Genomic DNA, 57,671 nt, shown 5'->3' on the forward strand with positions numbered 1-57,671 from the left:
CATGAAGCAGTCAAAGACGATGTAGTTGACGTCAAAATTAAAATTTTAGAAAGCGGCGTATAATTTAAGAAATAAAAAAGACGATATATTTATCGTCTTTTTTATGCTTAAGAACAAAGCTGCGTCTGGAAACCTTTAGAACCTTTTCCTCTTGCACATTGGTAGCTCTTTTGCTTATTTTGCAATTGCCACTTTTCATCAACCAATTTAAATAAATATTCCGTCCGAATTGCTGAGACAGAATCATCCATTAAACCGGTTTGTATAACAGTAATGCGAGAAACAGTTGGGGATTCTACTCGGTTAAATACCTGCTGAACTGAAGTATTGTTATGCTCTTTTACAATCTCGGGTTGCGTTTTAAGAACTTGTTGCATTGGGGTTTCTGAGCCCACAAAAGGAATTAATTTACTTGTGGTCGCACAACCCGTCATAAGTCCAGCACAAAGTGCAGAAATTAAAAATAAACGTTGCATTTTCATCACCAAAAAACAAAAGGCATAGCTTTATGATGCTATGCCTTTGCCGGTTACTCTGTAGAAACTATGTAGTTCTACAAAATAGATCTAATTTAAAGATCGAATAATTTACCCGGATTCATAATACCTTTCGGGTCAAATACTTTTTTCAAAGCTTTCATATATTCAATTTCTTCAGCTGAGCGTGAATATTCCAAATATGGCTTTTTCGTCATACCTACGCCATGCTCGGCAGAGATTGAGCCATCGTATTTTTTAACGGTATCAAACACATATTTATTCACAACTTGACACTTCGCAAAGAACTCATCTTTGGTCAAGTTTTCAGGTTTTAAAATATTTAAGTGTAAGTTACCGTCGCCGATATGGCCGAACCAGCAAATTTCAAAGTCAGGATAGTTTTCTTGAACAATCGCATCAATTTCACGAATAAATGCAGGTACGTGAGTAATTAATACTGAAATATCGTTTTTATATGGAATAAACGGCGCGATTGATTCAGAAATATCTTCGCGTAAACGCCACAAGCTCTCTACTTGATCAAGGCTCTGGCTCATTACACCATCAAGTACCCAACCTTGTTCCATACAGTGCTCGAAAATCTCCATTGCTTTGTCGATAATCGGTTCGTATGGCGCTTCAAACTCAAGCAATACATAGAATGGACATTGAGTTTCAAATGGACGTTGAACATGACCACGGTCGAGTACTTTTTGCATTGCAAGCTCACCAAAGAACTCAAATGCAGTTAAGTCGATATCTTTTTGGAAAGCATGTAACACAGGCATTACTGCATCAAAATCAGGAACACCTAAAACTAAAACTTGTAGGTTTTGTGGTTGACGCTCAAGTTTAATTTCTGCTTCAGTCACTAAACCTAATGTACCTTCACCACCAATAAACAAATGCTGTAATGCATAACCAGTTGCATTTTTAATCATGCCTTTGTTTAAACGTAAAATGTCGCCCTTACCCGTCACTACAGTTAAACCGAGTACCCAGTTACGCGTCATGCCATATTTAATGACTTTAATACCACCAGCGTTGGTACCGATATTACCGCCAATCTGACTAGAACCCGCTGACGCAAAGTCAACCGGATAATACATACCCTGCTCTTCTGCATAATTTTGCAATTGCTCAGTCACAACACCAGCTTGTACACGAACCATACGGTCTGCCGGGAAGAACTCAAGAATCTGGTTCATTTTGTCCATGCTAATGACAATTTCACCATTGGTTGCTACAGCACCAGCAGAAAGTCCTGTACGTCCACCTGACGGTGTAATTGCGATATTAAACTGGTTTGCAAGCTTCACAACTTCCTGAACTTGTTCAGTCGTTGATGGAAAAACGATGACCGATGGGTTCGGATTAAAATGCTTGGTATGATCTTTACCCCAGTTTTCGAGACTATCAGCATCGGTTTTAATACGGTTTTCACCGACGATTGCTGTTAATTGGGTGAGTAACTCAGGTGTTAAAGCGACTGGAGCATTCATCGTTTGCAGACCTAGCAAGAAGTAAACTGTGGTGGGACTATGACCTCATATTTCTCTAGGTTTTCACCTGAGCAAAGCCATAATGTTCAAGGAACTCCTATATTCTACATGTAACAGCACAAGCGATAAAGTTCAGAATAGAGATACTGTCACTACAAAACATGTTTAACACCAATAAAACACTTTTTATAAGGCCTTAAAGGAAAATTTGAACCTCAACGTAGGCCAAGCATATTTTGTAATGCTCGACAAGCCATAAATGGAAGTGATTAGACATAGATAAAATTGCCATAAGGCGATGGTATAAACGAAATATCTATAGCGCTGCCCAGTATGTTATTATACCGCCACCAAATTTGGCCTTTGTAGCGGAGCCGTAATGAGCCAACATCTTTCACTACCTAAAGATAAAATCCGTTTCCTTTTGTTAGAAGGCGTTCACCAAAACGCAGTCGATACTTTAAACGCTGCGGGTTATACCAACATTGACTATCGCAAAACTGCTCTTGAAGGCGAAGCGCTTAAAGAAGCAATTAAAGATGCTCACTTTATTGGTATTCGTTCGCGTACCCAATTGACTGAAGAAGTTTTCGAAGCTGCAAATAAATTGATCGCAGTAGGTTGTTTCTGTATCGGAACAAACCAAGTAGATCTTAAAGCAGCGATGGCACGTGGTATTCCTGTATTTAACGCACCGTATTCAAATACGCGTTCGGTTGCAGAGCTCGTACTTGCTGAAACTATTCTTCTTCTTCGCCGTGTTCCTGAAAAGTCAGCGGCTTGTCATCGTGGTGGTTGGGACAAATCTGCTGTGGGTTCTTTTGAAACTCGTGGCAAAACTTTAGGTATTGTGGGTTACGGTTCCATCGGTTCTCAACTTTCAGTTCTTGCTGAAAGTATGGGTATGCATGTCATTTATTATGATGCAGTAACTAAATTACCAATGGGTAATGCTCGCCAAGTTGGTTCTTTAGATGAACTTTTAGCAACTGCTGATGTTGTGACTTTGCATGTACCAGATGTTCCGTCTACACGTAACTTCTTCACTAAAGAACAATTTGCAAAAATGAAAGAAGGCGCGATCTTCTTAAATGCTGCACGTGGTACATGCGTAGTAATCGAAGATTTAGCTGATGCAATCAAATCTGGTCACCTTGCAGGTGCGGCAGTTGACGTATTCCCGAAAGAACCAAAAGCAAATGGTGAAGAGTTCCAGTCTCCACTTCGTGGTTTAGACAACGTGATCTTGACTCCTCACGTTGGTGGTTCAACGATGGAAGCTCAAGCAAACATCGGTTTAGAAGTAGCAGAGAAATTTGTTGCTTACTCTGATAAGGGTATGACACTTTCTGCCGTAAACTTCCCTGAAATCGCGTTGCCATTGACAGCGGGTCAACACCGTTTACTACACATCCACAAAAACGTACCGGGTGTATTGTCTAAAATCAACAACTTGTTTGCTGAACAAGGCATCAACATTTCTGGTCAGTCACTTATGACTAAAGGCGACATCGGTTACCTTGTAATGGACGTAGATGCTTCTGCTTCTCAAGAAGCTTTAGATATGTTGCATGAAGTTGAAGGCACAATTCGCGTACGCGTATTGTTCTAATACAGACTGTAACTTTAAAAGCCACAGCATTGTCTGTGGCTTTTTTATAGGTATTTACATTATCATGTGAAAAGTATACCAATTGATCAAATAATAAAATGTCCAGTTCAAGCCAGAAATCCCAGCTTCATGCTTTGGGCTTTCTTATTCTTGCCATGTTAAGTGTCCAAAGTAGCGCATCCTTAGCTAAAGTCCTGTTTCAGAACTTTCCTGTACTGACTGTTTCTGCAATGCGTTTATGTATTGGGGCATTTATTTTGGCTTTCATTTTTCAGATCTGGAAAATTAATTTTAGTCAGGTCCGATGGAAAGCTATTTTGAGCTATGGCTTTGCTCTTGCTGGCATGAATGCTCTTTTCTATTTATCGCTTGAACGTTTACCCATTGGTATTGCGGTTGCATTTGAATTTATTGGTCCACTCAGTGTGGCCCTTTACCATGCTAAACAAAAATATGATTTTGTCTGGGTCACTTTCGCAATTATTGGCCTCATTTTATTATTTCCTTTTAACCAAGCACATAGTTTGGACTGGATCGGAGTCCTATTTGCGATGAGTGCAGGTGCTTGTTGGGCCCTATATATTATTGCGGGGCAAAAGCCTTCTGGTATCTCAGGTAACCATACAGTTTGTTTGGGCATGACTGTAGGTGCTTGTATACTTTTACCTATTACTTTTTTCTCAGGCTCTATTGGGCAAGTTATAGAATTACCATACTTTTTTTATTTTATTGGTCTCGCCGTTTTAGCCAGTGCACTTCCATTCTCTTTAGAAATGTTAGCTCTACGCAATTTAACACCTTTAAGTTTTGGAACATTGATGAGCCTAGAGCCAGCTGTTGCTGCACTTTCCGGTTTTATCTTCTTAGGTGAATACCTGTTATGGAATCAATGGTTGGCACTCGCCACTATTATTACTGCTTCTGTGGGTTGTACCATAACCACCCAAAGAGCCCGACAACAACGTGAAAAAACAGTAAGTTAATTCTGCAAAACCTGCGAGTTGAAACCCAGTATTGACTATAATGAATCACTCTTATTTTTTTACATATCAAATGAAGCGTTAAGGTACTTCCATGCAAAATCTTCCAATTATTGCTGTGCTCTATATGATTTTGTCGATGGTTTCGTATCAAATCAGCGCTTCATTTGCCAAGCAACTTATCGCGGCTTTAGATCCGCTTACCGTTACTATTTTAAGACTATGTTTTGCAGCAGTGATTGTTGCCGTTATGTTCCGTTCTTGGAAAATCTGGTCTCGTTTACCTTATTTAAAATGGCGTGATTTATTAATGTATTGCGCATCTTTAGGGTTAATGAATATCTTATTTTACACATCTCTTGGAAAATTGCCCCAAGGGATTGCAGTAGGTCTAGAATTTATTGGTCCATTAGGCCTAGCCCTAGTTTCTATCAAACAAAAGAGCGATTATATCTGGGTAGCTTTTGCCATGCTGGGTATTGCACTCATGGTACCTTGGCAAGATCCAACTCAACACCACTTTTCTTACGTAGGTGCAGCCTGTGCTTTAGGCGCAGGGCTTTGTTGGGCATTCTATATTTATTTTGGTCAAAAAGTTGTAACTCAAAATATAGGAATGCATGCCTTAACCATAGGGATTACCGTATCTGCCATCGCCTTATTACCAATTGGTATTTGGTATAATGGCCCAGCATTACTTGATACACAGTACTGGGGTAAAGCCTTACTTATTGCAGTTTTAGCGACTGCTATTCCCTATGCACTAGACCTAATGGCACTCAAACAACTTAATAAATTAACTTATGGCACCCTAACAAGTTTAGCGCCAGCATTGGCAGCATTAACAGGTTTCTTATTACTTCACGAAGAAATCAGCATGCTGCAATGGGTGGCTTTAGCTTGCGTAATGCTAGCTTCAATTGGGGTTACTTTAAGAAGTAAAACAGCATCATAGGTGTAGCTTATTGCTGTTTTTTATACTTTTTATATTCCTTTAAATATTTATTGCCTAGCGTTTCTTTTTCACTGTCTTTAAGAATTTTACCGGCTTGCTGAAAAAACTTATGCTCTTCTTCTTTTAAGTGGTGATGGACTTTTTCGCTCAACTGTTTAGCGGTTGCCAACCAACTTGGGCTACTCATATCCGTTTTTTCGAGTTGCTCGACCAATTCATCCATTTCATGATGTTCAGATAAAGCATGTCTCGTAATATCCAAACCGACATCATCAAACATTAAAGGGATATATAAATAACGGTCTTCGGCAACTGAGTGAGCATAAAGTTCGTTTTTTAATGCATCAAATAATTCTTTTCGTTCTTCGGTTAAACCATGTGTCTGGATTAATTGTTCAGAAAGGTTGCGTTGATTTTCGTGGCTTTCTCTTAATGCTTCGAAAATATTCATTCTCTTCCTCATTTTTAGTTAAAAAATCTTTTTTATTTCAAGGTTTATCGTACGGCAAAATTTATATTATTTAAGTAGCTTAAAATGAGACTATTTTTTACACAGTTTTCTTTCTAGTAAGTTTCTGTAATGTTTTTTATATTTCTAATTTTAAAAGATACATAAAAGTATGAACCACTCCTCAGGACAGTTCATACTTTTTATCTTATTTAACCTGTAACAAACATTTGATATCCCAAACGGCAAATCAGGATACTCACCAAAATTAAAAAGATAATACGTACAAAACCACTACCGTATTTAAGCGCGGTACGCACCCCAACAATAGAACCTAGCACGTTAGCCGCTGCCATCATTAAACCAATATGTAAAATAGCGTGCCCAGTTGGGATGAGGAAACTCAGCGCAGCTAAGTTAGTCATAAAATTACCGATTTTTGACAACGCCGAAGCATGTAAAAAATCGACTTGTAAAAAACGAATGAAGAAAAAGATAAAGAAACTACCAGTACCCGGCCCGAAAATACCATCATAAAAGCCAATCGCCAGACTACCAATACCAGCTAAAACGAGCATTTTCGTGGTAATTTTTTGCTCGGTATGGACTTGCCCGAAGTTCTTTTTAACTAGGGTATAAATCGCAATCACAATCAACATCACGAAAACGAAAGGACGCAATACCGATTGAGGGATAAGCGACAAACAAGCTGCACCAGCGAAAGAACTAATCAAGGCACAAATGGCAATAACGGCTAAAAGCTTCCATTGCAACTTTACTTTTTTAGCAAATGTATAAGCTGCCGATGCCGTACCAAAAATGGATGAGACTTTATTGGTACCAATCACCGTAGCAGTCGACATGTTCGGGAAAGTGCTCATGATCCCGGGAATCTGGATGAGTCCGCCGCCACCAACAGCAGCATCAATTGCTCCCGCAGTAAACGCAAAAAAGATCAAACTAAGGATAACATCCCATTCCATGCCCATGTTTTATACTCTACATCTACTACAAATTTAAGATACGTTTAGGTACCAACCGTCTTTTATCGGTAATTTCAGCTAAACCTAGACAGCGTTCACCCGAAAAAACCAACACTTCTGCTTCTGCAGAATGATCAATATTGCTTTCTAGACCGTTACAAAAATATTTTTCCCGTCCTTCGGGAACCTGAATTTTTAAGAAATGGTCAATTGGAGCATATACGGGCAGTAGCAAAGCTTCCCTTTGCTCTTCCGTTAAGCTTTCCAAATATTCAATGGTATAACTTGGGATGAGTTCAAAATGTCCAGTTTGAATACGGTGAAGCATGGTTAAATGACCACCACAACCAAGTGCCTCACCAATATCTTCACCTAGCACACGAATATATGTTCCTTTAGAACAAGTTACATCTAAAGTGATACTATTTTCAGTAAATTCAATAAGTTCTAAAGCATAAATCGTAACTGGGCGCGCCTCGCGCTCAATCTCTATACCCTTTCTGGCCAGCTCATATAGTGGCTTACCTTCTTTTTTTAATGCCGAGTACATCGGTGGAACTTGTTGAATATCGCCCCTAAACTTTTCTAAAGTTTGCTCAATAAGCTCTTTGCTAAGAACCGGGATAGGACGTTCTTGTAAAATGTCGCCTTCAACATCACCTGTTGTTGTAGTTTGGCCTAATCGAACAGTAGTTTGATAACGCTTTGTCGAGTCCAGCAAGTAATGTGAGAATTTAGTGGCCTCTCCTAAACAAATAGGAAGTAAACCGGTTGCTAATGGATCTAATGCACCAGTATGACCCGCCTTTTGGGCACGGTAAAGCCAACGCACTTTTTGCAAAGCAGCGTTAGAACTTAGCCCTAATGGTTTATTTAAAAGAAATACACCACTGATATGGCGACGAGAAATTTTTTGATTTTTTGTCGTCATTTTTACTGGAACACAAAGCTAGAGAAAAGTGCCGACATGTTAGCAAATTCAGCAAGATATTTTCATAATATTTAGGTGCCTTTTCACTTATTTTATGGCACATTAATGATCGAGTAAAAAAACAACAAATGAAAACTTAAGGAAGATATCTTTATGCAAAGGATGCAGAAAAAGATATGGTGGTGTGTGCTCGGATTTTTTATTTTGAGCCTCATCGCATGTGTGTATTGGCTAAGCCCAGACTCGGAAAATACTTCACCTCAGCCAAATCAGGATGAAGCTAGGTTGGTAGCTACTTCACAATCTACTTTAAATTCACCATTAAACGAAAATACTTATTTGAGTAAAAGTCAGCAAGATACTCAAGTTAACTGCCAATTAAAAATTGATAGTTCACAGCATTTAGTTGTGAATAGCCAAACCCGTGACTGCTTTGAATATTTTATTACGCAGTATGGCGAGAGCAATTTACAACAAGTTAAAACTCATTTTGAGAAATTTATACAAGATCAGTATTTAGAACCAGCCCGCTCACAGATTATTGATTTGTGGACGCGTTATTTAAAATACCGTGAGCAGCTTGCACAAATTCAACCGCCTCAATCTAAACAACAAGATCAAAATTATTTTCAAAAGATCTTCATTTCAATTCAAGATATAAGAAAACGTTTCTTCTCTGCCTCTGAAATTGAAGGGTTATTTTCAACAGAAGACATTTATCAGAACTACACATTAGATCGCATGAAGATTTTAGAAGATTCATCTTTAAGCGAAATTGAAAAAGCTAAAAAACTCAAAGAGCGCTTTGAACAATTACCAGAAGACTGGCAAGAAAACCTACAAGAACTCTCAAAGCTTGATGATTTACACACACTGACCAAACAAATTAAAGCTCGCAATGGTTCAGCAGAGGAACTTCGGCAAATGCGTACAGCACTTGTTGGAGCCGAGGCAACTCAACGATTAGAAACTTTAGATATACAGCGTAATGCGTGGCAACAGCGAGTGACTGGCTACTTAAATCAACGTGATGAAGTCCTACATAGCAATATGAGTGACAGCGCTAAAAAACAAGCTATTCAACAACTACGCCAACAACAATTTAGCTCATCGCAAGAACAGCTTCGTCTTAGAACTTTTGAAACAGTCCATGACCAAGGAGGTGAACTACCCTTTAACTACTAGGCTTTTCTATTTCAAAGTGAGCCAAACCTTATCCAGCAGTAGAAGCTGCTTCTCATACAAAATAAAAATAGTGAGTAAAAAATGAAAAGGAACTTAATATTTTTCTGTGCTGCAATACTCTCAGGACTGAGTGTTTCAGCAACCCATGCCACAAATGCAGAGCAAGTCAAAAGCTCATTCGTCTATTCAACTTATGCACAAACCAAATATCCATTGGTTTTTAACCATGGTATGGCGGGTTTTAACCGAGTTGGAACAGATGTTAGCGGCAATGTAAAAATGACCCCCCAACAGCATTTGAAAATTGACCCCCTTGGTTAATATAGTGGTCTTTTTGGACTGCTCAACATGTTAACTTTGGAGCAAGCAGTGACAATCCAAATACTTCATCAACAAGGTCAATCTATTAAGGCAATTAGCCGCGAACTCGGTATTTCTAGAAATACTGTGCGTAAATATTTACGATCTCAAGTAACACCTAAATATCAACGAACACAATCTAAAGTGAGTATTCTTGAGCCTTATAAACCGTATTTAATCAAACGTGTAAATGCCGCCGATCCAGAATGGATACCGGCTGCAGTGTTGTATCAAGAAATCTTGCAAAAAGGCTACACGGGGAAAATTAGAACACTACAAAATTATCTCAATACATTAAAGCCAACTAAACAACCAGAGCCGATTAAGCGATTTGAGACTCAACCAGGTCAACAAATGCAGGTTGATTTCACAAAAATTCGACGTCATCACACCACATTAAAAGCATTTGTTGCAACTTTGGGATACTCTAGAGCAACCTTTGTTAAGTTTTATGATCATGAACGTTCTGATGCATGGATTGATGGCTTAGAAAGTGCTTTTCAGTTCTTTGGTGGTGTTCCTAAAGATGTATTATTTGATAATGCTAAGGCCATTATGATTGAACGTGATGCTTATCAAGATGGTCAACATCGCTGGAATGCTAAATTACTTGATTGTGCTAAGAAATATAACTTCCGACCACGTGTTTGTAAGCCATATCGTGCGCAAACAAAAGGTAAAGTAGAACGCTTTAATAGTTATTTGAAATCAAGTTTTATCGTGCCATTAAAAGCAAGTTTAAAGGTGGTTGACCTTAGCTTAGATGTTGATATGGCAAATGCCTATATTGGTCGATGGCTTAGTGAAACAGCAAATCAACGCATTCATGCAACAACTAAAGAAAAACCAAGTACTCGTTTGCTTGAAGAACAACAATATTTTTCTTCATTACCTTTATTTAATGATGGTTCTAAAAAATCTGTAATTGATGATGTTAGCCCATCATCACTCATACCTCATGAGAGTGTTCAACACCCCTTATCAATCTATGATGAATTACTGGAGGTTTCTTAATGAATTTACAGTATGAGCGTATTGAACAGCTTTGCCGTCAGCTTGGTCTACAAACAGTGGCATCACAATGGTCACATCATGCACAACAAACCTTAGCAAAGGATGGCAGTTATGCAGATTTCGTTGAAGCTATGCTATTACATGAATACACAGCCAAGCAGCAACGTAGTCAACAGATTCTTTTACAACTTTCAGGTCTTACTCAAATCAAAACGTTGGAGGCTTATGATTTTAATTATGCTTTAGGTGCTCCAAAGTCGCAGTTGCTTGAACTATTTAATTTAAGCTTTATTCCAAGAGCTGAAAATGTTGTATTTATTGGTGCAAGTGGTGTTGGGAAAACACATCTATCAATGGCTTTAGGCTATAAGGCAATTATGAATAATATTAAGACTAAGTTTATTACTGCAGCTGATTTAATGTTGCAACTTAGCCTAGCTTATCAACAAGGTAAATTAAAAAACTACATGCAACGTGTTGTACTTGCTCCAAAGTTATTGATTATCGATGAAATAGGATATTTACCATTTGGTCGTGAAGAAGCAAATTTATTTTTTAATGTTATTGCCAAGCGCTATGAAAAAGGCAGTACGATTTTGACCAGTAATTTACCATTTAGCCAGTGGTCTAAATCATTCGCAGATGATGTTACTTTGACAGCAGCAATGTTGGATCGTTTATTACATCATTGTCATGTTGTACAAATATCTGGGGAAAGTTATCGTCTAAAAGATAAAAAGAGAGTAGGAATTCAACCACAAATTGAGTCTTAATAAATCATCAAAGGGGTCAATTTTACTTTGCTGTTTTAAGGTAAAAGGGGTCAGTTTTAAATTGCCGTTGACACAGATACGCTTGGTCTGGACTACTGGTATCAGATTCTTCCTGATCTTGCGCGTAACGGAGGAAATGTCTGGGCAACAAGAGTTTCACCGTTTAACTCAACTGAAGTTCGTGGAGAACAACTTGCCCAACAAGTAGAAGAAATTATTGCCATCACCGGAAAGCCTAAAGTCAACTTGATCGGACATAGCCACGGGGGACCTACAATTCGCTATGTCGCTGGGATCATGCCTGAAAAAGTCGCTTCACTTACTACTATTGGTGCACCTCACAAAGGATCGCCAATGGCAGATGTCATCCTGAATGTTGAGGGTACTCCTCTATCCGGACTGGCAACATTAGTAAACTGGTTTTCCGCAGCAATTACTTGGGCAGGAGGTCTAGACCCAAATAGTTATCCGCATGACTCCTTAGCAGGTGCCCACAGTTTATCGACTCAAGGCTCTGCACAGTTTAATTCTCAATTTCCAATGGGTGTTCCTACCACGTCTTGTGGTGAGGGTGCTTACCAGGAGAAAGGCATTTATATGTATTCATTCTCTGGTAATAAAGCGCTGACGAACCCATTAGATCCATTTGATATAGCATTGACAGGAAGTAGTCTAGTGGTTGACCCATTTGGGGATAATGATGGGCTTGTGTCTCGATGCAGTGCCAAATTTGGTAAAACTATTCGTGACGACTATAACTGGAATCATTTAGATGAAGTCAATCAGGTCATGGGAATACGTTCTATTTTTGCAGCAGACCCTGTCTCGGTTTACCGTCAACATGCTAACCGTTTAAAACTTCAAGGGTTATAAGCTTTAAAACAAAAAAATGCGCCAAAAGGCGCATTTTTTACTCGCTATAAGCTTACGCTTTACGAGCTGGTAATTTTTCACGAATACGTGCAGCTTTACCAGACAAGTCACGGAGGTAGTAAAGTTTAGCACGACGAACGTCACCACGACGTTTCACTTCGATTTTAGCAACAACTGGTGAGTGAGTTTGGAATACACGCTCAACACCAACACCGCTAGAAATTTTACGTACTGTGAACGCAGAGTTCAAACCACGGTTTTTCTTAGCGATTACAACACCTTCAAATGCCTGAAGACGTTCACGGTCACCTTCTTTTACTTTAACTTGAACAACTACTGTGTCACCAGGAGCAAATTCAGGAAGGTCAGTTTTTAACTGTGAATTTTCAATAGCTTGAACTAAAGGATGTTTACCACTCATTGTGGGAATCTCCAATATGTGCGGAGTCAGAAGAGGCCTGAGTTTCCGCTGGGGATAGAGGCTAAAGCGCATATCAACCCGTTTAACTTTCCCTTTACGACAACCGTAAAGAGCCTTAAGTACACATAAATCTATAAAAAATAGACTTATGCTTTAATTCGAAGCAAAGCTTCTCATCTTTTGCTCAGAAAAACACAGGGGATGTGCTTACCCTTGTTCATCTGACAGCCATTTTTTTTGCTGCTTAGTCAACGTAACCTGTTCAATCAACTCAGGTCGACGCTCTAAAGTTCGTTGATAACGCTGCAAAAAACGCCATTTCTCAATATTGGCATGATGTCCCGATTTTAAAATTTCAGGAACATCTAACCCTTCAAACTGGTCTGGCTTAGTGTATTGCGGACAATCCAAAAGACCATCTACAAAAGAATCCTGTATCGCTGATTGCTCATCTGACATTACATTCGGCAAACGGCGAATAATACTATCAAGCAACACCATGGCAGGTAGTTCACCACCAGATAAGACATAATCTCCAATTGACCATTCCTGATCAACATAATGCTGGATCAAACGCTCATCGACGCCTTCATAACGCCCACACAATACAATTAAGCCATCATAATCGACGAACTGCTGTACTGCCTGTTCATTTAAAGTTTTGCCTTGTGGAGACATATACACCACAGGTACATGAACACATCCTGCTTGCGAAGCAAGTTGTTTGGCATGGTTAATTGCTTTTGCCAAAGGCTCCGCCATCATCACCATACCAGGGCCACCACCAAATGGACGTTCATCCACTCTTCGGTAATTCCCTTCAGCAAAATCACGTGGATTAATACAAGCGACTTGTACTATGTCACGTTTTGCTGCACGCCCGCTAATCCCGTAGGCTGTAATCGCTTCAAACATTTCAGGAAAAAGCGTAATGACTGCAAAAAACACCGCAGACTCCTCTATTTTCCTGCTGCGTTAATCCTATAAAAAGGATTAATAATCTACGCCCCAATTGACGTAAATGCGACCAGCTTCAAGATCAACGCGTTGCACCACATCTTTATGCCACGGGATCATGCGTTCTTCTGAATCAATGCTGTCTGGTGTAGCGCGTACAACCATCACATCATTGGCTCCAGTTTCAAACAACTCATGAATTTGCCCCAAGTTCACTTCCTGTTCGTCGTCATCAAGACCTAACACTGTTAAGCCTTTCAAATCTGACCAGTAGTACTCATCTACATCTGCTTTCGGCAGTTGAGATTTAGCAATCCAGATATTAGCGCCAACCAAGCTTTCTGCTCCTGTGCGATCACTCACACCTTTTAGAGCAACAACCAGGCCTTTGCCATGTGGTTTCCAACGTTTTACATCAACGATTTGCCAACCGGCCTTGGTTTCAATGTACCAAGGCAAGTAGTCAAACATATTGCTCATGGGTTCTGTATTGGAATACACCCAGAGCCACCCATTTAATCCATAAGCTGAACGTAACTGTCCAATCTGAATACGATCTTCGGGAACATTCTGTGTTGGTGTCATGGGCTACCTACTACAATAATTATGCAGTAGCTTTTTTAGCTTGAGCAGCCAAAGAAGCAACACGTTCAGAAGGTTGAGCACCTTGAGAAACCCAGTGAGCAAAACGGTCTGCGTCTAAACGAAGTTTTTCTGCTTGACCTTGTGCAGTTGGGTTAAAGAAACCGATACGCTCGATGAAACGACCATCACGTGCATTGCGGCTATCAGTCACAACGATTTGATAGAATGGACGTTTTTTTGCGCCGCCACGTGCTAAACGAATAACAACCATGATAAAAGCCTTATAATTCTTACGGATTATCCCTGCGCCGACCATCGGCAACACTTCAAACCCCTTTCATAGAGGGCGACATTCTACGTGATTTTCACCCTGAAAGAAAGATTAAATTTTGAGTTATCCGCAGTTTTGAATTTAAATCACTCTGTCCAACTTGATGAAGCCGATAGTGCACAATCTGTAGCACCTTTTGCCCAAAATTTTTGCCCTTGATCATTTAAGCAAATAATTCCATCACCAGCTTGTGAAGTACTAGCGATTGGTGTTGCCGTAAGCACCCATGTCGAATCGTTTAAAGTAGTAAAAGCTAAAGTATATAAAGCTTTGCCCTGAAGAGGACTCACATTAGAGCCATAAATTGATTGTATAGTTGCATTTGAGGGATAATGGTTATTCACCATTTTTTGAGACTCTAAAGTCTGCGCAATATTCATCATTTCGGATTGAACAGCAGTACGATGTCCTTTACGCAAATATTGTAAATATGAAGGGGTGGCTATAGCCGCTAAAATTGCAACTATTGCTACCACGACCATAATTTCAATTAAAGAAAAACCATTCTTCACTGCCAAACCTCACTGTTCGTTTCACATGTATTACAAGTAGTCGTACCACCACAATCATTATCAACGGCTGTAACTGTTAAACTTTGACAACGTATACCTGAATTTTTAGCAATAAAATTAAAATTTCTCGAATCTGTTGTGGTTGCTCTAATTACCCATGTTTGACCATTAGCAGCAGAATTTGTTAATAAATTACCTGTGGTCGTATCATCAGTAATTTGAATCGTATATCCCCCGCGAGGTAGGGTTATAGAGGTTGTGGTAAAACCCCTATAAGTAAAATTTCTTGATTTATGCTGTTCTAATTGTTCAGCTAATTTCAAAATTTCACTTTTAGCCGCAGATGCAGTAGCTCTACGGCTATAACTTTGATATGAAGGGATAGCAATTGAAGCAAAAATAGCAACGATAACAATCACGACCATAAGCTCAATCAAGGTAACCCCCTGATTGAACCGTAGAATAGAGTATTTATTCATAAGCTGTTCCTTCTAGCGATAGCGCTCATACCAGCGCACAGGAAGTAAATGACTTGTACACTGCCACTCACCTGTTCCGTTCTCGTTTCCAGACAGCTGTAATTTGCCACAACTATTAGTCACAGGAGGTTCATCTCTTTTTGGAACAAATGTGATATTACGAATACCTGCACCAATGACATTTGTATTACATTCAGAGACTCCAGCTGGACAGTTACTACCAGTTTTTGTTTGAAACCCGCTCGGGTTTTCTTTATTTGAATTAATGGTTCCATCCGGATTAAGACAAGCACCAAATGGTAAACAATAAGTTTGTCGGTCTGTTTCTCCCACAACACGAGGTAGGCAAGGATCTGCCGCAACAATTCCCGTTCCTTGAGGGTCATAAACTGGAATAATTAAATTACCCGTAATTGCCATTGGTTCCTCAAAAGCTTTGAGTCCTCCTTTAATACGAAAACTATTATTAGCTTTTTCTGTACCATCGCTCGTACTAGAAAGCGAGCGATACCAACCACCTTTACCTACTCCTGTAGTGGGGAAGAAAATTTGAGCTACTCTTGTTTCACCTGTTCTTAGAATTTGTGGATTTTTTCTTAAGCCTGTCCGTGTAATATCTTTTGTTTCAAGCTGATTATCAGTTAAAGACATTAAGTTCTTTTTAACAAAGTCTCTATCAATAATTCCATATACATTATTTACAGGACGTCCACTTAATGCACTTGCAGGCGTCATACCTTCACGGCCTGTGAGTGGGTAAACGTCTAAAGGTGTACTACGGTCTCCTGATGCAATACCTACTGTAATAAAAGTGTGAATTCCATAATCGTGGATCGTTACTGTTGGAGGCTCATAAAAACGAGGAGCATTCCCACCTGTATAATCATTTGTGCCATCATAAGTTGAATCATTTGTTGCTAAATTCGCTAAACGCACAACTCTGACACCAAAACTGCTATAGGTCGAATTGGTTTTTGTCTGATTATTATTAAGGTCCACGCGAAAAATTTGTCCGCCTAAATCTCCAAAATATAGATGGTCAACTAAGCCATCAGCATCACGGTCTAAAGTACTAATACGGCTAACAATACTATGCTTCATATTGGCGTTATCAGTATTAGAACCTGTATCACTTGTCCACCACAAACGCTGACCAGTTTTTGCGTCAATAATATAGACAGCATTTCCTTTTGCTTTACCATTGGTAAAGCAAGCGTCAGTCAACGTAATATTTGGTTTTTCATAACACTGATCATAACCACCGCCAACAATCAGGACGCGTCTAATAGAACCGTTATAACGGATGTTCGCGAGTACGGGTTTAGACCAGCTTTGACCCATACGGCTATAGTCAGTCTGGTCTGCCCCTATTCTAAAAAGCAGTTTCGGTGAAGTAGGGCTTAATACATCTAGTCCGTAGTAGCTACTTCCTCCCATACGCATGCCGCCATAAATATTCATTTGCTTTGCAGTTACTTTTGATACTGCCGAGCTACCACTTCCCACTGTAGTAATATTATAGGCTGGATCAGATACCCAAGCTCCGTCCATACCATGAGCGGGAGCTGAAGCATCACTTTGACCAACAACTAAAGCTTTGGAAGCAACTGAATCATTTAAAATATCTGCAGGAACAAAGACCATTTGCTCAATACCAGATGAAGCATCCACAATATGTAATCCACCTTCCATGGTTCCATAGAGGATGGATTGTTCTCGGGCAGATGTTAAATTCCCATTATCATCTAGTGTTCCATTGTAGGTTAGTTGAACCGGTAAAGAGTGAATACTTCCCCCCATCGATAAATAAGGTTCATTCGATGTAACCAAAGATGAAGGCAGAGTTGTTGCATTAATATCTGTTGAATAACCTAAATAATTTAATATTTTTAATTTCAAGCTTATAGGAAAAGCTTTTAAAATATTTTGTCCAGTTGATGGATCAAATTTACCTAAAACATAACTTGCTGTATTAGCCACCGTATCAAAAGGATTAGTTCCTTCTGGTGGAGCAGCTGGAATTTTTAGCAAATTAGTTCCAGAAGTTGAAATTTTCGTTAAGCTACCATCTGCTGCAACGGCGGAAACATCAGTAAATAAGTTGCGGATTTTACTTTGTACTGCGTAATAATATTTTGTGATATTTCCTTCTGCATCACGTGTTTCAGGTTGTCCAGCAATGGGTAAAGGCACATTCGCATATGAACCACCTAAAAAGACTTTGCCTCCGTCAGTATAAGTAGAGCTATTCCAATAATCCTTTGTTCCAGTCCTAAAAGCCCCACTTGCATTGTAGACTAATCCGCCAGAATTGGCCTCAAAAGCACCTGCATTCGCTCCAGATAAAACAACATGATATTTCTTTAAATTTCCACGCCATGTTAAGTACGTGTTAGCTGGATTTGGCTCAAAAGCTCGTAAATAACCATATTCCTGTAAATTTTTGGGATTCAATGCATCATAAGGAACTGAGATAGCACCTGTGGTTAAGGGTTCTAGAGGAACTTTATCTAAATTATTAATAAATGCGATAACGCTGTCTGTTACGCCTTGTGAACTTTGAGTAGGGAAAAAACCACCATTTCCATAACCTGGTGCAGCTACCGCATTTGTAGATTGATTCGGTGAACACGCATCATCTCCTTTTCGGTCAGACTGGGTTCTGGAACTTAAACGGCAGGCATTCTTTACATCAGAAGAACTCAAACTAGAAAAGTCACTACCAAAACCGACAAATGCTGTTTGAATAGAGACTCCGGCAGGGTTCTTTGTTTTATCAAATAATCTTTTTGCAAACTCCCCCATACAAGCCCAACCAGAGTCTGCCGTAGTATTAGATAAACCTCCAGAACAATTAAAATCAGCTCCGAAAGTACTACCTAAAGCAGTCGACATAACACTTGCCGAACGTGTATTTGTTGTATTGTTCGGTTCGCCATCCGATAAGAAGTAAATACCTTGTCCATCACAACTCTGACGATTCGCTACTGCAGGTAAAGGTGACTGATACACTGCATTGGAGTTAGTAGCATTTCGGTCTACAACAATATTCGGATTGCTAGCTGTATCGTTTGATTTAGATTTTGGAATACCGCTATCTGCATTTGCTACAGCATAATTAAAAGTGGTGTAGTAATAAGTATAGTAATAGGTCCAGTCAGATGAAGTATCATAAGCAGTAGCATTATCCACACTTGGATTATTCGTTGACCAGCTACTCCAATAACTATTTGAACGACAAGGTTGCCATAGGTTGGCTGTATCAATTTGCGAATCACGGTAATTAGTACAATATGAATATTCAGTCCTATTATCAGATCTTCTTACACGTTTGATATAACTATCTTTACGAATAGCATAATTCGTCTCTGAATATGTGGTTGTTCCCATCAAATAAGCAGCCGCTTCAGCATAAGCGTGGGCTGAAGGTGTTGAGCCTCCTGCAGTTAAATTAGCAACAGCTTGTTTTAATTTATAACGTTGTGAGCCTACCGTATTTAAAGTACTCGCATCTCCTAAAGGAGCAGCAGCCACCAAGATTTGTCCACTTCGGCTGTCGCCATTTGCCGAGAAATTTCCTAAACCTACTCGCGTATCATTTAAGACAGGGTTATTGCTAGCCAAAAAAGCATTCATACCATTTTTAAGCATGGCTAAGCGGTTTTCACCATAACTATTGTTGGTCATACTTCCTGATGTATCCAACATCATCACAATTGTTTTTTTACCTGCTGTAGGTGAGGCATAAATTTGTAAATCACTTGCCTGCACCACAGAGCTTGTCATCAGCCATGTGAATATCATTGAGCTTGAACAGACGGCATACCATAAATTATTTGGCTTAAAATTCTTCAATTTTAGTTTCATGATATTCCCCATTATGAACCTGGTGCCGTGATTTCAGTCAGCTTATTGGTATAGTTAAATTCTTGAACTTGAGTACTAAAGGGTACGTTATGGTTTGCCAAACAATCAGCTAGGGTTTGCTTATCCGTTAATGCACTATCAAAGTTGTCACTAATTTTTGCGGAACTCGTACTTAAGCAATCAGATTGCAGAGTTTCTAAAGAAGTCGAGGCATAAGCAGGTAAAAACGCTGTTGTAATAACCCGAATACGTTGCGTAGATAGCATGCTTTTAGGAAGTTGGGTTCCTTCGGAAAGATTTATGTCCCGAGGTAGATTTGAACCCGGAATATCAGCCATGGCATCGGTTGGGATACTGACAGCAACTTGAGTAACTACCGCTTGACGATTACTCCCATAGTCACTTGTTAAATCGCAGAAACCTGCTACTCCACCATCTTCAACCACAGCATTATTGGCGCTGCCAGCTCGAAGCAAACTTGCCCCCCGAGTTTGAGCAAAACTTACAGATGTAGAAGTTGGTTTATAGCAAAAGTTATATTCCGCACCAGGGTTACTTTCATGTGCTTTCAGTGCTGCTCCAATCACATTGGTAATATTTGTCAATGTGGTTGGGTTCATCTGCACAATAAGCTCTAACGGAGTATCTGAAGATTGAAAGTTTAATTGGCCAACTTGGCTATTAGTTGCAACTTTTAGAGAAACAATCGCTACTCTTATTGCCAAAACCCCGACAGAAATAACAATCAATAAAATAATAAGTACAACAATAAGTGTGGCACCCGTTTCCTTAGATCGACCTTTAATATTTTTATAATTTAAATGGGTCATATTGTTTCCCCCATTGCATTGCGTAAAGCAATTGTCACGCTATATACGCGTCGCAAAAAGCGAGTTCTGTTATCAGCAGCATGCACATTTTGATCTAGCATAAGAAAAGACTGATTAGGGTCTATTGCCTTATTTTGAGCATTATTTGTAGAACGGGCTAATACCGATATTTGTATTGACAGAATTCTTGGAGCAGCCACAGCTGGACTCGAATCTCGAGCAGCTTGTGCAGCCACCCGATACTGAGGAATTGTGTAATAAGCAAAATTACCAGCTGCGTTTTTCGCACCTAATAAGACATGAAAATGGTCAATACGAGGCAGTATAATTTGCCCTGCATCTCCTAATCCATTAACGATATCAGGTTGCGCTGTAGCACTAACCGCAGGGGTATTCGCATCACATGCAAGTGCATAATCCTGTTGAGAGCTACCATTATTATCAACACGTAAAAAATACCGTTGAACTATTAGGTCCCCCGCTAACACATTCAAACCTTCACAATTAGTCATATTGGTCGGGGCAATGAATTGAATAGTCAGTTGATCGCTTTGTACTTCAGCATTTGAACTATTCTGTATATTTGAAAGACCTTTCCAGTGGTTATTCACTGTACTTACCGTATCACCTGCACCACGGCTTAATAACGCTTCCGGAATATAAGTATTTGTATCAACTTTTGGAATAAAATTAATATTGTTGGCATTTGTTGCTGTTGAACCTGTTAATACAATACCTCCCCAAGGCGTTGTATCTGTTAATTGTGGATTTACAACATTTCCATAATTTAGAAGCCGTATATCACGTGCTATATATTCCAAACCAAAAATACCGCTGTCCTGAATTTCAGCATTGGCCTTTTGCAATCGGCTGGATAAAAGCCCTCCAATAAATAGCTGTGTTGCAGCAGCCACTAATATTAGGCCTAAAGCTAAGGCGACTATAAGTTCAATCAAGGTAAAACCTTGTTCTTTATTAGAAATAAATGATTGAGCCATTTAATATGCCTCCATCATTAAGCAAGTTGAATTATTCACGTAAACACCGTTATTACTCATACAACTTGAAACATCCACACTAGTATTTGTTCCATTTGTAGTAATCACTGGCGCAGTTTTACCCCAAAAGACAAATAGGCACTGGCGTTGTTGCACCATTGTATTTGTAACGCCAGGGCAATTTGACATCGTAATTCTCATACCCAGTTGATTAGCATTTCTAGCTGCTTGATAGGCATCAAATTGAGCAAGTTGGGAGGCAGTACATAGAGAGTTAAAACATGACGTGGGTGCAGGAGTATCAGATGTATAGTTGCTATAACTACGCACAAATGTAGGATACTGGCTAGCTTGAGTACTATTTGTACGGATATTTTCTGCTAATCCCCTCATCACTAGAATGGCTTGAGATTTACTTAATGCTTCTGAAGATGCATCCATAGCTCTTAGCTGCAAGGCAACATAACCTAAAACTCCAATAGCAAGTAAAATTAAGGCAACCAAAACTTCGAGTAAGCCCACCCCAGCTTGGGCTTTTTGCTTATAGTGATGCATTAACAAGTCTCCTCGGCCTTAAAAACTAAAGTGCCAAGCTTGGTCAAAATAATGACTTTCTTTTTATTTATTCTAGAATTACAAATAGATAAAAGCGTATCTTGAGTTATATTTGCCACTACTCCATTTGCATTAAAAGCTAAAGTGGTAGTCGTTAAAGAACTTTGCGTACCATCAGCGGCTATATTTTTTAGCTCAAGAGTATTATTAGAAGCTGTCTTCCAATTTAATGAAGTGGGTGTATTTGAAGCTGTTGAGTTCAAGTTAACAGAAACATTCTGACGACCTAAAATTGCCTGACTTTTCGCTTCTGATAAAGTGTTGATTAAGTCTCTTTGATTAGCATCTAAACGTTTACTTTCTAATAAATTTGACATTGATGGCGCAGCCATCAGTGCAATAATAGCCATGACCGCAATCGTCACCATAAGCTCGACCAAGGTGAACCCTTCTTGCGGAATAATTCCCCTCATCCCCAGAACCCCAAATAAAACTAAAATTTTTTATTTCTTATTTAAATTTTACTTTTACAAATTACAAAACAAATACAAAACAGACAAAGGGTATAAAAAAACAGATAACTGTCATGTTAACAATTATCTGTTTAACTATTTAAAATCAGTATGTTAAATAAGTCACATTTTATGCTTGGGTCACATGAATACGTAATTCTTTAGGAAGACTAAAAGTAATATTTTCCTCACGTCCTTCTAATTCTTTAGGCGCCTGAGCTCCCCAATCTTGTAAACGTTGAATCACTTGCTTAATTAAAATTTCTGGAGCAGAAGCTCCCGCTGTAACACCAATTTTACAAGTATCATTGAACCATGATTGTTCAAGTTGATCTGCATTATCTACTAGATAAGCAGCTTTCCCCATACGCTCAGCAAGCTCACGTAAACGATTCGAATTTGACGAGTTAGGTGAGCCAACAACCAGCACAACATCACATTTTTCAGCTAGGTCACGTACTGCATCTTGTCTATTTTGAGTTGCATAACAGATGTCATCTTTACGCGGACCTTGAATATTCGGGAATTTCGCACGCAAAGCATCAATCACTTTTGCTGTATCATCAATAGATAAGGTCGTTTGCGTAACAAATGCTAATTTTTCCGGATGTCTAACCTCGAGTGCTGCCACATCAGCCTCATCTTCAACCAGATAAATATCGCCACCTTTTAATTTGTCATATTGTCCCATCGTACCTTCAACTTCTGGGTGCCCTTCATGACCAATTAAAATAGCTTCTGTCCCTTCGCGAGCATATTTAGTTACTTCAATATGTACTTTAGTCACCAATGGACAAGTCGCATCAAATACTTTTAAGCCTCTACGCTCTGCTTCTTGCTGAACTGCTTTTGAAACACCGTGCGCACTGAAAATTACAATAGAATCATCTGGCACTTGGTCCAGCTCATCAACGAAAACAGCCCCTCTTTGGCGTAAGTCATCTACCACAAATTTATTGTGTACAACTTCATGACGTACATAAATAGGAGGATTAAAACATTCCAAAGCCCGATTGACGATTGCTATGGCTCGATCAACACCGGCACAAAAACCACGCGGATTAGCTAACACAATTTCCATAACAGCCTCAAAATTAATAAAACAGGGGAACTTCTCGTAAATATTTGCAGTTAAAACTATTCAGTTTAAACGCACGGTACACTACAATAGCGAAGATATTTTATCATATCAGGAAAAATATCATGTCGGGTCTATTGTTTGTCGTTTCTGCTGCATCAGGAACGGGCAAAACATCTTTGGTGAAAGCCCTACTTGACCGTGTGAGCAATTTACATGTTTCAGTTTCGCATACTACCCGAGGTCAACGACCAGGTGAGTTAGATGGTGTTCACTATCACTTCACAACAAAAGATGAATTTTTAGACCAAGTGAACCAAGGTGGATTTATCGAATATGCTGAAGTATTTGGTAATTACTACGGCACTTCACAAGCAACCGTAAAACAACAGTTAGCTCAAGGACATGATGTCTTGCTTGAAATTGACTGGCAAGGTGCAGAGCAAGTACGCAAGCTGTTTCCTGAGTCTAAACAGATCTTTATTTTACCACCTACTCAATTCGATTTACGTCAACGTTTATCTAACCGTGGTACAGACTCTGTTGAAGTTATTGAACACCGCTTAAGCTGTGCTGTTGAAGACATGCAGCATTATGTAAATTTCGACTATATCATCATTAATGATGACTTTAATAAAGCCTTACATGAGCTTGAAGCCGTCATTACAGCAAATCGTTTAGTCTTATCTCAACAGGCAAAAAGACATCAAAATCTAATTCAAGACTTGATTACTCCACAACCAAAACAGGAATAACTTGAGTCTGGAACGAAAGCCTTTTATACTATTTAGTCTGTTCAAATTTACCATTCCAAAACGAGAACTTTTATGGCACGCGTCACCGTTGAAGATTGTTTAGATCATGTAGACAACCGTTTTGAGCTTGTGCTCGTTGCAAGTAAACGTGCTCGACAATTGGCACGTCAAGGCATGGAGCCAACTGTAGAATGGGATAACGACAAACCAACAGTTGTTGCTTTACGTGAAATCGCTGTAGGTCACGTAACGAAAGAAATTCTTAAACAACGTGAGCAAGATTATCAAACTTCTAGTCTTGATCTTGCCCTTTCTACAAACAGCTTAAATTTAGAAGGTTTTTCTTTCTAATTACTCCTGTTTCTATAAAAAACCATCGTTTTTTTGCGATGGTTTTTTATTTGGCTTTGCATATTTAAAACATATTGGTAAAAGCAATTATTTTCATTGAAAAAAAAATACACTTTTTCAAACGAAAAAATTGACAAGTTCCGCAATATGCTTTTCATTAAGAAGTAGATAGATTTAGTTTTTTAAGCAACAGAAAAAGGGTGGTCTATGCCAGGCGAAGAGGTCAGCCAAGCCAAGCAACAGCTCAAATTAATTATCGACCCTTACTTATCGGTAAGTGAAGTCGAAAAAGTGCTTGCTGCCTGCGATTTTGGAGATCTGGCACACACTGGTATTACCCGTAAAAGTGGTGAACCTTATATTCTGCATCCTATCGCGGTTAGCTGTATTTTAGCGAATATGCGTCTGGATCCTGAAACATTAATGGCTGCACTTTTACATGATGTCATTGAAGACACTCAATATACAAAAGACGATATTATTGAGCGATTTGGACAAACAGTTGCAGAGCTTGTTGATGGCGTAACCAAACTAAGCCAGTCGAGCGATAAAGAATATAATAAAGCTGCTTCTTTTAGAAAAATTCTACAGGCTACTTTGCAAGATCCACGCGTCATTATTATTAAACTAGCTGATCGCTACCACAATATGACCACATTGGGCGCCTTACGTCCCGATAAACGTGCTCGTATTGCTCAAGAAACCTTTGATATTTTCGTACCGATGGCAAGATTAGTCGGCATGAATGAAATGGCCGATAACCTTGAAAATTTATGTTATCAAAATCTCGATTTAGATATGTTTGATAACGTTCAAAATGCGTTGCTTCAAACCAAGCCAGAGCGATGTAAATACCAAAGTATCTGGGAACAAAATCTTGCGGAGCTTCTCCACAATTATCATATTCAAGGTCGAATTAAAAAGAAAAATAATAATATTGAGCTCTTACGCCATTTCGTAAAAAATGAAATGGATTTACAAGAACTTACTCATAGCCATGCCTTTGAAATCGTTTTGCAATCCATTGCAGACTGCGATCGTTTAGTAGCAGCATTAAAAGAAAATTTTCAAGTCATCCAATATCAAGATCATATCCGCCGGCCATTACCAGGTGGTAATCAGTCATTAATGATCAAGCTTAAGGGTGAAAAAACCACCTTATCGCTCACTATTCAAACTGAATTGATGCGTAAAGCTGCACGTTTCGGTGTAGTACTCGGCGAAAATGCTCCACAAACTTGCCGCTCTGCCATTCAAGCTTCCATGCAGAACCTAAATACACTCATTGATGGTGAATGCGCTAAAACGACTTTTAATGACTTACTTGATTATTTACATCAAGAAAAAATTTGGGTTTACACACCACATGGCCAGTTACATGAATTACCACAAGGTGCCACAGTAGTTGATTTTGCCTATTCAGCTAGTCTTTTCTTAGGCAACCATGCGGTAGGTGCAAAAGTTGATGGTGAAATTAAGCCACTTTCTACACCATTAGTTAGTGGGCAGGTTATTGAGATTATTACTGACGTTTTAGCAACGCCAAATCCAGATTGGCTGAGCTTCATTAATACTCAAAAAGCTCGCCGTGCTTTACAGCACGTACTCAAAGACCAAGATATTGAAGAACAACGTTTAGTTGGTGCCCAAGCACTTTCACGAGCTTTAAAACTCTTTAATCGTTCTATTAACGACCTTTCAGATGCAGATTGGTTAGATCTTTTACAATGGCGTCATATTGATAATAAAGATGCATTATTTGAGCAAATTGCTGTTGGAGATTTACTTCCTCAACTTGTAGCTAACCATTTGTTTGCAAATGACAAGCATCCTCGAGCAGAAAATTCAGATCGACTAATTCAAGGTACTGAAGGCATTGATGTTAAATATGCCCACTGTTGTAATCCTATTTTAGGCGACCCAATTCAAGGCCATTTAACACGACGTGGTTTAATTGTGCATCGTATTCGTTGTCATAATTTGCTTCATGAACAACATTTACACCCAGAAAACATTATGCCGCTTCAATGGAAAGCAGATGACGTAGATGATGTACGTTTTACTGCTTACCTTGCGATTTATATGGCAATGAATGATGAACAGGTATCAGACCTCATCTACCAATGTCGTAAAAATAATGCTGGGGTAGAAATGGTACATTCCAACGAACAGCGTACTTTCGTCAATATTGTAGTAAACAACCGTAAACATATTGCAAAAGTCATTCGTGATTTACGAATGCACTATGGCTTCCCACGTATTGAGCGTCTAGACGCCCCTGCTCCACAAATGGAAATTTCCAAAGTCAGCTAAAATTTGTTCTGCTTTACTAAAATCTAACTTCTAGAAGTACCTAATCAATTAAATCGATGATACTTTTGTCAAAACGTATCATCGATTATGATGAAAAAAGATTTAATCAAGGAGAACCAAATGTCCCGTCAAGTCATTCATACTGAAAATGCCCCTGCTGCCATCGGCACATATTCTCAAGCCATTTTAGTAGGTAACACACTATATTTATCAGGGCAAATTGGTTTAGATCCTTACAGTATGGAACTTGTAGACGGTATTGAAGCTCAAATCCGCCGTGTTTTTGATAACCTTAAAGCAGTATGTGAAGCTGCAGGCGGCACACTTGCAGATATTGCAAAGCTCAATATTTTTCTTACTGATTTATCTAATTTCCAACTCGTTAACCAAATTATGGGCGAATATTTTGCTCAACCATACCCAGCTCGTGCTGCACTTGGTGTAGCAAGCCTGCCTAAAGGGGCTTTAGTTGAAATGGATGGAATTGTTATTATTAATCAGTAAGATAAAATATTAACTAGAAATTATTTAGCTCTAAAATTAGATACCACCCCAGCTTAAAAAGCTGAGTAACTCTCAGATTTCCGCTTAGGTGGTATTTTTTTATCCAAAATCCCAATAACGATAAATTAGATTTTAAATGAATTTCATTGACAAACGATAATAATTATCAATAATATCAATTATCGCATTTATATTTGGGGATCACTCCCATGTACGTTTGCTTGTGTCGTGGCATTACCGATCAGGATATTAAAGACGCTATTGAAAATGGCGCTGAAAGCTATCGTGAAATTCGCGATTTGCTTGATCTTGGTACTTGCTGTGGACGCTGTGCACCAGAAGCACGTGCTATTATTAGTGAAGAATTAGCAGAAATTGCTGCGCGCATTTCTGTAGCTGCATAATAAAAATTAATATTTAACAAAAATTTATTGACTCCTCCACCGCTTTTTGCGGAACGTTAAATGTTCCTCATTGAAGCGGTTTTTTTTGGAAGGAAATTCACATTTACCAATATTGTGTTGTTTTTGATTGCGATTTTCATTTGCTGTTCCATAAATTACTCGCCATATCCATGATTGTTCACTAAAATGAATTTATAGATTGCCTTAATTGAATTAAGGCAGAAATTGTTTTGGAGTAGCTACAATGAAAGGCAATCGTGATGTCATTAATCAGCTCAACCAAGTGCTGTATCATCATTTAACTGCGATTAATCAATACTTTTTACACTCTCGTATGTTTAATGATTGGGGAATTGAACAACTCGGTTCTGCCGAATATAAAGAATCAATTCGCCAAATGAAGCATGCTGATAAAATTATTGAGCGTATCTTATTTTTAGAAGGTCTCCCTAATCTTCAACACTTAGGTAAATTGTATATCGGTCAACATACAGAAGAAGTTCTGCAATGCGACATCCGTAAAGTAAAAGAAAATATTGAAGCAATTCAGAAAGCGGTCGCTTTAGCCGAAACAGAACAAGACTATGTAACTCGTGATTTGGTACAAGAAATCTTAGAAAAAGAGGAAGAATATTGGGATTGGTTAGATACTCAAATTGATCTTATTGGCAGTGTTGGTATCGAAAATTATATCCAAAGCCAAATGTAATTACTCATAAAAAAATCCCCTTGTACTCAAGGGGATTTTTTTTATTTATCTTTTAACAACTCTGCCAAAGTTATTTGTTGTCGATAAAGATACTGCAAAATAAATATTTGCTGCTCGGCCTGTTCTACTTTTCCATTATAGGCAAGTAGCTGGGCATATTTACGCAAGTTATAAGGCGTTGCTTTATTTTTTACGAAACTACCCCAGACTGCTAAATCAGCATCAGATAAAGTAGTTTCAGGCTTCATCTCAATCCATTTTAAACGCTGCTCAAACTGCGTTAAAACAAAAATCTGATTACTTCCCAAAACCTCAGCATTTGGCTGTTTATTCTTAAACAACAAATTACTATTTGTGACATAGACATTGTAGTCACGCCAAATTGCTACCAGAAGTATTAAACTTATTCCCCAAATTAAACGAAGAACCTGCTTGTTGAGTACAATACCTTTGAGTACAGGTGTCTGTGCCTGAACTATGCCTAATAAGAAACCACAAGTAAGTAAGAAGTAAGCGTAGCGTTGAGGAAACTCTAACATGGCATGAATGAGTACAGTACACACCATCAAAATTGCAATAATTGAGATAGTTTCTTTAGCCTGCTGGTTTAGCCAAAGGAACCAACATGCAAAGTAAGCAATAATGATTATACCTATTGGAATACCGTTCCAGATGATGAGATCTAATAAAATATTATGGGCACTGGTCGTCCACTCAGTTGTTGGAAAAAGAGCATAGGCTGACATTTGCGCCACACTGGTTTGGTTCCAACCATACCCTAACCAAGGATGCTGCTGTACAGCAAGTAGCATTTGGGTCCAGATATTAAAACGTAAATATCCAGAGCTTGCTCTTTCAACTAAACTACTTGCTTGGGTTACATCAGTGCTTGACCATGCTTCAATTAAACTAGTAGCAAATGGCAGAATCACGCCAGCTATTACAAAAAAACCAGCGCACCACAAGAACCCTTGAATAAAACCAAATCTTTTTTGTTTTCCAAATAGTTTAACTATCCAATAGATAAGTAAAAATGGAAAAACGACCCAAGACGTTCTTGATTGGCTTAAAGCGATTGTAAACAAGATAATGAGTGCAGAAGGGAAAAGTAACCAAACTGTTGCTTTATTCTTTTCATATAAAAATAGACAACCTAATAGCCCCATAATCAGAAAGGTTGCCATATTGTTAGGTTGACCAAAGTTGCCGTAAGGACGGTTACCAATTAAATGCAACATATGCACAAAATGAGACTCAATATTTAACCATTGGCATATCGCAATAAAACTGGTCGCAATGGATACAATAATCAGTAATAAACTAAAGCCTGTAAAAATTTGATCTCGCTTTTGTTGATTTAGTGACAAGTTATAACCCGCCACAACCATAAACCAGAAGCCTAATAAGTAAAGTGAACTTAACAAAGCTGTACTAAAATCAAAAACTAGACCAAAAGCCCACTGCACCACTGGAATTAAAATAAATGGCAATAGCAATAATTGTGCCCGCGGAATTTTAATATTTTGATAAAAAAGTGCAGCTAAGACACTTAAACCTGCCGCAAAAGTACTCATTTCACTAGAAAACATTACCCAAGGGTTATAGTGAAATGGGGATAACCATGCAGAACCTAACAGGATTGCAGCGAGGAATAGAAAGAATACTTGCATAGTGAGAGGTTAAAGGCCAAAACTTGTGGGAATTATACATGGAAGAAAGTGAGAATAATCAGGTTGCATATCTATCTTTGTAATACTTTCCAAAACTTAAATCTATAATTTAACTAAAATCAAATTAATAACTTTCAAATGCCTATGATTAATGTTTTCTTAAATATATATAAAAGTTCAAGATAGTTTTTATAATTTAGAACAAGCCAAATTGAATCAATTCAATATTAACTATTTTTAAATTTCTCTATAGAATCTCAAGATATTAAAGTAAAAATCGCAAGTTAGATTAAAATTTAACTTGCGATTGAATTACTAAAAAATTTTAAATTTAGTTTAAAGCACCATCTAAATCAGCTGCAGCATCTAAGCCTGCTCCTTTAGCACATTGAGCAGCTGTTGCTTTACCTGTAATAAAGTTGAATTTATAAGCAATTCCGCCGTCAGCTGCAGCAGCAACTTGAACGATACATCCTTCATTTTTCCATTTTAAGGTTGCAGATGTTGCTTCAGCAACTTGCCCATCAGCAGGAGCCACCACACTTAATCTGTTCTGATATTTAGCAGCAGCAAGTTCTTTAGTAGTATTTAGGTCCTCACAACCAACTCCAGTTTGGATACATGCTTGTACTTTGCCAATAACAGCATCCAATCCACCTTTCGCTTGTGAACCATATGAAGTAGCAATATAACTACGATACGCTGGAATCGCAATCGCAGCCAAAATACCGATAATGGCAACCACGATCATGAGTTCAATTAATGTAAAACCTTTTTGTGCATTCATAGCCTTTTCCCCAAAGATTGTATGTATGTTTTTATATAAGCTTTTTCAGCTATGAAATATATTGCAGCAACCATGCCAACTTTTATTATTGTTAAAAAACATAAACTTATAATTTATTAAGTCTTATTTTTAATAGCTTAAGCTGTAATTAACTGACAAAAACTGTCACTAGGAATTTAGTAGGACTGAATCACCGATAAAAATTAATTTATTGCCTATTTCATTTTTTTAATATCGAATGTGATAAAAATCTCTATAAAAATAATCAAATAGGTGACATTTTTTGTCAGTCACCTTTTGAGCAAAAATTCTAAAAACAGTTAAATTTTTGAGTTAATCATTTAATTGATAATGATAGGTGCATTTCCTAATTCATTTAATTGATCTGGCATGTTTTCATCGTAAAAGCGTGACATCACTTCTCCAATTTGCTGAACTCCTGTAACTACAGCTTTCTGGTATTGCTTTTGTTGAAGCTGCTCTACAATCGACTTACAAATCTGCTGCCATATTTGTTCAGTAGTTGCACTCCTAATCCCACGATCAAAGATGATTTCTACTGTGCGCTCACACAGATTTAAATAGAGCAATACACCACTATTGAGCTCTGTATCCCATACACCCAGTTCTGCAAATAATTGCTGGGCTCTTAAACGTGTATTTTGTCTATACGCTTGTGAACATGGGATATGGCCTTCTATGACAACCTGTATTTCGCCAACATGTCCATGCTCTGCTTGCTGTACAGCCTCAGCAATAGCTTGTTTATCTTGTTTAGAAAAATATCGGCTACTTGCAGGTAAATAACAAAAATGCTTAAACCAACGTTTTAAACTGGGCTCTACAGATTCCTCAATTTTTGGCTGAGTAATAATTTGGGTTGTTTCTGATGTTGTTACCATGAGCCTGAAGCACCTCCACCGCCAAAACGTCCACCACCGCCGCCGTAGCCTCCGCCACCACCGCCAAAGCCTCCTCCGCGTCCACCGCCACCAGCTCCACTCAGAATAGCCTGTAAAATCAATTGAGCAATTGAAGTTATGAGTAAAAAGAAAATACCAAAACCTAGTAGTAAACTCATTACTATGCCAGCACCATTTACGAAACCAGCTACCGCTGCCGCAACTCCTGCTGTTGACGCGCTAAGTGGTCGACCGACAATAAATGATCCCACAACCCCAGCAACAAGAATAAATAAAGCCATTGTAAGCGTTGTTTGTTTGGCTTGTTGTTCTTCGGCAGCTTGATGTTGGCGTTCTTTTAAATCTTGAGCAGCTTGCTGAGCAACTTCCGGATCTAAATTTAAAATTCTTCCAATTTCATCAAGTCCTGCATTTAGTCCTTGAGCATATTGGGCTTGTTTAAAATAAGGGGTAATTTGATTTCGAATAATTCGACTTGCAACAATATCAGGTAATACCCCTTCTAAACCGTATCCAGTTAGAATCTGTATTCTATGGTCATTAATTGCAACTGCGATAAGTAAGCCATTATCTCGTTTACTCGAACCGAGTTGCCATTTTTCACCTACTCGCAAAGCATAATCAAAAATATCTTCTTGACCTGTAGTTGGTACAATCACAATACCTATTTGTGCTTTACCTTGCTGGTACAGATTTAAGATTTTCTGGCTAAGCTGTTGTTTTTCGGTTTCACTCAAAACGTTAGCTTGATCAATGACCGGTTGATTTAATGTTGGTAAACCGCGAATTGATTCACCATCAGCCATATCATTTGCAACTTGCGTTTGAGGTGTGACACTCGAAGCTGCCTGAGAATTTATTTGAGGCTTAGATGCTTGAGCTTGCTGCTGTTGAATAATTTTGCCTGCCACTACCGTATCCGTTTCATCGGTAGCAGTGGCAATATTATTCTCACTCCAAGCCGCATTCTGAAACAGAACACCACAGCAGAGAACAATTAAGGTAATAACGAATACCCTAATTTGCTTAGGCTGAAGCAATATAGTATTTCTCATGCGGCACTCCTTTGATTTAAATTAATCAAAAGAAACTTTTGGAGCCTGCTGAGCAGATGCTTCTGCAGAGAAATTGGCTTTAGGATGCATGCCAATCACTTTTGCTGTTACTGCTTGTGGGAACTGACGAACATAAGCGTTATAGTCCTGAACAGTTGTAATATAACGATTACGGGCAACAGCAATTCGGTTTTCTGTTCCCTCAAGCTGAACTTGCAATTCTTGGAATTGGGTATTGGCTTTTAAATCTGGGTAATTTTCTGAAACGGCAATAAGTCGAGATAATGCCCCAGTTAACTGGCTTTGTGCCTGTTGATATTTTTCAAGTAATGCTGGATCTTCTAATACTTCTTTATCAACCTTCAAGCCTGCAACATTGGCACGTGCTTGGGTAACTTCTGTTAAAACCTGTTCTTCATGTTTAGCATAACCTTTTACAACATTTACCAAATTTGGAACTAGATCGGCACGACGTTGATATTGGTTTTGTACTTCAGACCAAGCCGCTGTTACAGCTTCATCTTTAACCTGTAAAGTATTATAGCCACAGCCTGAAAATAATAGGGTACTGGCAAGTGTTGTCGCGATAGCAAGTTGTTTAAACATTTTCATCGTCACATTATCCTCAAGTTTTTCTTTATATTTTTAACCACTTTTCCCGATTGTATGACGATTTTGGCATTATTGTGTTGCTTTTATTTTATAGATTTAAAAAAACGGATTTTTAAATCCGGTTTTTTATTAGCTTGGTCTTGGATTTTTTTCCTCTTGGAAACTTGTCATTTGATATTCATCAGCCAAATAACTTTTCCAATAATCGACCATATGACTATAATCTTTTTGACTCGGGTGGAAGTCCTTTTTGTAATAAGCAAAATATTCAGGAGTTAGCTGTATAAGCATTTTAGCAAGCAAATATAGCCCAAATAAGTTACCTCCGATTTTAGGCAAGCTCTTCCATTTATCTTGCCAAAATAAACGCGTTGTCCCATAAAAAGCAAGACTTGCAAACCCTGTAGTGACACTCCGCATGAGTAAACGACGAATACGGTCATCACCATATACCTGTTGATAGACATCGAATGCAACTGAACGATGCTCAATTTCTTCTATAGCATGCCAAACCCAAAGCTTTAGCGCATCTTGATCCAAAGTTTTTAGAAGTTCTGGATGCTGTAAAATATATCCCCCCAGCAAAGCCGTAAAATGTTCAAATGCACATGTCAGTGCTAGCTGCAGCTTAGGAGAAATTGTTCTTAAATACTTGTCACGCTCATTCAACCAGTTCTGAAAGCGATCCAGATTATAGTCATCACGACGCCAAGCCTCATTGAACTCTCCATGTGCTTTCGAATGCATTGCTTCTTGCCCAATAAAAGCTGCAATTTGTGCCTGCAATTGAGGGTTGGAAACTTTGTCACGTACATTACGCACGCTATTTACAAAAAACTGTTCTCCTACGGGAAATGTTGAAGAGAGTGCAGTTAAAAAATGAGACATTAAAGGCGAATTTGCAAAATAATAGCGTTTGATAGCTTGAGGATTAAACTCAAGGCGACGCACAGTAATACCCAACGCTTTTCGACGATTTAAATATGATTTTTCTGCCGTCATACCTGCGATATTCATATTCAACACCTATTGTATTGAAGAAGGAAGCTTTGAGTATCTCTTGCGACTAAGGGGCTAAACAGGGCAAAAAAGCTTATTGTATTTGCCAAAAGCATCAAACTGATTAATGGTAAAAAAATAAAGCCTGCATATCGCAGGCTTTATCAAAAACTTTAATAATGATTTTTTAGATTAAACACCAAGGTAATCTAAAATACCTTCAGCAGCTTGGCGACCTTCCCAGATTGCTGTAACTACAAGGTCTGAACCACATACCATATCACCACCAGCAAAGATTTTTGGGTTTGAAGTCTGGAATTTAAATTCCTGCTGTTCAGGTGCAACAACACGACCAGAACCATCAAGATTAATATTCACACTACCAAACCAGTCAGCAGGGCTTGGACGGAAACCGAACGCTAGCAAAACTGCATCAGCAGGTAAAACTTCTTCAGAACCCGGAATTGGCTCAGGGCTACGGCGGCCACGACTATCTGGTTCACCCATTTGTGTCGTTACCACTTTTACGCCTGTCACTTTGCCATTTTCACCAACAATCTCGATTGGTTGACGGTTAAATAAGAACTTTACGCCTTCTTCATACGCATTTTTTACTTCACGTGCAGAACCCGGCATATTACTTTCATCACGGCGGTATGCACATGTTACATCGTGGGCACCTTGACGTAATGAAGTACGGTTACAGTCCATTGCGGTATCACCACCACCAAGAACAATAACTTTCTTACCATCCATGCTAATGTATTCACTTGGGTCCTTTTCCCATCCCTGACAGCGGTTCACGTTAGAGATTAAGAAATCAAGCGCATCATAAACACCGTCAAGATCTTCACCAGGGAAACCACCTTTCATGTAGGTATAAGTTCCCATCCCCATGAATACTGCATCATATTCAGCAAGTAATTCATCAATCGTGACGTCTTTACCAATTTCAGTATTTAAGCGGAATTCAATGCCCATCCCAGTGAAAATTTCACGGCGGCGCTTCATCACATCTTTTTCCATTTTGAATTCTGGAATACCAAATGTTAGTAAGCCACCAATCTCAGGACGCTTGTCAAATACCACCGGTTTAACACCGCCACGAGCTAAAATGTCGGCACAGCCTAGGCCTGCTGGGCCCGCACCAATGATTGCAACTTTTTTACCTGTCCACTTCACATGTGACATATCTGGGCGCCAACCCAAAGCAAAAGCCGTGTCATTGATATATTTTTCAGCATTACCAATAGTTACTGCACCAAAGCCATCATTTAAGGTACAAGCACCTTCACACAAACGGTCCTGTGGACATACACGACCACATACCTCAGGTAAAGTATTTGTTTGATGGCAAAGCTCAGCAGCCTGAAAAATTTGGCCTTCAGCAATGAGTTTTAGCCAGTTTGGAATGTAGTTATGTACAGGACATTTCCATTCGCAATATGGGTTACCACAACCTAAACAACGGTGCGTCTGATTGGTTACAGTTTCCGAAGTAAAAGGTTTATAAATTTCCACAAACTCTGCTTTGCGGACAGTAATATCTTTTTTCTCTGGATCTTGACGTGGTACATCCAGAAATTGAAAGTCATTATTTAGGCGTTCTGCCATGTCTCTCTCCGTGGGTAGGCGCGGATTTCCTCGTTGCCCGCACCTGCCTATGTCTTTGCAGTCGTGGAATTATTGTGGGTCAGCTTGTGTTGTTTTCAAAAGCGTTTGCAAGTTAGCAGCTTTTGGTTTCACAAGCCAGAATTTACGGCTGTAGAAATCGAACTCATTGCGGATTTTATAAGCCCAAGCACTACCTGTTTCCTTGATGTGCTCGTCAATAATACGCAATAAGAATTCTTTATGATCTTCCATAGATTCTGTTGAAATACGGGTTAAGTCAATTAACTCGTGGTTGTAGTAATCTACAAAGTCATTATCGAGGTCAAGCACGTAAGCAAAACCGCCTGTCATACCTGCACCAAAGTTATGACCCACTTTTCCAAGCACAGTCACAACACCACCAGTCATATATTCACAGCAGTGATCACCTGCACCTTCAATAACAGCAAACGCACCAGAGTTACGAACCGCGAAACGCTCACCTGCTGTACCTGCAGCAAATAACTTACCGCCAGTTGCGCCATACAAACAAGTATTACCAATAATTGCTGTATTTTGTGTTTGGAAAGGTGAACCTTTTGGTGGGAAGATCGAAATACGACCACCAGCCATACCTTTACCTACATAGTCATTTGCATCACCTTCAAGACGGATGTGCAAACCACCAGCATTCCAAACACCAAGTGACTGACCAGCAGTACCTGTTAGGTTCATTACAACCGGATGTGCTTCCATACCCAAGTTGCCATAGCGACGAGCAATCTCACCCGATACACGTGCACCAATTGAACGGTCACAGTTCACGACATTAAAGTTGAATTGACCACCAGCGCTTGACTCAATTGCAGGAAGCATTTCTTCGACCATTCTTTCAGCCAATACGCCCTTGTCAAACGGTGCATTACCTTCTACTTCACAATACTGTGCTTTACCTTCAGCAGCAGGATGAGAAGTTAACAATGCACTTAAATCAAGATGAGCATGTTTCTCTGTTTCACCCGGTAAGACTTCAAGTAAATCTACACGGCCAATCAAATCTTTAAGTGAAGCTACACCAAGAGCCGCCAACCATTCACGCGTTTCTTCTGCAATAAAGTGGAAGAAATTAATGAGCATTTGTGGTTCGCCAATATAGTGCTCTTGACGTAAATGATCTTGTTGAGTTGCAACACCAGTCGCACAGTTGTTTAAGTGGCAAATACGTAGGTATTTACAACCTAATGCGATCATTGGTGTAGAACCAAAACCGAAACTTTCAGCACCTAAAATAGCCGCCTTAATAACATCAAGACCAGTCTTTAAACCACCGTCAGTTTGTACACGCACTTTGCCACGCAAGTCATTTACACGAAGTGCCTGATGCGCTTCACTCAAGCCAAGCTCCCATGGCGAACCTGCATGGTGAATTGATGAAAGCGGAGACGCAGCAGTACCACCGTCATAACCTGAAATGGTAATAAAGTCTGCATATGCTTTAGCAACACCTGCAGCAATTGTACCTACACCCGGCTCAGATACTAACTTCACAGATACCATGGCTTTCGGGTTAACTTGTTTCAAGTCAAAAATCAGTTGCGACAAATCTTCAATTGAGTAAATGTCATGATGCGGCGGAGGTGAAATAAGTGTCACACCCGGAACAGAGTAACGTAAACGTGCAATCAAGCCATTCACTTTACCACCTGGCAACTGACCACCTTCACCCGGTTTTGCACCTTGAGCAACTTTAATTTGCAAGACTTCAGCAGAAGTTAAGTAAGCAGGTGTTACACCAAAACGCCCAGATGCAATTTGCTTGATTTTCGAGTTACGAATTGTGCCGTAACGCGCAGGATCTTCACCACCCTCACCAGAGTTTGAACGACCACCAATGGTATTCATGGCAATTGCAATTGCTTCATGGGCTTCTGGAGAAAGTGCACCTAAAGACATCCCTGCCGAGTCGAAACGAGGCAAGATAGCTTCAACCGATTCAACTTGCTCAACCGGAATTGGATTGGTTGTTTTTAACTTAAACAGGTCACGAATAGTCGCGATCGGACGGTTATTCACTAACTCGGCATATTCTTTAAAGTCTTCGTATTTGCCAGAACGAACTGCCTTATGTAGCGAGTTAATCACGTCTGGATTAAACGCGTGGTATTCTTTACCAAATACGAATTTCAGCAAACCACCTTGATCAATTGGTTTACGGTTAGACCAAGCTGTAGCCGCTAACTTTTTCTGGTCATTTTCAAGATCAACAAATGTTGCACCTTGGATACGACTAGGAACACCTAAGAAACATTGATCTACAACTTCAGAAGATAAACCAACTGCTTCAAATAACTGACCACCACGGTAAGAAGCTACTGTCGAGATACCCATTTTTGAAAGAACTTTTAATAAGCCTTTCTCGATACCTTTACGGAAGTTTGCCTGTGCATGGATTGGATCACCTAAAAGCTCACCTTTAGCAATTAAATCATTGATTACATCATATGCAAGGTATGGGTAAATGGCAGTAGCACCAAAACCGAGTAACACCGCAAATTGATGTGGATCACGTGCAAAACCGGTTTCAACCATAATGTTTGCATCAGTACGCAAACCAGTTTTTATGAGGTGATGGTGTACCGCACCTGTCGCAAGCGCAGCATTTGCAGGCAAATAACCTTGACGAATGTTTTTATCAGTTAAAACAATTAAGGTCTTACCATCACGAACAGCTTGTGCAGATTCTTCACAAATACGAGTAATCGCAGCTTGTAAACCTTCGGTTTCAGCATAGTTCAGATCAATATCAACCGCCTCATAACCTGCACGTTCAATGCTACGAATTTGCTGCATTTTTGAATTTGATAAAACCGGGCTAGAGATGATGATACGATCAGCATGCTCAGGACCTTGTTCGAATACGTTCTGCTCACGGCCCAAACAGGTTTCAAGTGACATAACAATTGACTCACGTAATGGGTCGATTGGCGGGTTTGTCACCTGTGCAAACTGTTGACGGAAGTAATCGGTCACATGACGTACTTGACGAGACAATACAGCCATTGGTGTATCGTCACCCATAGAACCAACAGCTTCCTGGCCGCTCTCAGCGATTGGACGTAACAACTGATCGCGCTCTTCAAATGTCACCATAAACATTTTTTGAGCCGCTTTTAATGCATCGCCAGTTAAACCTTTATCAACAAGTTGTTCTTCAAGTTCCGGGTTTGCATTTAAGCGAATTGCATGGTCACGTAACCACTCACGGTACGGACGCATGTTTTTCAAGTGATTGCTAACATCTTTAGTATCAAGCACTTTACCTGTAAGGGTGTCTACAACCAAGATTTGACCAGGACCTACACGACCTTTTGATACCACATCTTCTGGCTCATAGCCCCAAACACCAATTTCAGATGCCAAGGTAATGTAATCATTTTTGGTAATAACCCAACGCGCTGGACGTAAACCATTACGGTCAAGCATACAAATCGCATGACGACCATCTTGAATAACGAGGCCTGCCGGACCATCCCAAGCTTCCATATGTTTAGAGTTGAACTCATAGAATGCACGCAAGTCTGCATCTAAAGTTTCAACGTTCTGCCAAGCTGGTGGCACGAGCATACGTAAAGCACGGAATAAATCCATACCACCGCCCACCAGAATCTCAAGCATATTATCTAAACTTGAAGAGTCCGAACCTGTACGGTTTACAATCGGGTTAAGCTCAGTCAAACCTGGTAATAATGGGTTTTCAAATTTAGGAGTACGCGCTAATGCCCAGTTACGGTTTGCTGTAATTGTGTTGATTTCACCATTATGCGCAAGATAACGGAATGGCTGAGCTAATGGCCAACGCGGTAATGTATTTGTAGAGAAACGTTGGTGGAATACCACGATATGTGATTTTAAACGCTCATCTGCCAAGTCTGTATAAAACTCGGCAATCGCCGCAGGCATCATTAAGCCTTTATAGCTAATAACTGTCGAGCAAAGCGTAGTCACGTAAAATAACGGATCATTTTGGAGTTGTTGTTCCGCACGGCGACGCGCCAAGAATAACTTACGGTTAAATTCAACCTCAGTTACGCCCATTGGACAGTTCACGATGACTTGCTCAAAAGCAGGTAAAGATTGAAGCGCGATTTCACCCAATGCATCGTTGTTTGTTGGAACGATACGCCAAGCAAGTACACGTAAACCTTCTGACTCAATTTCTTTCGTTAAAATATTTTTAGAGTGCTGTGCTAATGCTGGATCAATATTTAAAAATACCGTACCCACAGCAAAAATTTCACTCAGTGTAATATCACTCAGTTTTTTTGCTTCATCACGGAAAAATTGCTTTGGCATCGCCAATAATAAGCCGCAACCATCTCCCGTCTTGCCATCTGCGGCAATACCACCACGGTGCGTCATGCAACTTAAACTGTGAATCGCGGTTTCTACTAGATGATGACTTGATTCACCCTTCATATGGGCAATCAGTCCAAAACCACAGTTATCCTTAAACTCATCAGGCTGATATAAACCTTGAGCGGGAGCTACAGTATTAGGCGATGGCATGTGCATAGCGTACCCTTCTTTCAATAAGGCTCTTTCGAGCGTCAAACAAACAACTTCTTTTTGCGATAGTGCCTATGGACGATAGTTAGCTCAATGTTTCGCAAAAAAAAATTTTGGGCGGATAAGCCAATATACGCTGTTCCATTTTTACGTACACTGGTTTTTGCTAGAAAAATGTTTTGACTTATTTCGCACTCTTTTAAAGCAGTTCGACCCCACGACTCTGCATAGAATTCACTTCTTAGAGGCTAAAATAGTTTGCAGCACATTAATAAGCACAACAATAAAGCAAAAAGTGTGCCAAAATAGAAAAATAGGCCTAAATCTTTATATTTATTATAAATATAATTATTTTATTCACGTTATCATGTTAAAAAATGACTAAATATGCACCACATCTGGTCAAAAAATATTAATACACCATATATTTGCACTATTTTAGAGCACAACTTAAGGTGATTTAGTTCCCTCTTGTGCCCTCATTTGTAGCATTTTTGGGTTGATTCTCATTAACCCGTGTCTGTGCAGGTTTATTTGGCTGATCAATATTAGAATTCGATTGTTGTACATCAACCACATTTCCTGCCGCATCACGACGCACAATAGTAGTTTTTGTAGCCGAGTTAGTACTAGCAGGTTTTGGTTGAGTGTTTAGGGTACTACTCGCTGGAGCTGACATTAATAAAGATTCATCAATTCTAGGCAAAGCCGCTGGACGCAATCTAACTTCATATAACTGATTATTGCCACCTTTCATCTCATCTGCCCCCAAATCATTTACCAGTGGGGCATAACTTGAGAACTGCTGTGGCTGAGGTTTAACCGAATCAGGTAACTGCAAATTAATCTGTGTTAATTGCTGAACCGCATCTTCTGAACGTTTGAATGTTCCGTAAGCCAACACATACTGTTCTGCTTGTTGTTCTCCGCTTAAGCGGAAATAAATAAACTTATTACGATCAGTACGACTTTTTAAAAAGTTTTTAATGATGTCTTCATCAGAAGCTCTGAATAACTCAAGCGTCCATTGTTTTTTATTTTCATTAATAAATTTTGTGCCACGAAACTCAGGCTCATGTTCACCTGACGCCACAGTTCGCGTTGTTAAATCCAGTGGACGAACCTCGTCAGCTAAAGCACCTAAGTTAGGAGTGGTTGCAACTTTCTCTGGCTGAATTTGTACAGGTGCATCGGAATCAGCTGACTTTTCAACCTCAACCAGTTTTTTATTATCAGTTATGACCCAAAAAATAAAAGCAAGGAATAAGCAGACAATACCACCAACCAACCAGATATATTGTTGAACATTCTGCCAAAGTGTACGTGATACAGTCATGCTTTACCTTATTTGTTATCCGTGTTGATTCGCCAAAATAGCTTGTTTCATAAGTTCAACATCAAAGTCCTTAGTAATTACAGCTTGCCCAAGTTGTTTTAACAACACCAAACGTAATTGCCCATTAAGAACTTTTTTGTCATGAGCCATATATCCAAGGAAATCATCCAATGGAATTTGTGGACATGATATCGGCAAATTCGCACGTTGAATGATTTTTTTTGTACGTGCCACATCTTCATTTGAGATCCAGCCCAAACGTTGTGATAAATCTGCCGCCATAACCATTCCAGTTGCTACAGCTTCACCATGCAACCAAGTTCCATAACCTAGATACGACTCAATCGCATGACCAAAAGTATGACCTAAGTTAAGTAAAGCACGTTCACCTTGCTCTTTCTCATCGTTGGCAACAATGCGGGCTTTGTGAGCACATGAACGATAAACAGCCTCTGCTAAAAGGTCAGCATCTCTTGCAACTAGGCCATCCATATTTTCTTCAAGCCAAACCAGGAAATCTTCATCACCCAAAAGTGCATATTTAATTACTTCGGCTAAACCGGCCGAAAGCTCACGTTCTGGCAATGTATTCAATTGTGCCATGTCAGCTAAAACAACTTGTGGTTGCTGAAAAGCACCTAACATATTCTTGCCAAGCGGATGATTAATACCTGTTTTTCCACCAACACTTGAGTCTACTTGTGAAAGCAGGGTTGTAGGAACCTGTACAAAGTAAACGCCACGTTGGAAACAAGCAGAAGCAAAACCAGCCATATCACCAATGACACCACCACCTAAAGCTAAAACCGTACAATCGCGGTTAAAACCAGCTTCAAGCAATGCATCAAAAATTAAGTTTAAATGCTGAATATCTTTATACTTTTCGCCATCAGGTAAAATACAGGTCGCAACCGTTTTACCTAGACTTTCCAAAGCTTCCTGATAGTGGCTTAAATATAAAGGCGCAACCGTAACATTACTCACAATCATGACCTGTTGACCATGAATATAAGGCTCTAGTAATTGTTTCGGGTCAAGTTGGCTACCAATGAAAATAGGATAACGGCGTTCGCCTAATTCAACATGTAAAGTTTGCATGAATTTATAAAACCACTAGTCAGTTCGTCTATTTTAACTTGTTCGATAGAATAAGTTGCAAAATCTTTTGGGCAAGATCACGTGCAGCACCTTGATTCGTTTCAATCGTATAGTGTGCCACTTCACGATACAGAGGATCTCTGATCTTTAATAAATCCCGCAATTTTTGTTCAGGATTTTCAACTTGTAATAAAGGTCTATTTTTATCGCGATAGGTTCTTTGTAGTTGTAATTCGACAGGAGTATATAGATAAACAACGATTCCACGTTGCTTTAAAAACTCCCGATTAGGCGCCTGAGTAATAGCACCGCCACCTGTGGCAAGCACTAATGCCTTACGTGAAGTAAGCTCATTTAAAACGACAGTTTCACGCGTACGGAAGCCGACTTCTCCTTCTTTTTCAAAAATCCAGGGAATAGTAGCCCCTGTCTTGCGCTCAATTTCATGATCACTATCTAAAAATTCACGCCCTAATAGTTCTGCTAAATGACGTCCAACGGTTGTTTTTCCTGCCCCCATGGGCCCTACCAAATAAATATTTGGTAGGGTTTCAAACGCTTTGCTTGGCAAGGCGCCACCTATTTCAATTGCTTTCATTAAAAAATATATTAATGATTTCTCGCTAAAGTGTCATTAACAATTCGTGGTGTAACGAAAATCAGCAACTCTTGTTTATCATCAGACTTTACATCTTTTCTAAATAAACGCCCAACAACAGGAATATCACCAAAGAAAGGAACTTTGGTTTGTGAATTCATAGTTGTTTGCTCAAAAACACCACCCAAAATGACAGTTTCGCCATTATCTACCAATACATTGGTGTTGATATTATTTTTATTTAAAATCAACTCTCCATTTGGAGCCGCACCCGCTACAGAATCCTTAGAAATATCCAATTTCATTTGAATCTTGCCATCAGGTGTAATACTTGGTGTCACATTTAAACTCAGCAAAGCATCTTTAAAAGATGTTGTAGCAGTTGAACCTGCTGCAGAGTTAGTTGTAGATTGATATGGAACTTGTTGACCAGTTGCAACTTTTGCTGTTTGTTTATCGGCAGTCATGACTTTAGGGGTAGAAATAACCTCACCATAACCATCCGCCTGTAAAGCAGACAATTCAAGATCTAGCATAAAGTCAGACATACTAATCAAGCCAAAAGCAATACTTCCTGCAGGATTAGAAACTCCTAAATCCACATTTAAGTTATCTGGGCGCTCAATCGTATATTTATACCCACCTGTAGTTTCATCTTTTTTAGGTTCGCGTAAATTCCATAAAGTTGTTTCACTACCGCCAACCAGCAAATTGTTGTTATTGGTAATACCTTGCGACAGAATGCCCCACTTCACACCAAGTTCTTTGGTAAAGGATGTAGAGGCTCTCACAATACGTGCTTCAACCATAACCTGTTTAACTTGCACATCAAGTAGGTCAATCATTTTCCGAATTTGATCAATTGACTGAGCAGTATCATTAATAATAAGAGTATTGGTTCGGTCATCTTGAGTAATAGTGCCACGCGGGCTAAGCAAACTACCCACATTATTGCCTAGACTATCAACTCCAGTATTTAAATTGGTTGAAGTTGAAGTCCCTCCACCAGAAGTATGCTGTAAGCCATTACTATTATTTGAGCCTTGTGTAATGAGACCCATAATATCGCCAGCTTTAGCATACTTCAGTTGAATATACTCAGTCTGTAAGGGTGCAAGTTTGACACTTTGTGCAACAGCTTTCGCTTCTTCTTCTTCCGCCTTAATCAATTCTGCAACTGGAGCAATCCAAATCACATTGCCGTTACGGCGTTTATCAAGATTTTTAGTTTTTAAAATAATATCAAGCGCCTGATCCCAAGGTACATCTTTTAAACGTAGTGTGATATTACCTTGTACACTATCGGCAGCTACCATATTGATACCTGTAAAATCAGCAAGTAATTGCAACACACGACGTACTTCAATATCTTGGAAGTCTAATGAAAGTTTATTTCCTGAATAATTCGGCGTTTTATATAAAGAGGTAACATTTTTATCTTGGGGACGTTTCAAACTGATCGTGAGCTTATTCTCTGCCTGATAGGCCATATATTCATAGCTACCAGAAGACTGGATAGTTATTACACCAACCCCTTTATCATTATAAGCATCAATACTTGAAACCGGGGTTGCAAAATCATTTACATTTAAGCGACGTGCTAAATGTGTCGGGATTTTTGTACCTATTGTTCTTATAACGACTTTACTGCCCTGCTGCTGAACATCTACAGGCGTATTACTTCCTAAAAGATCTACAACAACCAGGCCTTCTCCCTGACTACCACGCTGAAAGCCAATATTTGAAACTCCCTGTGGTTGTGCTGAGACCACAGGTAGCGGCTTATTACTTGTTTGAGCAGAATTAATTTTTAAAATGAAAGTATTGCCTTCGACTCGTGTTGTAAATGCTCCAGCATCTTTTAGGTTTACAGTTAAACGTGAACGCTGGTCATCTGAAGTAACATCTACAGAACTTGCCTCATTAGTTGCAACACTAATTTTAGACTGTTTTAAACCTTGCTGTGCCTTATCAAAATCAAGGATTAAACGTGAAGGATTTTCAAGTTGGTAAGCTTGTGGTTGTGGTGGCAAGCCATTAAACATGACTCTAATTTCTGTGCCCTGACCTGCAATTTGCATTGGTACAATGTTGGTCATGCTGACCTGTGCAGATGCAGCCTGCATAATCGCAATAGCTACAGCCCCCATAGAAAACTGACGGAATACGTGATTCATTGTCTGACCATCCCCAATTAAATAATCTTTAAAAATATTTTTTCGTTGTTATTCCCTAAATTTTAGGGTGCAGGCCCAATCAAAACCAAGGTTCTTGGTCTTTCGACATAGCCTTCTCGACCATCTGGTACGATTTCAACCAGATCAATCTGGGTTGGACTAATATGGGTAATACGGCCCTGATTCATGCCCATATAGTTACCCACTTGTACCCGTTCAATCTGCTGATCCGGTGTCTGGATCAGGGCCAATATCTGCCCTCGATTATTACGCATGCTCCCTTTCATATTTAAAGCTTCAAGTGCATAACTTTCGAGTGGTTGCGGCGCACGTGAGAAATTCGGATAAACCCGTTTCCCCGCCATAATCTTGAGCTCGGCAGCTAGAGAACTTGGCATAAATGGGCTTTTTAATTGATGAGCAGCGTAATTAAATTGTGGTACAGGAGTAAAAATCGGTGCTGGTTCAATAGGGAGTGGCGGCTGATTACGAATATTGGCCATTTCCTGATTTACTGCATCAATTCTTGAATCACAACCGACAAGCACAGCACACGCCAAAACATAAAGAGTAATTTGCTTAATTTTCATCATAACTCTCCTATTTCGGCTGAACAGTAGTGTTCGTTGAAGCAGATGCTGCTGGAGCTTTGCCTGTTTGCTCCGATGTATCTGTTGCCCCTACGTATCGGTATGTTTTTGCTTTAATGGAATAGTTCAGCACAGGAATATCAGACTTGTTATCTTTAGCTGGCGATACATCAACAGTAAAATCGTGCATGGTTACAATACGAGGCAAAGCAGCGATACTACTTACAAAAGCTCCAAATGCGTGATAGTCCCCGGTCGCTTCTATGGCAATTGGTTGCTCAATAAAAATTTCCTGCTTTACTTCATCTTCCAAGCGAATATTTTTAAATTTCAATCCAGAGTTCACTCCTGTTAAGTTGATATCTTCAACTAAACTCGGAATCTCAGTTTCTTTTGGTAACTGCTCTAGTTGCTGGTTGAAATTTGCCTGCATCTCTTGAAGCTGTACCTGATACTGTTGCAGGTTACGTAATTTCGAGTCTTTTTCACGAAATTCGTTTAATAAATTGCTTTCCTGAGCTTGAGCATTATCAATAGCTTGTAATTTCGGTTGAATAACAATGAAATACCCCAAAGCTAACACAGCAAAGAAAATAAAAATCCAACACGTAATTTTTACAGATATTGGCCAACTACCGTAGTTGTTCATATCCAGCGTATTAAATTGCTGAAGGAATTTATCGAGATTAAATTTCTTTTTCTTTGCAGATAATTGTTCTAATGACAATTCTTGAAGTTCGTCTTGACTCATTTAGCAGCCCCCACACTTTCACCTGTAGATGGCTTAGCAGAATCATCCGTTGTGGTCACGCCCATTTCCCCCAAATCGACAGTCACAACAAAACTACCATAGTGGTCTTCCACCCTAGGAAGAAGAGAACTTGCAGCCTTATCTTTTTTCTCTTCATTAGCCAAGAAAGAGTTCATAAAAGCATTACGATACCAAGGAGATGCTTCAAGATTACGGAGTAGTTCGGCTACTGTATTTGGACTTTCAGCTTTACCTTCAATCGTAAACTTATCTCCGGTTCGGCTAAATTTCGTTAAATACATAGCTGATGGTGTGACTCGAACTAACTCATCAACAAGTCTTACCACTACTGGACGTTGACTCTGCAAACCTTGAATCAACTTCATGCGTTCAATAATGGCATCACGCTGTTCCTGTAAGCCGTTTAATGTTTTTAATTGCTGATCAAGGTTCTGATTTGTGCTCATAATGAGCTGATTCGCTTGCTCTTGATCATCTAATTTATGGTCAAAATAAAACCATCCCCCAAATACGGTTGTAATCCCCAAAACAACCACCCCAAAACATAACGTTATAAATTGTTTTTTTCGTTGCTCCCTCAGCTCTTCGCGCCAAGGCAGTAAATTAATTGTTGCCATTAATCAAAACTCCTTAAAGCCAAGCCACATGCCACCATTAAAGATGAAGCATCATTTTCAATTTTTTGAACGTCGACTTGAGGAGAAAAGCCCATTTGTAAAAACGGGTTGGCAATCGTGACACGGTAACCTAATTTTTGCTGCAAAAGCTTGGCAAGGCCTGGAATATTCGCATTTCCACCAGCGAGCAAAATATGATCTATTTCGTTAAATTGGGATGAAGAAAAGAAAAATTGTAATGAGCGGGCCGCCTGCTGAACTACCGCATCTAGAAATGGGTCTAGCACTTCAATTTCATAATCATCGGGTAAAGAGCGATCTTTTTTCGCTCGGCTTGCTTCTTCTAAAGACAAACCATAACGACTTTGAATTTCAAGCGTAAGTTGTTTTCCGCCAAAAACCTGCTCTCGTGTATAAATAATCTTGCCATTTTGCATGACAGATAATGTCGTCATGGTATGACCGATATCTAAAATCCCTATGGTATTTGCACCCATCGGTAAGCTATCAGCAAACACGCTAAAAGCGCGTTCAACCGCGTAACTTTCGACATCAGCCAATTTAGGATTTAAATCTGCCAATTCAAGCACTTCAACGCGGGTTTCAACGTTTTCTGTTCTTGTGGCGACCAAGAGCACATTTACACGATTTGGATTCGCAAGACGATCGGGCAAAACCTCAAAATCAAGGCTCACCTCATCTAAAGGGAACGGTATATACTGCTCCGCATCTACACGAATCTGAACTTCGCGTTCGTCATCGCTCATATCTGCATCCATTTCGATAGTTTTATGAATAACCGTCGATGTCGGAACAGCAATTGCAGCATGAGTGGTTTGGGGATTTGCTAAATTCATCGCCCGTTCCAAAGCCTCTGCAACTGCTTCTGGATTTAAGATATTTTTTTCAACTACACTGTTTTCGGGTAAAGGCATCAAAGCATAGCTTTCTACCCAATATTTACCGTTCTTGACAGAGAGCTCTAACAACTTAACAGAAGTCGAACTAATATCGACACCCATTAACCCCTTATTAGGTTTACGATATAACCTGAGCACACTATTGTCCTATTATTTTTTTATCCCCAAAAAAAAAATTACAAACCAATAATCTCGGTCTTTATTTTTACACGGATACAATATCTCATCTAACAATCCGCATGTCTAAAGGCTATACTGACCACAATTAGTTTGTATTCGATCTTATTAAAGCTTACTTATCATGAAAAAGCTATCCAGTTTGGGCTTCGTGCGTCCAATTTTTTTGATCATTATTATTATCTTAGTCTCACTTCCGATGGGATTCTATGGCATGTATCTCTATATTGCCCCAACGCTTCCGGAAATGAGTTCACTAAAAAAAGCACCGCTTTTAAAACCATTGCAAGTCTATACAGCCGACAATCAACTCATTGCTGAATACGGTGGTAAACTTTCTATTCCGGTTGAATACAAACAAATTCCTCCTAATTTTATTCATGCATTCCTAGCAGCAGAAGATTCTTCTTTCTTTGAACATAGCGGCATTAGTTTTAAAGGTTTAGGTCGTGCTTTGAGTGAAAGTGTGACTGGTTCTGATGTACAAACTGGTGGTTCAACCATCACGATGCAGGTCGCAAAGAACTATTATTTAAGTCCAGAAAGAACATTAAAACGCAAACTAACAGAAATCTTTTTGGCTCGAAAAATTGAGCAAAACTTATCTAAAGAAGACATCTTAAGCCTCTATGTGAATAAGATTTTCTTAGGTAAAAACGCTTACGGTATCGCAGCGGCAGCAAAGATTTACTACAACAAAAGCATTAATGAGCTCAGCATTGCCCAAATGGCCATGATTGCCGGCTTGCCTAAAGCACCCTCTAAATATAATCCCGTTGTTAACCCTGAGCGTGCACTTGAACGTCGCAACTGGATCTTAGGCCGAATGCTTCAACTTGGTTATATTTCTCAAGCGGAATATCAAAAGGCCGTTGCAGAGCCAATCAATTTGAATATGCCCAACCGTGACTTAAATAATATTCACCCCTACGCAGGTGAAATGGTCCGCTCAGAGCTTGTAAAACATTTTGGTGAACAAGCAATTGATTCTGGTTATAAAGTCTACACAACAATTAATGCGAAACGCCAAGCGATTGCGGAAAAAGCTGTGCAGGACGGTCTTGAAGCTTATGACCGTCGTCATGGCTGGCGTGGTGCAGAAGCACATGATAAGCCATTAAGCGAATTTAGAGCATATGCCAACACTTATCCAGCGCAAGTCACCAAGGTAAATAGCAGCTCTTTTGAAGCATTAATGCAAGATGGCTCAACAGTAACCGTGCAATGGTCCGGCATGTCATGGGCCCGTCCCTATCGCAATGCAAATAGCGTAGGTGCAGCGCCTTCTCGTGCATCTCAAATTGTTAAAGTTAAAGATATTGTTCGTTTACGCCCAAATGAAGCTAAAACTGCGTGGTCACTAGTTCAAGTACCAAAAGTTCAAGGTCAGCTCATTGCAATTAACCCAAACGATGGCTCAATTGAAGCAATTGTAGGTGGTTATAATTTCTATCAATCAAAATTTAACCGTGCTTTACAAGGCTGGCGTCAGCCAGGTTCTACCATCAAACCATTCCTCTATGCTTTAGCATTAGAACGTGGCATGACACCTTATAGTATGGTGAATGATAGCCCTATTACGATTGGCAAGTGGACACCGAAGAACTCTGATGGTCGCTACCTAGGCATGATCCCGTTACGCCGTGCTTTGTATTTGTCTCGTAATACGGTTTCAGTAAGACTCTTACAAACTGTAGGAATTGAACGTACTCGCCAATTATTCATGGATTTTGGTTTACAAGAGGATCAAATTCCACGTAACTACACCATTGCTTTAGGTACGCCTCAAGTATTACCAATTCAAATGGCAACTGGTTATGCAACATTCGCAAACGGTGGTTACCGTGTTCAACCGCATTTTATTCAGCGTATTGAAGATGCATACGGTAAAGTCATTTACGAAGCCAAACCAGAATATGCATGTATTCCATGTATTAACGCTCCTGAGACAACTGACGATGCACAGGTAACTACTCCAGACGATCAAGTTGTTGAAGTTACAAATAAAGAGCTAGAGCAGAAAGAAAAGACAACCAAACAACTTAATCTTAAACAGACGGACAAAAATAACAGTCAATATCGTCAAGCTCAGCGCATTTTAAAATCAAGCTCTGCTTATGACATGGCAAATATCTTACGTGACGTAATTGAGCATGGTACAGGTCGTGCTGCACTCAAGATTGGCCGTAGTGATTTAGGAGGTAAAACAGGTACGACTAACGATGCAAAAGATGCATGGTTTGCAGGTTTTAATGGCAAGTTAGTAACTGTAACATGGGTTGGTTTTGACCAGCCGACTACACTTGGTCGCCGTGAGTATGGTGGTATTGCTGCATTACCAATCTGGATTAACTTTATGGGTCAAGCATTGCAAGGTACACCAGCTGCTTGGGTTCGTTTAGAAAAAGATGCTCAGGCACCTATTTCTCGCGATAAGCAAGAAGTCACAACTGAAGTAGGCGATAAGAAAACATATCGTGCTGCCCCTCCATTAGCACGTCCACTCTATCGTCCTGCACCACCGCAACCTAAAACCACCAATAATGACTTCGATGACTTACCTGGTGAGGAAATTGTGATTCCTTCCAAGACAACACCTCCAGCGATGAAACCTTCGCAAGGGGCAGCGCCGAAGCGTGAAAAAGATGAATTAGAAAACTTGATTAATCAAATTGAGTAAAAATAAAAAAGCCATCGTTAGATGGCTTTTTTATTACGCTTTTGAAAAAGATAAATTTGAAAAGATGCGGTCACTTGTAAGTGTGCTTTCTGTTCTAGTTGCATACGACGTTCTGGAGATGCCTTATAAGCATAGGGAGTCATAGCAATAAGATTTTTTAAAGCCTGCTGGTCAAGTACTAAAGGAGCATCAATAACTTGCTGTTCTTTCAACTCAAATAAATCTTGTAGTTGTTCAACAAATTTCTGTGGTGTGTGAGGATTAACCTGTTCAAACAACGCCTCACGCATCGCATACAAATGATCGGTTGCCGGGGTCACAACAATTAAATAACCATCATCTTTTAAAACACGCAGAATTTCCGTTTGGGGAATCGGGCTAAAAAGACTCGTACACACATCCATGCTTTGATCGATGACCGGTAAAGTTGCTCCTGTACCAACCACCCATGTCACTTTGTCATTTAACTTTGCTGCGCGTTGTACTGCATTTTTTGCAATATCTACACCTATACACTGTTCAACGACCTGTTGCATTGCACTGGTGTAATAGCCCTCACCACAGCCAATATCAAGTACCGTTTTAGCTTTAAGCTGTTTCAGCAAATGAACTACTGCTTGCTGTAAAGGTTGATAATAGCCACCTTGTAAAAAAGCACGGCGCGCATCTACAGACTCAGGAGTATCTCCCGGATTTTTACTATGTTTGTGTTGTACAACATGTAAGTTCACATAACCTTGCTTTGCAATGTCATAGCTATGACCCTGTTCACATCGCCATGTTTTGCTTACCAGCTCAAGTCGTTGACGACACACAGGGCACATTAAATTTTGCGTAGTCACGTTTAATTATTCTCTTGTTCTTTTTGTTGTAAATAAGCCTTAGCGTGTATTCCAACAAATGTACGGCCTGCATTTGTTCCCTTAATCCATTCATCTACTTCAAACAAATCAAATAAGCCCACTTTAATTAAAGTTGGAATTGCGATCTTCAACTCTTCTTCAATTTGCCCTCTTTGCCCCGCATTATAGAGTTCAATATTATGCAGCATCGTCGCGACAGTTCCCGTTTGCACCTGACTTCCATCTTTAAGCACAACTTGAGGTAAGACTTCGCCCTCTCCAACTACTTTTTGATTAATTACAGATAATTGGTCTAGACCAGCAACTTTTGTCATTTACCTCTCCAATAAAAAAAGCCAGTAGAAACTGGCTTTATATTGACACCAAAATAAGTTCTAGCGCAATTTTAAGGTCATTAGGCCTAAAACAACCAGCATAATCGTAATAATCCAGAAACGGATGACTACTTGGGTTTCTTTCCAGCCTTGTTTTTCATAGTGATGGTGCAAAGGCGCCATCAAAAATACGCGTTTATTCCGCATTCGTAATGAGCCGATTTGCAGGAATACCGATACCGCCTCCATAACGAAAACACCGCCCATAATTGCGAATACGATTTCTTGGCGAACCATAACGGCAATGGTTCCAAGCATTGCACCTAGAGCTAAAGCGCCCACATCACCCATAAAGACTTGCGCCGGATGTGCGTTATACCAAAGAAATGCCAAACCTGCACCAATCATGGCAGAACAGATCACCACAAGTTCAGAGGTATATTTCACATAAGGAATATGCAAATAGTTGGCAAAACGAATATCACCAGATAAATAAGCAAATACGCCTAAGCCCGTCGCTACCATAACCACTGGCATAATGGCTAAACCATCTAGACCATCAGTTAGGTTAACCGCATTAGAGGCACCATTAATTACTAAATAGGTAAATACAATAAATGCTAAACCTAAAGGAACAATAGAAAGCGGAATTGAAAGATTCTTAAAGAAAGGAATCAATAAATCCAGCATATTTGCTGTGTATTCTGCATTAGATTGTTGGGTAGCAATTAAATATAACGCAATACCAGCACCCAGCGATGCGACAGAAGTCCAGAAAAACTTCTTACGGGCAGGTAGACCTGCATTATCTTTATAGCGAATTTTAATCCAGTCATCTGCCCAGCCAACCGCGCCGAACACAACCATTACACCAAGTACAATCCAAACATAAGGGTTAGATAAATCAGCCCACAATAAAGTACTAATACCAATTGAGAGCAGAATTAAAATCCCACCCATCGTCGGTGTACCCATTTTCTTAGCATGATTTTCAGGAGCAAACGAACTTACTGCCTGACCGTATTTTAACGCTTGTAATTTACGAATCATGATTGGTCCGAGAACCAAACCAATGGTCAGTGACGTTAATACACTGAGTAAAGAACGTAATGTTAAATAACGAACAACCTGAAACGAACTGTGATAGCCCGCAAGTTGTTCAAACAACCATAACAGCATTTAAAGTTTCTCCATCAAATCAGCCATCAACGTTTCCATATGAGTAAAGCGAGAACCTTTAAACAGGAAACTCATGGACTGGGGTTGATGTGTTTGGATTAGATTGATTAAAAATGGAAGCGCCTCAGCTTGAGTCTGAAATGCTTTCAATTTAGTAGAATGAAGACCTGCGCCTTCGAGAGCTGCTGAGGCAAACTGCCCCACTGCAACAATATGGTCTAAAGGAAGCTCAGCAAGATCGCGACCTAAATCGTGATGTTCTTGCCAACTGCTATCACCTAACTCCCCAATATCCCCCATCACCATGACTTTAATGCCATTTTGCTGAAGTAATACTTGTGCCGCAGCACGCATAGATGTTGGATTGGCGTTATAAGTATCATCAATAAATAAATGAGGCGCTTTTTGAATAAAATTCAAACGACCTTTTGCACCTTGTGCTTGCTCTAGACCTTTTACGATATCTTCCAAGCTAACACCTAACGCCAAAGCAAATGCTACTGCTGCAGTTGCGTTTTGCACATTGTGCTCACCCGCAAACGGCAGTCTTACTAAACTTGAACCTTGAGGCGTATGTAACTGGAAATTGGCAGATTGTGGCAACAATTCAATCTCTGTAGCAAAGACATCACCACCAGCACCAAAGCTCATGATTTGATGGCTTTTGGCTGCTTCACGAATCTCAGCGGTAAAGTCATCTTGTTGCGGCACAATAGCAACGCCCTGAGGTAAAATATGACGATAGATTTCTGATTTAGCGCGGCAAATGCCATCACGCCCGCCGAACTCACCCAAATGAGCAGTTCCAATATTTAAAATGCCAGCAACATGCGGTTGAACAATTTTTGATGTGTAATCAATTTCACCTTGATGATTTGCACCAAGTTCCATCACCGCATACTGATGCTCCTTTCGAAGCTCAAGCAACATCATCGGCACACCAAGGTCATTATTTAAATTGCCTCGGGTAATCAATGTAGGTGCTAAACGAGACAAAATACTTCCTAGCATTTCTTTGGTGGTGGTTTTACCACTACTGCCCGTTAAAGCAATTACTTTCAATTGAGCATTTTGTTCACGGCGATACGCACCAAGTTGCCCTAAAGCCAAACGGGTATCGGCAACTACAAGCTGAGCAATTTCTGCATCTATAGGCCGCTCGACAATAGCAACTTGGCAACCATTTGCAGCCACTTGCCCGACAAAATTATGCGCGTCGAAACGTTCACCTTTTAGTGCTAAAAAGGCATCCCCACTTTCTGAATGACGCGAGTCAGTCAAAATACGTTTAATTTCAGTTTGAGGGATCTGGTCTTTATGCCAGTAACCCTGTGTCGCCTGTTGTAATTGTTGAGCTGTCCACGGTTCCAAAGGCACGGTACTGGTGGTTGAAGTATGCATAATTTTTCCTATTGTGCAGGGTAAGCAGCATCTACCGTATGATGTTGGGCATCAATCGCGGAACGCACTTCAACCACATCATCAAACCAGTGACGCACACCATTAATTTCTTGATAATTTTCATGCCCTTTACCAGCAATCACTACAATGTCACCAGCTTGAGCTTGCTCTGCAACAAATTTAATTGCTTCACGGCGGTCATGAATTTCATGCATACGATGCCCTGAAAAATCGATTCCTTGCTTCATGTCAGCAAAAATTTGTTCAGGGTCTTCTGTTCTTGGATTATCTGAAGTCAGAATAACAGGATTTGCGCCATCCAAAGCTGCTTGAGTCATGAGTGGACGCTTACCACGGTCACGGTCACCACCACATCCAAACACCGCCCAAAGCTGATTCGAAACATGACGCTTTAATGTTTTAAGCACTTGAATCAATGCATCTGGTGTATGCGCATAATCCACTACAAATAATCGCTCATCATCACGAATAACTTGCATTCGGCCTGGCGCACCAATTAGTTTAGGAACAAAATTAACCAATGCCTGTAAATCGAAACCAGCTTGCTCAGCAGCGATGAGTGCGGCAATTAAATTTTCAACATTGAAATGACCTAATAATGGGCTTTCTACCGCAAATGAACCTTGCTGACTTACTAAATTAAAAGTTGCACCCGCCAAGCTATAGCTTAAATCGGTAATGTAATAATCAGCTGTATTTTGAGTTAGTGAGTAAGTCAAAATTTTAGGTTGTGCTGGATTATTTTGGGCAGAATTAATCATCAAGTCAGCTTGTGCATCATCTAAATTAATAACAGCGACTTTTAACGAATTAAACTGAAATAAACGCGCCTTCGCTTCTGCATAAGCTTCTAAAGTGCCATGATAATCCAGATGGTCACGACTTAAGTTGCTATAAACAGCAATTTCAATATCGCAACCATTTAATCGACCCTGTTCAAGACCATGTGAACTTGCTTCTAAAGAAGCAAAAGTTGCTCCCTGTTTAGCATAATCATGTAGTGCATTTTGTAACTGTAGAGCGTCGAGAGTAGTATGCGTAGAAGGCGTTAAGTTAGGTAAAATACCATTCCCTGTTGTCCCCATCACTGCACAGCGCTGCTGTTGTGAACTAATTAACTCAGCAATTAAACGAGAAATTGTTGTTTTACCATTTGTGCCTGTTACAGCAATAATCCGTAGAGGTTTTACTCCATCAGCCTGTTGCAAATAACGTTTTTGCCACTCTCCCATGCGCTGACGCACATCAGGGCATACCCATTCATTTGCTACACCTAATTCGGTTTCGCTAATGACAGCCAACGCTCCATTTGCTAAAGCCGCTTCAGCAAATGTACGCGTTTTTTCAGGCTGGCTATAACTTGTCAAAGCAATAAAAATTTGGCCCGTTTCAACTTTACGACTATCTAAACTAAAGCCGTGAAATGGCTGTCGAGGCCATTGAGCATCAATTTCGATTGGATGAATTTCTTGAAAAGAAACAGTCATAGCTTACCTGCGAATAGGATTTTCTGGAGTATTAAGTGGCTTATCAAGCGGCACATTCATTAAGCGCAACGACTCTTGCATAATACGAGCAAAAACTGGAGCGGCAACCAAACCACCGTAATAACGACCTTGTGGGTTTTCCACCACTACAATAACGGCTAAACGTGGATCACTAATTGGAGCGACACCCGCAAATAAGGCACGATACTCATTATTTGAATACCCTTTACCATCTGCACGCAATTTATGTGCGGTACCTGTTTTACCACCTACCCTATAACCAGGAATATTGGCTTGTTTTGCAGTACCACCCGGCATAGTCACTTGTTCAAGCATTAACAAAACTTGATCGGCAATTTTCGGATTTAAAACTTGCTCACCTTTAGGTGGCTGATCTAGTTTATGCAAGCTTAATGGCATTTTGACACCATGATTTGCAAGCATGGCATAACCTTGAGCCAATTGAAGGATTGTCGCGTTTAAGCCATAACCATATGCCATGGTCCCGATTTGAGAAGAGTTTAATTTATTAACAGGTAAAACCAGACCTGAACTTTCCCCAGGGAACCTTACTGCAGAACGCTTACCAAAACCAACACGATTAAAGAAGCTCGGCAAGGTTTCTTTCGGAAGTGATAATGCAATTTTTGCAGAACCCACGTTTGAAGACTTAATAATGACACCACTTACGGTCAAAGCCCCATAGTTATGGGTATCACGAATAGTATGCCAGCCTAAACGCATTGAGCCAGGAGAGGTATTTACAATCGTATTTGGCGTATATTGACCAGTTTCTAAAGCTGCAGAAATAGTAAAAGGTTTCATGGTTGAACCTGGCTCGAACATATCGATCGCACCACGGTTACGCATAGCATCTTTATTTGATAAGCCATTCTTATCATTCGGGTTATAAGATGGCCAACTGGTCATTGCCAGAATTTCACCCGTTTTAACATCAACTGCAATCGCCGTTGCTGAAC

General features: G+C 39.6%; 53 protein-coding genes and 3 pseudogenes (2 of these 56 only partly in view). 17 read left to right on the top strand and 39 right to left on the bottom strand.

What is annotated here, in order from left to right; translation table 11 throughout:
• On the top strand, positions 1 to 63 hold the 3' portion of the coding sequence (locus tag EGS71_RS10885) for a putative quinol monooxygenase (protein ID WP_000955560.1). 252 nt of this gene lie to the left of the window's left edge; only the last 63 of its 315 coding nucleotides appear in the window; the start codon falls outside the window, past its left edge; it ends in the stop codon at positions 61 to 63.
• Between the two features lie 44 nt (positions 64 to 107).
• On the opposite strand, the gene EGS71_RS10890 is transcribed toward EGS71_RS10885, so the two are convergent.
• Positions 108 to 476 (bottom strand): hypothetical protein, encoded by a 369-nt coding sequence (locus EGS71_RS10890; protein WP_001189305.1) that lies wholly within the window; start codon positions 474 to 476, stop codon positions 108 to 110.
• A 95-nt stretch (positions 477 to 571) separates the two neighbouring features.
• Positions 572 to 1,981, bottom strand: a complete 1,410-nt coding sequence (locus EGS71_RS10895) for an FAD-binding oxidoreductase (RefSeq protein WP_000993504.1) — start codon at positions 1,979 to 1,981, stop codon at positions 572 to 574.
• A gap of 379 nt (positions 1,982 to 2,360) precedes the next feature.
• Between EGS71_RS10895 and serA the strand changes: the two genes are divergently transcribed.
• The 3 genes from serA (at position 2,361) to EGS71_RS10910 (ending at position 5,528) form a co-directional block, all read left to right on the top strand.
• Entirely contained in the window at positions 2,361 to 3,593 is a 1,233-nt protein-coding gene (gene serA, locus EGS71_RS10900) for a phosphoglycerate dehydrogenase (RefSeq protein ID WP_000077814.1), read from the top strand.
• A gap of 98 nt (positions 3,594 to 3,691) precedes the next feature.
• Positions 3,692 to 4,576 carry an EamA family transporter gene (locus EGS71_RS10905; protein WP_000099319.1) on the top strand — a complete coding sequence of 295 codons (885 nt, stop codon included), beginning with the start codon at positions 3,692 to 3,694 and terminating at the stop codon, positions 4,574 to 4,576.
• A gap of 91 nt (positions 4,577 to 4,667) precedes the next feature.
• On the top strand, positions 4,668 to 5,528 hold the full coding sequence (locus tag EGS71_RS10910) for an EamA family transporter (protein ID WP_002010923.1): 861 nt from the start codon (positions 4,668 to 4,670) through the stop codon (positions 5,526 to 5,528).
• A gap of 7 nt (positions 5,529 to 5,535) precedes the next feature.
• Here the strand turns inward: EGS71_RS10910 and EGS71_RS10915 are convergent, their stop codons facing one another.
• From EGS71_RS10915 to truB, 3 genes are all read right to left on the bottom strand, one after another.
• Positions 5,536 to 5,979 carry a hemerythrin domain-containing protein gene (locus tag EGS71_RS10915; RefSeq protein ID WP_001019905.1) on the bottom strand — a complete coding sequence of 148 codons (444 nt, stop codon included), beginning with the start codon at positions 5,977 to 5,979 and terminating at the stop codon, positions 5,536 to 5,538.
• A gap of 209 nt (positions 5,980 to 6,188) precedes the next feature.
• Positions 6,189 to 6,965, bottom strand: coding sequence for a sulfite exporter TauE/SafE family protein (locus EGS71_RS10920; RefSeq protein WP_000525222.1), 777 nt, complete (start codon positions 6,963 to 6,965; stop codon positions 6,189 to 6,191).
• A gap of 19 nt (positions 6,966 to 6,984) precedes the next feature.
• Positions 6,985 to 7,890 carry a tRNA pseudouridine(55) synthase TruB gene (gene truB / locus EGS71_RS10925; RefSeq protein ID WP_000208696.1) on the bottom strand — a complete coding sequence of 302 codons (906 nt, stop codon included), beginning with the start codon at positions 7,888 to 7,890 and terminating at the stop codon, positions 6,985 to 6,987.
• A gap of 153 nt (positions 7,891 to 8,043) precedes the next feature.
• Between truB and EGS71_RS10930 the strand changes: the two genes are divergently transcribed.
• From EGS71_RS10930 to EGS71_RS10955, 5 genes and pseudogenes are all read left to right on the top strand, one after another.
• Positions 8,044 to 9,075, top strand: a complete 1,032-nt coding sequence (locus tag EGS71_RS10930) for a lipase secretion chaperone (protein WP_002010673.1) — start codon at positions 8,044 to 8,046, stop codon at positions 9,073 to 9,075.
• Between the two features lie 114 nt (positions 9,076 to 9,189).
• A pseudogene (locus EGS71_RS10935) lies at positions 9,190 to 9,345 on the top strand (triacylglycerol lipase); the annotation flags it as partial.
• Positions 9,346 to 9,423: 78 nt separating this feature from the next.
• A complete protein-coding gene (gene istA, locus EGS71_RS10940) occupies positions 9,424 to 10,449 on the top strand; it encodes an IS21-like element ISEc57 family transposase (protein ID WP_002009888.1) in 1,026 nt (341 codons plus the stop codon).
• Positions 10,449 to 11,222: an IS21-like element ISEc57 family helper ATPase IstB gene (gene istB / locus EGS71_RS10945; protein WP_001053381.1), complete on the top strand. Its 774-nt coding sequence runs from the start codon at positions 10,449 to 10,451 to the stop codon at positions 11,220 to 11,222. The genes istA and istB overlap by 1 nt, the downstream gene beginning before the upstream one ends.
• Before the next feature lie 66 nt (positions 11,223 to 11,288).
• Positions 11,289 to 12,095: pseudogene (locus EGS71_RS10955) on the top strand (alpha/beta fold hydrolase); the annotation flags it as partial.
• Positions 12,096 to 12,147: 52 nt separating this feature from the next.
• Here the strand turns inward: EGS71_RS10955 and rplS are convergent.
• From rplS to ispH, 12 genes are all read right to left on the bottom strand, one after another.
• Entirely contained in the window at positions 12,148 to 12,516 is a 369-nt protein-coding gene (gene rplS, locus EGS71_RS10960) for a 50S ribosomal protein L19 (protein ID WP_000014562.1), read from the bottom strand.
• 207 nt (positions 12,517 to 12,723) lie between these two features.
• Positions 12,724 to 13,464 carry a tRNA (guanosine(37)-N1)-methyltransferase TrmD gene (gene trmD / locus EGS71_RS10965; RefSeq protein WP_002010920.1) on the bottom strand — a complete coding sequence of 247 codons (741 nt, stop codon included), beginning with the start codon at positions 13,462 to 13,464 and terminating at the stop codon, positions 12,724 to 12,726.
• Positions 13,465 to 13,509: 45 nt separating this feature from the next.
• On the bottom strand, positions 13,510 to 14,058 hold the full coding sequence (gene rimM, locus EGS71_RS10970; protein WP_000189236.1) for a ribosome maturation factor RimM: 549 nt from the start codon (positions 14,056 to 14,058) through the stop codon (positions 13,510 to 13,512).
• Positions 14,059 to 14,077: 19 nt separating this feature from the next.
• Positions 14,078 to 14,329, bottom strand: coding sequence for a 30S ribosomal protein S16 (rpsP, locus tag EGS71_RS10975; protein ID WP_000260334.1), 252 nt, complete (start codon positions 14,327 to 14,329; stop codon positions 14,078 to 14,080).
• Between the two features lie 146 nt (positions 14,330 to 14,475).
• Complete coding sequence (locus tag EGS71_RS10980) at positions 14,476 to 14,901, bottom strand: type IV pilin protein (RefSeq protein ID WP_002010944.1); 426 nt, start codon at positions 14,899 to 14,901, stop codon at positions 14,476 to 14,478.
• On the bottom strand, positions 14,898 to 15,380 hold the full coding sequence (locus EGS71_RS10985; protein WP_002010622.1) for a type IV pilin protein: 483 nt from the start codon (positions 15,378 to 15,380) through the stop codon (positions 14,898 to 14,900). The genes EGS71_RS10980 and EGS71_RS10985 overlap by 4 nt, the downstream gene beginning before the upstream one ends.
• Before the next feature lie 12 nt (positions 15,381 to 15,392).
• Entirely contained in the window at positions 15,393 to 19,247 is a 3,855-nt protein-coding gene (locus EGS71_RS10990; protein WP_002010649.1) for a PilC/PilY family type IV pilus protein, read from the bottom strand.
• Between the two features lie 11 nt (positions 19,248 to 19,258).
• The gene (locus EGS71_RS10995) at positions 19,259 to 20,077 is read right to left on the bottom strand and encodes a PilX N-terminal domain-containing pilus assembly protein (protein ID WP_000149374.1); all 819 of its coding nucleotides are present in this window, start codon (positions 20,075 to 20,077) and stop codon (positions 19,259 to 19,261) included.
• Complete coding sequence (locus EGS71_RS11000; RefSeq protein WP_002010977.1) at positions 20,074 to 21,075, bottom strand: PilW family protein; 1,002 nt, start codon at positions 21,073 to 21,075, stop codon at positions 20,074 to 20,076. The genes EGS71_RS10995 and EGS71_RS11000 overlap by 4 nt, the downstream gene beginning before the upstream one ends.
• On the bottom strand, positions 21,076 to 21,636 hold the full coding sequence (gene pilV, locus EGS71_RS11005) for a type IV pilus modification protein PilV (protein WP_002194578.1): 561 nt from the start codon (positions 21,634 to 21,636) through the stop codon (positions 21,076 to 21,078).
• The gene (locus tag EGS71_RS11010; RefSeq protein WP_001214059.1) at positions 21,630 to 22,103 is read right to left on the bottom strand and encodes a pilus assembly FimT family protein; all 474 of its coding nucleotides are present in this window, start codon (positions 22,101 to 22,103) and stop codon (positions 21,630 to 21,632) included. The genes pilV and EGS71_RS11010 overlap by 7 nt, the downstream gene beginning before the upstream one ends.
• A gap of 169 nt (positions 22,104 to 22,272) precedes the next feature.
• The gene (ispH, locus tag EGS71_RS11015; RefSeq protein ID WP_000407064.1) at positions 22,273 to 23,223 is read right to left on the bottom strand and encodes a 4-hydroxy-3-methylbut-2-enyl diphosphate reductase; all 951 of its coding nucleotides are present in this window, start codon (positions 23,221 to 23,223) and stop codon (positions 22,273 to 22,275) included.
• Positions 23,224 to 23,345: 122 nt separating this feature from the next.
• Between ispH and gmk the strand changes: the two genes are divergently transcribed.
• The 7 genes and pseudogenes from gmk (at position 23,346) to bfr (ending at position 28,256) form a co-directional block, all read left to right on the top strand.
• Positions 23,346 to 23,975 carry a guanylate kinase gene (gene gmk, locus EGS71_RS11020; protein WP_000015937.1) on the top strand — a complete coding sequence of 210 codons (630 nt, stop codon included), beginning with the start codon at positions 23,346 to 23,348 and terminating at the stop codon, positions 23,973 to 23,975.
• Positions 23,976 to 24,047: 72 nt separating this feature from the next.
• Positions 24,048 to 24,326, top strand: coding sequence for a DNA-directed RNA polymerase subunit omega (gene rpoZ / locus EGS71_RS11025; protein WP_000135049.1), 279 nt, complete (start codon positions 24,048 to 24,050; stop codon positions 24,324 to 24,326).
• 38 nt (positions 24,327 to 24,364) lie between these two features.
• Positions 24,365 to 24,494, top strand: a pseudogene (locus EGS71_RS11030) (hypothetical protein).
• Positions 24,495 to 24,533: 39 nt separating this feature from the next.
• Complete coding sequence (locus tag EGS71_RS11035) at positions 24,534 to 26,639, top strand: RelA/SpoT family protein (RefSeq protein ID WP_001117590.1); 2,106 nt, start codon at positions 24,534 to 24,536, stop codon at positions 26,637 to 26,639.
• A gap of 120 nt (positions 26,640 to 26,759) precedes the next feature.
• On the top strand, positions 26,760 to 27,143 hold the full coding sequence (locus tag EGS71_RS11040) for a RidA family protein (protein WP_000090000.1): 384 nt from the start codon (positions 26,760 to 26,762) through the stop codon (positions 27,141 to 27,143).
• A gap of 209 nt (positions 27,144 to 27,352) precedes the next feature.
• Positions 27,353 to 27,547, top strand: a complete 195-nt coding sequence (locus EGS71_RS11045; RefSeq protein ID WP_000289091.1) for a bacterioferritin-associated ferredoxin — start codon at positions 27,353 to 27,355, stop codon at positions 27,545 to 27,547.
• A 244-nt stretch (positions 27,548 to 27,791) separates the two neighbouring features.
• Positions 27,792 to 28,256, top strand: a complete 465-nt coding sequence (gene bfr, locus EGS71_RS11050; RefSeq protein WP_000678123.1) for a heteropolymeric bacterioferritin subunit Bfr — start codon at positions 27,792 to 27,794, stop codon at positions 28,254 to 28,256.
• A gap of 41 nt (positions 28,257 to 28,297) precedes the next feature.
• On the opposite strand, the gene EGS71_RS11055 is transcribed toward bfr, so the two are convergent.
• From EGS71_RS11055 to EGS71_RS11130, 16 genes are all read right to left on the bottom strand, one after another.
• The gene (locus tag EGS71_RS11055; protein WP_001195781.1) at positions 28,298 to 29,926 is read right to left on the bottom strand and encodes a PglL family O-oligosaccharyltransferase; all 1,629 of its coding nucleotides are present in this window, start codon (positions 29,924 to 29,926) and stop codon (positions 28,298 to 28,300) included.
• A gap of 331 nt (positions 29,927 to 30,257) precedes the next feature.
• Positions 30,258 to 30,713, bottom strand: a complete 456-nt coding sequence (locus tag EGS71_RS11060) for a prepilin-type N-terminal cleavage/methylation domain-containing protein (RefSeq protein ID WP_000993721.1) — start codon at positions 30,711 to 30,713, stop codon at positions 30,258 to 30,260.
• A 341-nt stretch (positions 30,714 to 31,054) separates the two neighbouring features.
• Positions 31,055 to 31,615: a TPM domain-containing protein gene (locus EGS71_RS11065; protein ID WP_002010872.1), complete on the bottom strand. Its 561-nt coding sequence runs from the start codon at positions 31,613 to 31,615 to the stop codon at positions 31,055 to 31,057.
• Positions 31,609 to 32,691 (bottom strand): TPM domain-containing protein, encoded by a 1,083-nt coding sequence (locus EGS71_RS11070; protein ID WP_002011058.1) that lies wholly within the window; start codon positions 32,689 to 32,691, stop codon positions 31,609 to 31,611. Before EGS71_RS11070 ends, EGS71_RS11065 begins: the two co-directional genes overlap by 7 nt.
• Before the next feature lie 21 nt (positions 32,692 to 32,712).
• On the bottom strand, positions 32,713 to 33,303 hold the full coding sequence (locus EGS71_RS11075; protein WP_002010710.1) for a LemA family protein: 591 nt from the start codon (positions 33,301 to 33,303) through the stop codon (positions 32,713 to 32,715).
• Between the two features lie 129 nt (positions 33,304 to 33,432).
• Entirely contained in the window at positions 33,433 to 34,320 is an 888-nt protein-coding gene (locus EGS71_RS11080; RefSeq protein WP_001017328.1) for a metal-dependent hydrolase, read from the bottom strand.
• A 174-nt stretch (positions 34,321 to 34,494) separates the two neighbouring features.
• Positions 34,495 to 35,916, bottom strand: coding sequence for an FAD-dependent oxidoreductase (locus EGS71_RS11085; protein ID WP_002010587.1), 1,422 nt, complete (start codon positions 35,914 to 35,916; stop codon positions 34,495 to 34,497).
• 69 nt (positions 35,917 to 35,985) lie between these two features.
• The gene (gltB, locus tag EGS71_RS11090) at positions 35,986 to 40,461 is read right to left on the bottom strand and encodes a glutamate synthase large subunit (protein WP_001139945.1); all 4,476 of its coding nucleotides are present in this window, start codon (positions 40,459 to 40,461) and stop codon (positions 35,986 to 35,988) included.
• 460 nt (positions 40,462 to 40,921) lie between these two features.
• Positions 40,922 to 41,797 carry a hypothetical protein gene (locus EGS71_RS11095; RefSeq protein ID WP_000218804.1) on the bottom strand — a complete coding sequence of 292 codons (876 nt, stop codon included), beginning with the start codon at positions 41,795 to 41,797 and terminating at the stop codon, positions 40,922 to 40,924.
• 15 nt (positions 41,798 to 41,812) lie between these two features.
• Entirely contained in the window at positions 41,813 to 42,895 is a 1,083-nt protein-coding gene (gene aroB, locus EGS71_RS11100; RefSeq protein ID WP_001193997.1) for a 3-dehydroquinate synthase, read from the bottom strand.
• Between the two features lie 28 nt (positions 42,896 to 42,923).
• Complete coding sequence (aroK, locus tag EGS71_RS11105) at positions 42,924 to 43,493, bottom strand: shikimate kinase AroK (protein ID WP_000643712.1); 570 nt, start codon at positions 43,491 to 43,493, stop codon at positions 42,924 to 42,926.
• A gap of 11 nt (positions 43,494 to 43,504) precedes the next feature.
• Entirely contained in the window at positions 43,505 to 45,670 is a 2,166-nt protein-coding gene (gene pilQ / locus EGS71_RS11110; protein ID WP_001017033.1) for a type IV pilus secretin PilQ family protein, read from the bottom strand.
• 62 nt (positions 45,671 to 45,732) lie between these two features.
• Entirely contained in the window at positions 45,733 to 46,260 is a 528-nt protein-coding gene (locus EGS71_RS11115; protein ID WP_000695065.1) for a pilus assembly protein PilP, read from the bottom strand.
• Positions 46,261 to 46,270: 10 nt separating this feature from the next.
• Positions 46,271 to 47,011, bottom strand: a complete 741-nt coding sequence (locus EGS71_RS11120; protein ID WP_000076101.1) for a type 4a pilus biogenesis protein PilO — start codon at positions 47,009 to 47,011, stop codon at positions 46,271 to 46,273.
• Complete coding sequence (locus EGS71_RS11125) at positions 47,008 to 47,649, bottom strand: PilN domain-containing protein (protein WP_000201227.1); 642 nt, start codon at positions 47,647 to 47,649, stop codon at positions 47,008 to 47,010. The genes EGS71_RS11120 and EGS71_RS11125 overlap by 4 nt, the downstream gene beginning before the upstream one ends.
• Entirely contained in the window at positions 47,649 to 48,707 is a 1,059-nt protein-coding gene (locus tag EGS71_RS11130) for a pilus assembly protein PilM (RefSeq protein WP_002014066.1), read from the bottom strand. The genes EGS71_RS11125 and EGS71_RS11130 overlap by 1 nt, the downstream gene beginning before the upstream one ends.
• A gap of 163 nt (positions 48,708 to 48,870) precedes the next feature.
• On the opposite strand from EGS71_RS11130, the gene ponA reads away from it, so the two are divergent.
• Positions 48,871 to 51,426, top strand: a complete 2,556-nt coding sequence (ponA, locus tag EGS71_RS11135; protein WP_000736677.1) for a penicillin-binding protein PBP1a — start codon at positions 48,871 to 48,873, stop codon at positions 51,424 to 51,426.
• Positions 51,427 to 51,443: 17 nt separating this feature from the next.
• Here the strand turns inward: ponA and EGS71_RS11140 are convergent, their stop codons facing one another.
• The 6 genes in view from EGS71_RS11140 to ftsI are tightly spaced (at most 60 nt apart) and all read right to left on the bottom strand, a layout consistent with a single transcriptional unit that may run on beyond the window.
• A complete protein-coding gene (locus EGS71_RS11140; protein WP_001990541.1) occupies positions 51,444 to 52,268 on the bottom strand; it encodes a putative RNA methyltransferase in 825 nt (274 codons plus the stop codon).
• Between the two features lie 2 nt (positions 52,269 to 52,270).
• Positions 52,271 to 52,603 carry a hypothetical protein gene (locus EGS71_RS11145; protein WP_000169597.1) on the bottom strand — a complete coding sequence of 111 codons (333 nt, stop codon included), beginning with the start codon at positions 52,601 to 52,603 and terminating at the stop codon, positions 52,271 to 52,273.
• 60 nt (positions 52,604 to 52,663) lie between these two features.
• Positions 52,664 to 53,782 (bottom strand): phospho-N-acetylmuramoyl-pentapeptide-transferase, encoded by a 1,119-nt coding sequence (gene mraY / locus EGS71_RS11150; protein ID WP_000928089.1) that lies wholly within the window; start codon positions 53,780 to 53,782, stop codon positions 52,664 to 52,666.
• Positions 53,783 to 55,183 (bottom strand): UDP-N-acetylmuramoyl-tripeptide--D-alanyl-D-alanine ligase, encoded by a 1,401-nt coding sequence (locus EGS71_RS11155; protein WP_002011027.1) that lies wholly within the window; start codon positions 55,181 to 55,183, stop codon positions 53,783 to 53,785.
• 8 nt (positions 55,184 to 55,191) lie between these two features.
• A complete protein-coding gene (locus tag EGS71_RS11160) occupies positions 55,192 to 56,691 on the bottom strand; it encodes a UDP-N-acetylmuramoyl-L-alanyl-D-glutamate--2,6-diaminopimelate ligase (protein ID WP_000218544.1) in 1,500 nt (499 codons plus the stop codon).
• 3 nt (positions 56,692 to 56,694) lie between these two features.
• Positions 56,695 to 57,671: the 3' portion of a penicillin-binding protein PBP3 gene (gene ftsI / locus EGS71_RS11165; protein WP_000227936.1), read on the bottom strand. It continues 856 nt past the right edge of the window; 977 of the gene's 1,833 nt are visible here — the last part of the coding sequence; its start codon lies beyond the right edge, outside the window — the gene reads right to left on this strand; it ends in the stop codon at positions 56,695 to 56,697.

This window comes from Acinetobacter sp. FDAARGOS_559 (assembly GCF_003940475.1).
Classification (GTDB): Bacteria; Pseudomonadota; Gammaproteobacteria; order Pseudomonadales; family Moraxellaceae; genus Acinetobacter; species Acinetobacter baumannii.

Coding starts and splice junctions, on each gene's coding strand:
- EGS71_RS11055 (WP_001195781.1), bottom strand. CDS start 29,926: ATGCAAGTATTCTTTCTATTCCTCGCTGCAATCCTGTTAGGTTCTGCA.
- EGS71_RS10920 (WP_000525222.1), bottom strand. CDS start 6,965: ATGGGCATGGAATGGGATGTTATCCTTAGTTTGATCTTTTTTGCGTTT.
- EGS71_RS11035 (WP_001117590.1), top strand. CDS start 24,534: ATGCCAGGCGAAGAGGTCAGCCAAGCCAAGCAACAGCTCAAATTAATT.
- EGS71_RS11065 (WP_002010872.1), bottom strand. CDS start 31,615: ATGGTAACAACATCAGAAACAACCCAAATTATTACTCAGCCAAAAATT.
- istB (WP_001053381.1), top strand. CDS start 10,449: ATGAATTTACAGTATGAGCGTATTGAACAGCTTTGCCGTCAGCTTGGT.
- serA (WP_000077814.1), top strand. CDS start 2,361: ATGAGCCAACATCTTTCACTACCTAAAGATAAAATCCGTTTCCTTTTG.
- istA (WP_002009888.1), top strand. CDS start 9,424: ATGTTAACTTTGGAGCAAGCAGTGACAATCCAAATACTTCATCAACAA.
- EGS71_RS10910 (WP_002010923.1), top strand. CDS start 4,668: ATGCAAAATCTTCCAATTATTGCTGTGCTCTATATGATTTTGTCGATG.
- mraY (WP_000928089.1), bottom strand. CDS start 53,782: ATGCTGTTATGGTTGTTTGAACAACTTGCGGGCTATCACAGTTCGTTT.
- EGS71_RS10895 (WP_000993504.1), bottom strand. CDS start 1,981: ATGAATGCTCCAGTCGCTTTAACACCTGAGTTACTCACCCAATTAACA.
- EGS71_RS10930 (WP_002010673.1), top strand. CDS start 8,044: ATGCAAAGGATGCAGAAAAAGATATGGTGGTGTGTGCTCGGATTTTTT.
- aroB (WP_001193997.1), bottom strand. CDS start 42,895: ATGCAAACTTTACATGTTGAATTAGGCGAACGCCGTTATCCTATTTTC.
- rpoZ (WP_000135049.1), top strand. CDS start 24,048: ATGGCACGCGTCACCGTTGAAGATTGTTTAGATCATGTAGACAACCGT.
- EGS71_RS11080 (WP_001017328.1), bottom strand. CDS start 34,320: ATGAATATCGCAGGTATGACGGCAGAAAAATCATATTTAAATCGTCGA.
- EGS71_RS11115 (WP_000695065.1), bottom strand. CDS start 46,260: ATGAAAATTAAGCAAATTACTCTTTATGTTTTGGCGTGTGCTGTGCTT.
- truB (WP_000208696.1), bottom strand. CDS start 7,890: ATGACGACAAAAAATCAAAAAATTTCTCGTCGCCATATCAGTGGTGTA.
- EGS71_RS10915 (WP_001019905.1), bottom strand. CDS start 5,979: ATGAATATTTTCGAAGCATTAAGAGAAAGCCACGAAAATCAACGCAAC.
- ispH (WP_000407064.1), bottom strand. CDS start 23,223: ATGGAAATTGTGTTAGCTAATCCGCGTGGTTTTTGTGCCGGTGTTGAT.
- rpsP (WP_000260334.1), bottom strand. CDS start 14,329: ATGGTTGTTATTCGTTTAGCACGTGGCGGCGCAAAAAAACGTCCATTC.
- aroK (WP_000643712.1), bottom strand. CDS start 43,493: ATGAAAGCAATTGAAATAGGTGGCGCCTTGCCAAGCAAAGCGTTTGAA.
- EGS71_RS11000 (WP_002010977.1), bottom strand. CDS start 21,075: ATGGCTCAATCATTTATTTCTAATAAAGAACAAGGTTTTACCTTGATT.
- EGS71_RS11125 (WP_000201227.1), bottom strand. CDS start 47,649: ATGGCAACAATTAATTTACTGCCTTGGCGCGAAGAGCTGAGGGAGCAA.
- EGS71_RS11060 (WP_000993721.1), bottom strand. CDS start 30,713: ATGAATGCACAAAAAGGTTTTACATTAATTGAACTCATGATCGTGGTT.
- gmk (WP_000015937.1), top strand. CDS start 23,346: ATGTCGGGTCTATTGTTTGTCGTTTCTGCTGCATCAGGAACGGGCAAA.
- EGS71_RS10905 (WP_000099319.1), top strand. CDS start 3,692: ATGTCCAGTTCAAGCCAGAAATCCCAGCTTCATGCTTTGGGCTTTCTT.
- EGS71_RS11085 (WP_002010587.1), bottom strand. CDS start 35,916: ATGGCAGAACGCCTAAATAATGACTTTCAATTTCTGGATGTACCACGT.
- rplS (WP_000014562.1), bottom strand. CDS start 12,516: ATGAGTGGTAAACATCCTTTAGTTCAAGCTATTGAAAATTCACAGTTA.
- ponA (WP_000736677.1), top strand. CDS start 48,871: ATGAAAAAGCTATCCAGTTTGGGCTTCGTGCGTCCAATTTTTTTGATC.
- EGS71_RS11095 (WP_000218804.1), bottom strand. CDS start 41,797: ATGACTGTATCACGTACACTTTGGCAGAATGTTCAACAATATATCTGG.
- pilQ (WP_001017033.1), bottom strand. CDS start 45,670: ATGAATCACGTATTCCGTCAGTTTTCTATGGGGGCTGTAGCTATTGCG.
- EGS71_RS11145 (WP_000169597.1), bottom strand. CDS start 52,603: ATGACAAAAGTTGCTGGTCTAGACCAATTATCTGTAATTAATCAAAAA.
- EGS71_RS10995 (WP_000149374.1), bottom strand. CDS start 20,077: ATGACCCATTTAAATTATAAAAATATTAAAGGTCGATCTAAGGAAACG.
- EGS71_RS11040 (WP_000090000.1), top strand. CDS start 26,760: ATGTCCCGTCAAGTCATTCATACTGAAAATGCCCCTGCTGCCATCGGC.
- EGS71_RS10990 (WP_002010649.1), bottom strand. CDS start 19,247: ATGAAACTAAAATTGAAGAATTTTAAGCCAAATAATTTATGGTATGCC.
- EGS71_RS10985 (WP_002010622.1), bottom strand. CDS start 15,380: ATGAATAAATACTCTATTCTACGGTTCAATCAGGGGGTTACCTTGATT.
- bfr (WP_000678123.1), top strand. CDS start 27,792: ATGAAAGGCAATCGTGATGTCATTAATCAGCTCAACCAAGTGCTGTAT.
- EGS71_RS10890 (WP_001189305.1), bottom strand. CDS start 476: ATGCAACGTTTATTTTTAATTTCTGCACTTTGTGCTGGACTTATGACG.
- rimM (WP_000189236.1), bottom strand. CDS start 14,058: ATGACACCAACACAGAATGTTCCCGAAGATCGTATTCAGATTGGACAG.
- EGS71_RS11045 (WP_000289091.1), top strand. CDS start 27,353: ATGTACGTTTGCTTGTGTCGTGGCATTACCGATCAGGATATTAAAGAC.
- EGS71_RS11155 (WP_002011027.1), bottom strand. CDS start 55,183: ATGCATACTTCAACCACCAGTACCGTGCCTTTGGAACCGTGGACAGCT.
- EGS71_RS11010 (WP_001214059.1), bottom strand. CDS start 22,103: ATGAGGGGAATTATTCCGCAAGAAGGGTTCACCTTGGTCGAGCTTATG.
- EGS71_RS11070 (WP_002011058.1), bottom strand. CDS start 32,691: ATGAGAAATACTATATTGCTTCAGCCTAAGCAAATTAGGGTATTCGTT.
- EGS71_RS11160 (WP_000218544.1), bottom strand. CDS start 56,691: ATGACTGTTTCTTTTCAAGAAATTCATCCAATCGAAATTGATGCTCAA.
- EGS71_RS11120 (WP_000076101.1), bottom strand. CDS start 47,011: ATGAGTCAAGACGAACTTCAAGAATTGTCATTAGAACAATTATCTGCA.
- EGS71_RS11075 (WP_002010710.1), bottom strand. CDS start 33,303: ATGAAAATGTTTAAACAACTTGCTATCGCGACAACACTTGCCAGTACC.
- gltB (WP_001139945.1), bottom strand. CDS start 40,461: ATGCCATCGCCTAATACTGTAGCTCCCGCTCAAGGTTTATATCAGCCT.